This is a genomic window from Streptomyces fildesensis (genome assembly GCF_016107395.1).
Taxonomy (GTDB): Bacteria; Actinomycetota; Actinomycetes; order Streptomycetales; family Streptomycetaceae; genus Actinacidiphila; species Actinacidiphila fildesensis.
Genome location: NZ_JAAIKO010000005.1, coordinates 111141 through 168811 on the forward strand (window position 1 = coordinate 111141; position 57671 = coordinate 168811).

46 protein-coding genes and 4 pseudogenes (2 of these 50 cut by a window edge) are annotated in these 57671 nt (G+C 70.9%); 40 read left to right on the top strand and 10 right to left on the bottom strand.

Translation table 11 applies throughout. The annotated features are described in order from the left end of the window. The 8 genes from C6N31_RS10460 to C6N31_RS10495 form a co-directional block, all read left to right on the top strand. Window positions 1-707, top strand: the 3' portion of a protein-coding gene (locus C6N31_RS10460; RefSeq protein ID WP_138353888.1) for a M56 family metallopeptidase. Its footprint begins 232 nt before the window's first position; 707 of the gene's 939 nt are visible here — the last part of the coding sequence; its start codon lies off the left edge, out of view; it ends in the stop codon at window positions 705-707. Window positions 708-774: 67 nt separating this feature from the next. Further along, window positions 775-1464: an HAD family hydrolase gene (locus C6N31_RS10465; RefSeq protein ID WP_138353889.1), complete on the top strand. Its 690-nt coding sequence runs from the start codon at window positions 775-777 to the stop codon at window positions 1462-1464. A gap of 69 nt (window positions 1465-1533) precedes the next feature. Then, on the top strand, window positions 1534-2808 hold the full coding sequence (locus C6N31_RS10470) for an NAD(P)/FAD-dependent oxidoreductase (RefSeq protein ID WP_138353890.1): 1275 nt from the start codon (window positions 1534-1536) through the stop codon (window positions 2806-2808). Then, window positions 2805-3530: a DUF1365 domain-containing protein gene (locus tag C6N31_RS10475; RefSeq protein WP_164294255.1), complete on the top strand. Its 726-nt coding sequence runs from the start codon at window positions 2805-2807 to the stop codon at window positions 3528-3530. The genes C6N31_RS10470 and C6N31_RS10475 overlap by 4 nt, the downstream gene beginning before the upstream one ends. Window positions 3531-3550: 20 nt before the next feature. After that, entirely contained in the window at window positions 3551-4888 is a 1338-nt protein-coding gene (locus tag C6N31_RS10480; protein ID WP_138353929.1) for an SAM-dependent methyltransferase, read from the top strand. Continuing rightward, window positions 4885-5688, top strand: a complete 804-nt coding sequence (locus C6N31_RS10485; protein ID WP_138353892.1) for a DUF1295 domain-containing protein — start codon at window positions 4885-4887, stop codon at window positions 5686-5688. The genes C6N31_RS10480 and C6N31_RS10485 overlap by 4 nt, the downstream gene beginning before the upstream one ends. Before the next feature lie 167 nt (window positions 5689-5855). Further along, window positions 5856-6509 carry a TetR/AcrR family transcriptional regulator gene (locus C6N31_RS10490; RefSeq protein WP_138353893.1) on the top strand — a complete coding sequence of 218 codons (654 nt, stop codon included), beginning with the start codon at window positions 5856-5858 and terminating at the stop codon, window positions 6507-6509. Window positions 6510-6786: 277 nt separating this feature from the next. Next, window positions 6787-8127 carry an FAD-dependent oxidoreductase gene (locus C6N31_RS10495; RefSeq protein WP_138353894.1) on the top strand — a complete coding sequence of 447 codons (1341 nt, stop codon included), beginning with the start codon at window positions 6787-6789 and terminating at the stop codon, window positions 8125-8127. A 19-nt stretch (window positions 8128-8146) separates the two neighbouring features. Here the strand turns inward: C6N31_RS10495 and C6N31_RS10500 are convergent, their stop codons facing one another. After that, a complete protein-coding gene (locus C6N31_RS10500; protein WP_138353895.1) occupies window positions 8147-8518 on the bottom strand; it encodes an ArsR/SmtB family transcription factor in 372 nt (123 codons plus the stop codon). 110 nt (window positions 8519-8628) lie between these two features. Here C6N31_RS10500 and C6N31_RS10505 point away from each other — a divergent pair, with 110 nt between their 5' ends. Further along, window positions 8629-9720 (top strand): NADH:flavin oxidoreductase/NADH oxidase, encoded by a 1092-nt coding sequence (locus tag C6N31_RS10505; protein WP_138353896.1) that lies wholly within the window; start codon window positions 8629-8631, stop codon window positions 9718-9720. A gap of 101 nt (window positions 9721-9821) precedes the next feature. Further along, window positions 9822-9911, top strand: a pseudogene (locus C6N31_RS10510) (oxidoreductase); the annotation flags it as partial. 4 nt (window positions 9912-9915) lie between these two features. Here C6N31_RS10510 and C6N31_RS43680 read toward each other — a convergent pair. Beyond that, window positions 9916-10011 (bottom strand): annotated as a pseudogene (locus tag C6N31_RS43680) (oxidoreductase); the annotation flags it as partial. Between the two features lie 120 nt (window positions 10012-10131). Here C6N31_RS43680 and C6N31_RS10515 point away from each other — a divergent pair. The 5 genes from C6N31_RS10515 to C6N31_RS10535 all read left to right on the top strand — a co-directional run bounded on the left by C6N31_RS10515 (window position 10132) and on the right by C6N31_RS10535 (window position 14770). After that, entirely contained in the window at window positions 10132-11220 is a 1089-nt protein-coding gene (locus tag C6N31_RS10515) for a WD40/YVTN/BNR-like repeat-containing protein (protein WP_198357440.1), read from the top strand. A 19-nt stretch (window positions 11221-11239) separates the two neighbouring features. Further along, window positions 11240-11917 (top strand): uracil-DNA glycosylase, encoded by a 678-nt coding sequence (locus tag C6N31_RS10520; RefSeq protein WP_138353898.1) that lies wholly within the window; start codon window positions 11240-11242, stop codon window positions 11915-11917. Window positions 11918-11942: 25 nt separating this feature from the next. Further along, window positions 11943-12785: an LURP-one-related family protein gene (locus C6N31_RS10525; protein WP_138353899.1), complete on the top strand. Its 843-nt coding sequence runs from the start codon at window positions 11943-11945 to the stop codon at window positions 12783-12785. 4 nt (window positions 12786-12789) lie between these two features. Further along, window positions 12790-13803 (top strand): N-acetylglucosamine kinase, encoded by a 1014-nt coding sequence (locus C6N31_RS10530; RefSeq protein ID WP_138353900.1) that lies wholly within the window; start codon window positions 12790-12792, stop codon window positions 13801-13803. Between the two features lie 97 nt (window positions 13804-13900). Beyond that, window positions 13901-14770 carry a sirohydrochlorin chelatase gene (locus C6N31_RS10535; RefSeq protein WP_138353901.1) on the top strand — a complete coding sequence of 290 codons (870 nt, stop codon included), beginning with the start codon at window positions 13901-13903 and terminating at the stop codon, window positions 14768-14770. 112 nt (window positions 14771-14882) lie between these two features. On the opposite strand, the gene C6N31_RS10540 is transcribed toward C6N31_RS10535, so the two are convergent. The 3 genes from C6N31_RS10540 to C6N31_RS10550 form a co-directional block, all read right to left on the bottom strand. Beyond that, the gene (locus C6N31_RS10540) at window positions 14883-15929 is read right to left on the bottom strand and encodes a lactonase family protein (RefSeq protein ID WP_138353902.1); all 1047 of its coding nucleotides are present in this window, start codon (window positions 15927-15929) and stop codon (window positions 14883-14885) included. 74 nt (window positions 15930-16003) lie between these two features. Continuing rightward, window positions 16004-17161: a nitric oxide synthase oxygenase gene (locus C6N31_RS10545; RefSeq protein WP_244809803.1), complete on the bottom strand. Its 1158-nt coding sequence runs from the start codon at window positions 17159-17161 to the stop codon at window positions 16004-16006. Between the two features lie 248 nt (window positions 17162-17409). Further along, on the bottom strand, window positions 17410-18909 hold the full coding sequence (locus C6N31_RS10550) for an FUSC family protein (protein WP_138353930.1): 1500 nt from the start codon (window positions 18907-18909) through the stop codon (window positions 17410-17412). 210 nt (window positions 18910-19119) lie between these two features. On the opposite strand from C6N31_RS10550, the gene C6N31_RS10555 reads away from it, so the two are divergent. Together C6N31_RS10555 and C6N31_RS43690 are read left to right on the top strand one after the other, a co-directional pair. Then, the gene (locus C6N31_RS10555; RefSeq protein ID WP_138353904.1) at window positions 19120-19626 is read left to right on the top strand and encodes an Lrp/AsnC family transcriptional regulator; all 507 of its coding nucleotides are present in this window, start codon (window positions 19120-19122) and stop codon (window positions 19624-19626) included. Between the two features lie 13 nt (window positions 19627-19639). Further along, window positions 19640-19998: pseudogene (locus C6N31_RS43690) on the top strand (HAD family hydrolase); the annotation flags it as partial. 55 nt (window positions 19999-20053) lie between these two features. Here C6N31_RS43690 and C6N31_RS43695 read toward each other — a convergent pair. After that, window positions 20054-20485 (bottom strand): annotated as a pseudogene (locus C6N31_RS43695) (DJ-1/PfpI family protein); the annotation flags it as partial. A 112-nt stretch (window positions 20486-20597) separates the two neighbouring features. Further along, on the bottom strand, window positions 20598-21962 hold the full coding sequence (locus tag C6N31_RS10570; RefSeq protein WP_138353905.1) for an FAD-dependent oxidoreductase: 1365 nt from the start codon (window positions 21960-21962) through the stop codon (window positions 20598-20600). A gap of 501 nt (window positions 21963-22463) precedes the next feature. Here C6N31_RS10570 and C6N31_RS10575 point away from each other — a divergent pair. From C6N31_RS10575 to C6N31_RS10590, 4 genes are read left to right on the top strand one after another with little or no spacing between them, the layout of a single operon-like run. Further along, window positions 22464-24092, top strand: a complete 1629-nt coding sequence (locus C6N31_RS10575) for a TIGR02677 family protein (RefSeq protein ID WP_198357442.1) — start codon at window positions 22464-22466, stop codon at window positions 24090-24092. Then, complete coding sequence (locus C6N31_RS10580; protein WP_198357443.1) at window positions 24089-25417, top strand: TIGR02678 family protein; 1329 nt, start codon at window positions 24089-24091, stop codon at window positions 25415-25417. Before C6N31_RS10575 ends, C6N31_RS10580 begins: the two co-directional genes overlap by 4 nt. Further along, window positions 25414-29646 carry a TIGR02680 family protein gene (locus C6N31_RS10585; protein ID WP_198357444.1) on the top strand — a complete coding sequence of 1411 codons (4233 nt, stop codon included), beginning with the start codon at window positions 25414-25416 and terminating at the stop codon, window positions 29644-29646. The genes C6N31_RS10580 and C6N31_RS10585 overlap by 4 nt, the downstream gene beginning before the upstream one ends. Beyond that, window positions 29643-30905: a TIGR02679 family protein gene (locus C6N31_RS10590; RefSeq protein ID WP_198357445.1), complete on the top strand. Its 1263-nt coding sequence runs from the start codon at window positions 29643-29645 to the stop codon at window positions 30903-30905. The genes C6N31_RS10585 and C6N31_RS10590 overlap by 4 nt, the downstream gene beginning before the upstream one ends. 304 nt (window positions 30906-31209) lie before the next feature. Here C6N31_RS10590 and C6N31_RS45530 read toward each other — a convergent pair whose 3' ends face one another. After that, window positions 31210-34974, bottom strand: coding sequence for an nSTAND1 domain-containing NTPase (locus C6N31_RS45530; protein WP_198357446.1), 3765 nt, complete (start codon window positions 34972-34974; stop codon window positions 31210-31212). 278 nt (window positions 34975-35252) lie between these two features. Between C6N31_RS45530 and C6N31_RS10600 the strand changes: the two genes are divergently transcribed. The 9 genes from C6N31_RS10600 (at window position 35253) to C6N31_RS10640 (ending at window position 45489) form a co-directional block, all read left to right on the top strand. Further along, window positions 35253-35936 carry a C39 family peptidase gene (locus tag C6N31_RS10600; protein ID WP_164294265.1) on the top strand — a complete coding sequence of 228 codons (684 nt, stop codon included), beginning with the start codon at window positions 35253-35255 and terminating at the stop codon, window positions 35934-35936. Window positions 35937-36048: 112 nt separating this feature from the next. Further along, entirely contained in the window at window positions 36049-36495 is a 447-nt protein-coding gene (locus tag C6N31_RS10605; RefSeq protein ID WP_138353912.1) for a hypothetical protein, read from the top strand. 79 nt (window positions 36496-36574) lie between these two features. Next, the gene (locus C6N31_RS10610; protein WP_198357447.1) at window positions 36575-38323 is read left to right on the top strand and encodes a hypothetical protein; all 1749 of its coding nucleotides are present in this window, start codon (window positions 36575-36577) and stop codon (window positions 38321-38323) included. Between the two features lie 33 nt (window positions 38324-38356). Then, window positions 38357-38791, top strand: coding sequence for a hypothetical protein (locus tag C6N31_RS10615; protein WP_138353914.1), 435 nt, complete (start codon window positions 38357-38359; stop codon window positions 38789-38791). Window positions 38792-39047: 256 nt separating this feature from the next. Further along, the gene (locus C6N31_RS10620) at window positions 39048-40364 is read left to right on the top strand and encodes an MFS transporter (protein ID WP_198357448.1); all 1317 of its coding nucleotides are present in this window, start codon (window positions 39048-39050) and stop codon (window positions 40362-40364) included. 215 nt (window positions 40365-40579) lie between these two features. After that, the gene (locus tag C6N31_RS10625; RefSeq protein ID WP_138353916.1) at window positions 40580-41815 is read left to right on the top strand and encodes an ATP-grasp domain-containing protein; all 1236 of its coding nucleotides are present in this window, start codon (window positions 40580-40582) and stop codon (window positions 41813-41815) included. A 48-nt stretch (window positions 41816-41863) separates the two neighbouring features. After that, window positions 41864-42805, top strand: coding sequence for a glutamate racemase (locus C6N31_RS10630; protein ID WP_198357449.1), 942 nt, complete (start codon window positions 41864-41866; stop codon window positions 42803-42805). Between the two features lie 191 nt (window positions 42806-42996). Further along, window positions 42997-44307 (top strand): ATP-grasp domain-containing protein, encoded by a 1311-nt coding sequence (locus C6N31_RS10635; protein ID WP_198357450.1) that lies wholly within the window; start codon window positions 42997-42999, stop codon window positions 44305-44307. 204 nt (window positions 44308-44511) lie between these two features. After that, window positions 44512-45489 carry a TauD/TfdA family dioxygenase gene (locus tag C6N31_RS10640; protein WP_198357451.1) on the top strand — a complete coding sequence of 326 codons (978 nt, stop codon included), beginning with the start codon at window positions 44512-44514 and terminating at the stop codon, window positions 45487-45489. Window positions 45490-45897: 408 nt separating this feature from the next. Here the strand turns inward: C6N31_RS10640 and C6N31_RS10645 are convergent, their stop codons facing one another. Beyond that, window positions 45898-46320, bottom strand: coding sequence for a secondary thiamine-phosphate synthase enzyme YjbQ (locus tag C6N31_RS10645; protein WP_198357452.1), 423 nt, complete (start codon window positions 46318-46320; stop codon window positions 45898-45900). 103 nt (window positions 46321-46423) lie between these two features. Here C6N31_RS10645 and C6N31_RS46065 point away from each other — a divergent pair, with 103 nt between their 5' ends. The 10 genes from C6N31_RS46065 (at window position 46424) to C6N31_RS10690 (ending at window position 55998) form a co-directional block, all read left to right on the top strand. Continuing rightward, the gene (locus C6N31_RS46065) at window positions 46424-46507 is read left to right on the top strand and encodes a putative leader peptide (protein ID WP_346268798.1); all 84 of its coding nucleotides are present in this window, start codon (window positions 46424-46426) and stop codon (window positions 46505-46507) included. Between the two features lie 155 nt (window positions 46508-46662). After that, window positions 46663-47523, top strand: a complete 861-nt coding sequence (locus C6N31_RS10650; protein WP_138353112.1) for an ABC transporter permease — start codon at window positions 46663-46665, stop codon at window positions 47521-47523. Next, a complete protein-coding gene (locus C6N31_RS10655) occupies window positions 47496-48323 on the top strand; it encodes an ABC transporter ATP-binding protein (protein WP_138353111.1) in 828 nt (275 codons plus the stop codon). Before C6N31_RS10650 ends, C6N31_RS10655 begins: the two co-directional genes overlap by 28 nt. A 73-nt stretch (window positions 48324-48396) precedes the next feature. Beyond that, window positions 48397-49434, top strand: coding sequence for an ABC transporter substrate-binding protein (locus C6N31_RS10660; RefSeq protein ID WP_198357453.1), 1038 nt, complete (start codon window positions 48397-48399; stop codon window positions 49432-49434). Further along, entirely contained in the window at window positions 49434-50642 is a 1209-nt protein-coding gene (locus C6N31_RS10665; RefSeq protein ID WP_198357454.1) for an LLM class flavin-dependent oxidoreductase, read from the top strand. The genes C6N31_RS10660 and C6N31_RS10665 overlap by 1 nt, the downstream gene beginning before the upstream one ends. A gap of 142 nt (window positions 50643-50784) precedes the next feature. Then, window positions 50785-51672: a glycoside hydrolase family 3 N-terminal domain-containing protein gene (locus C6N31_RS10670; RefSeq protein WP_198357455.1), complete on the top strand. Its 888-nt coding sequence runs from the start codon at window positions 50785-50787 to the stop codon at window positions 51670-51672. A gap of 44 nt (window positions 51673-51716) precedes the next feature. Beyond that, the gene (locus C6N31_RS10675) at window positions 51717-52877 is read left to right on the top strand and encodes an NAD(P)-binding domain-containing protein (protein ID WP_381588039.1); all 1161 of its coding nucleotides are present in this window, start codon (window positions 51717-51719) and stop codon (window positions 52875-52877) included. A gap of 189 nt (window positions 52878-53066) precedes the next feature. Next, complete coding sequence (locus tag C6N31_RS10680; RefSeq protein WP_138353107.1) at window positions 53067-53837, top strand: (Fe-S)-binding protein; 771 nt, start codon at window positions 53067-53069, stop codon at window positions 53835-53837. Next, window positions 53834-55309 (top strand): lactate utilization protein B, encoded by a 1476-nt coding sequence (locus tag C6N31_RS10685; RefSeq protein ID WP_138353106.1) that lies wholly within the window; start codon window positions 53834-53836, stop codon window positions 55307-55309. Before C6N31_RS10680 ends, C6N31_RS10685 begins: the two co-directional genes overlap by 4 nt. Beyond that, window positions 55306-55998, top strand: coding sequence for a LutC/YkgG family protein (locus tag C6N31_RS10690; RefSeq protein WP_198357456.1), 693 nt, complete (start codon window positions 55306-55308; stop codon window positions 55996-55998). The genes C6N31_RS10685 and C6N31_RS10690 overlap by 4 nt, the downstream gene beginning before the upstream one ends. A gap of 17 nt (window positions 55999-56015) precedes the next feature. On the opposite strand, the gene C6N31_RS10695 is transcribed toward C6N31_RS10690, so the two are convergent. Further along, window positions 56016-57671: the 3' portion of an ABC transporter ATP-binding protein gene (locus C6N31_RS10695; protein ID WP_138353104.1), read on the bottom strand. 162 nt of this gene lie beyond the right edge of the window; the window shows 1656 of its 1818 coding nt (coding positions 163-1818); its start codon lies beyond the right edge, outside the window; the stop codon is at window positions 56016-56018.

Below are 57671 nucleotides of genomic sequence, written 5' to 3' on the forward strand. Positions count from 1 at the left end.
TGGACGCGTACGGTCTGCCCGGCTACGGGCGCTGGGCCGGATCGCTGGCGGTCCTGCTGGCCTGCGGTGGTGTGTGGACCGCCGCGATGCTCACCCGCGAGGTGCGCGGGGCGCGGGGCCGGCGCCGTCAGCGGCGTGCCGACCTGCTCGTCCGCTCCCCCCGGCTGCCCGGCGAGGAGCCGCCGGCCGGTGACCGGCTGGTGGTGCTGGAGGGTGACCGGCCCGACGCCTGGTGGCTGTCGGGCGCGCAGCCGCAGCTGGTCGTCACCACGGCCGCGCTGCGCCGGCTCAAGGGCCGCCAGCTCGACGCCGTGCTCGCCCATGAACAGGGCCACGTCCGTGCCCGGCACGATGTGCTGCTGCACTGCGCGGGCGCGCTGGCCTCCGGCTTCCCGCAGGTCCCGGTCTTCGCCGGGTTCCGCGACCAGGTGCACCGGCTGATCGAGCTGTCCGCCGACGACACCGCCTCCCGCCGCTTCGGCCGGCTCACCACGGCACTGGCCCTGGTCGAGCTCAACGAGGACCGCGGGGTGTTCGGCCCCTGCCCGACCCCGCTCGCCGAACTGCCGCGCCGGGTGCACCGGCTGCTGGACCCGGCGCCGCGGCTGGCTCCGGTACGCCGGGCCGGGCTGACCGCGACCGCGCTCCTCGTCCCGGCCGTTCCGCTCCTGATCGCGTTCGTTCCGGGGCTCAGCGCTCTCGCGTAGCCGACCGGAATCGCTCCTTCCGGGCCCCTGACGGCTCCTTCCCCGGCCCGTTCCGGAGAATGGCGCCATGGTGATCAAGGGATGCATGTTCGACTTCTCCGGGACCTTGATGAGAATCGAACCGGCCGGGCGCTGGCTGGACGCGGTCCTCACCGCGGCCGGGCACGACGTTCCCGCCGGACAGGCCGCGCGGTACGCGGAGCGGCTGGAGCGGGCCGGGGCGCTGCCCGGCGGCGCGCATCCGAGCGCGGTGCCCGAAGCGCTGCGGGAGGTCTGGCAGGAGCGGGACCGCAGCGCGGAACAGCACCGGGCCGCGTTCACCGGCATGGCCCGGCAGGCGGAGCTGCCGTGGGACGTCTACGACGCCCTGTACGACCGCCACATGACGCCGGCGGCCTGGACGCCCTACCCCGACGCCGCCGAGGTGCTGGGGGAACTGCGCGGGCGCGGGACCGCCGTGGCCGTGGTGAGCAACATCGGCTGGGACCTGCGGCCGGTCTTCCGCGCCCACGGACTCGACGCGTTCGTCGACGCGTATGTGCTGAGTTTCGAACACGGCATCCAGAAGCCGGACCCCCGGCTGTTCACGATCGCCTGTGAGGCGCTGGGACTGCCTCCCGCGCAGGTCGCGATGGTGGGCGACGACCGGCGGGCCGACACGGGCGCCGCCGCGCTGGGCTCCCCGGTGCACCTCGTCGACCATCTGCCGGCCGATGAGCGGCCGGACGGTCTGCGGAAGATTCTCGATCTGCTGTAGATCCACCAATCCGCACCGGCCGCCGCTCCGAATACCTCACAGGACATGCGGGCGTGAGGAGGGCGGACTGTGATGACGGAACGACGTCGGGTCGCGATCATCGGGAGCGGGATCGCAGGACTCACGGCCGCATACGTCCTGCGCGGGACGCACGATGTCCTGCTGTTCGAGGCGGACGCCCGGCTCGGCGGCCACGCCGACACCCACGACGTCGTGGCCGCTGACGGCGGCCGGGCGTTCGCCGTCGACACCGGTTTCATCGTGCACAACCGCCGTACGTACCCGCTGTTGACGCGGCTCTTCGCCGAACTCGGCGTGGCCACCCAGGAGACCGACATGAGCATGTCGGTGCGCTGCGACGGCTGCGGTCTGGAGTACGCCGGAGCCCGCGGCGCGGCGGGGCTGTTCGCGCGCCCCGGCAACGCGGCGAACGTCCGCTATCTGCGGCTGCTCGCACAGGTGCCGCGCTTCCACCGGGCGGCCCGCGAACTGCTGGCACGGCCTGCGGACGGACCGGAGCCGACCCTCGGCGAGTTCCTCGCCGAACGGCGCTTCCCGCCGTACTTCGTCTCGCACTTCATGACGCCGCTGGTCTCCGCGGTGTGGTCCTGCGGCGCGGAGCAGGCCGCCGGCTATCCCGCCCGCTATCTCTTCCGCTTCCTGGACAACCACGGGATGCTCTCGGTGACCGGGGCGCCGGCCTGGCGGACCGTCAGCGGCGGCTCGCACGAATACGTCCGGCGGATCGCCAAGCAGGTCACCACGGTGCACACGTCGGCCCCGGTGCACGCGCTCACCCGCCGTCCCGGCGGCGTGCGGCTGTGGACCGGCGACGGCGCCGAGCACACCGCGGACGCCGTGGTCGTCGCCGTCCACCCCGATCAGGCGCTGCGGCTGCTCGCCGACCCGACGCCCGCGGAGTCCGAGGTGCTGGGCGCGTTCTCCTACTCCCGCAATCCGGCGCTGCTGCACACCGACGCCTCCGTGCTGCCCCGGGCGAGCGGCGCCCGCGGCTGCTGGAACTATCTGCTGCCCTCGTGCGGCGCCACCCCCGACCGGGTCCTGGTGAGCTACGACATGACGCGGCTGCAGCGGCTCGACACCCCACAGGAGTACGTCGTGACCCTGGGGGGCGAGCGGCTCGTCGACCCGGCCCGGGTCCTGGACCGCATGGACTACGCGCACCCGGTCTTCACCACCCGCTCGGTCGCCGCCCAGCGGCGGCTTCCGGAGCTCAACGGCCCGGTCACCACCTTCGCCGGGGCCTACCACGGCTGGGGATTCCACGAGGACGGCTGCCGCTCGGGAGTCGCGGCGGCCGCGGCGCTGGGGGTCCGGTGGTGACCGCGGCGCTGTACGAGTGCGTGGTGTCGCACGTGCGCACCGCCCCGCTGCGGTACTCCTTCCGGCACCGTACGTATCTCTGGCTGGTGGACCTGGACGCGCTGCCCCGGCTGCCGCGCCCGCTGCGCCCGCTGGCCCGTTTCGAGGCCCGTGACCACTTCGGCGGCACGGCACCGGACATCCGCGCGGGACTCGACCGCTTCCTCGCGGCGGAAGGGGTGGAGCCGCCCGGCGGGCGGGTGCTGATGCTCACCGCGGCCCGGGTGTTCGGCCATGTCTTCAACCCGCTGACCGTCTACTGGTGCCACCGCTCCGACGGTTCGACGGCCTGTGTCGTCGCCGAGGTGCACAACACCTACGGCGAACGGCACTGCTACCTGCTGCGCCCGGACACCGCGGGCCGGGCCGGTACCGCGAAGGACTTCTACGTCTCGCCGTTCTTCCCGGTGGACGGCGAGTACCGCATGCAGCTGCCGGAACCCGGCGCGCGACTCGCTCTGACGGTCCATCTGGAGCGGGCCGGCACCCGGCCGTTCACCGCGACGCTGCGGGGCGAACGGCGCCCCGCGACCACCGCGGGCCTGCTGCGGACCACCGTGCGGCACCCGTGGTCGACGGCCACCGTGTCCGCGCTCATCCGGATGCACGGCGTCCTGTTGTACCTGCGCGGCCTGCCCGTGCGGCCCCGTCCCCCGCACCGACCCCAGGAGGGTGTGCAGTGACTGCCCCCGTTTCCCGTCCGATCCTCTCCCGTCCGGTCCTTTCCCGTCCGTCGGCGGCCGGTCCGCCGGAGTCCCGTCAGCCCCTGGCCCGCGGCCTGCCGGTGAACCCGGAACTCTGGCCGGACGTCGTCCGGGTACCCGGCGCTCCGGTCCGCGCGGCCGTCGCCGAGCACCTGGTGCGGCGGGCCGTGGCCCGTCTGCCGCTGCGTCTCGCTCTGCCGGGCCGCGCACCGGCCGGGTCGGCGGACCCGGACGCCCCGCTGCTGCGGGTGCACCGGCCCGACGCCTTCTTCGCCCGGATCGCCACGTCGGGACTCGTCGGCTTCGGCGAGTCGTACATGGCGGGCGAATGGGACTCCGACGACCTGGTGGGGGTGCTGACCGTGCTCGCCTCGCAGGTCGGGTCGCTCGTCCCGGCTCCGCTGCAGCGGCTGCGCGGCGCGTGGGCACTGCGGCAGCCGTCGGCCCAGCGCAACACGGTCGTGGGGGCGCGTGGCAACATCAGCCGCCACTACGACCTGTCGAACGACCTGTTCTCGCTCTTCCTGGACGAGTCGATGACGTATTCGGCGGCTCTGTTCCCGCCGGACGGCGAGCCCGCCGACGTCCGCTCCCCCACCGGGGCCGAGCCGCTGACCGTCGCCCAGCACCGCAAGATCGACCGGCTGCTGGACCTCGCCGCCGTGCGGCCCGGCACCCGGCTGCTGGAGATCGGCACCGGCTGGGGCGAGCTGGCGCTGCGGGCCGCGGAACGCGGCGCGGAGGTGGTGACGGTGACCCTGTCGCGGGAGCAGCGCGAGCTGGCCCGGCTGCGGATCCGCGAGGCTGGGTATGAGGACCGGGTGACGGTGCTGCTGCGGGACTACCGGCAGATCCGCGGTGCGTACGACGCCGTGGTCAGTGTGGAGATGGTCGAGGCGGTCGGCGAGGAGTTCTGGCCGGTGTACTTCCGTGCGCTGGAGCGGTTCCTGGCGCCCGGCGGACGGATCGCCCTGCAGGCCATCACCATGCCGCACGACCGGCTGCTGGCCTCCAGGCGCACCTTCACCTGGATCCAGAAGTACATCTTCCCCGGCGGCCTGCTGCCGTCGGTGACCGCCGTCGAGCAGGTCCTGGCCCGCCACACGGGGTTGCGGATCGCGGAGGACACCGGGTTCGGGCCGCACTACGCCCGGACGCTGGAGCTGTGGCGCGAGCGCTTCACCGAGCGGGCCGCGGAGGTGGCGGAGCTGGGGTTCGACGAGACCTTCCGCCGGATGTGGACCTTCTACCTGGCCTACTCCGAGGCCGGATTCCGATCCGGTTACCTGGATGTGCGCCAGCTGCTGCTGGTGCGCGGCGCGGCGGGCACCCTGTGAACGATTTTCCGTGGGGCGACTTCGCCACCTGTCTCGCGGCCTCGGCCGGCGCGGCCCTGGCGGTGCTCCTCGCAGCCTTCGCCGCCGGCGCGGCGAAGGGCCTGCACCGGGTCGTGGACGTGGCCTGGGGAACGGCCTTCGCCGGGGTGGCGGCGGTGTCGTACGCACTGTCCGCGGGCCACGGCGACGAGGGCCGGCGGCTGTTGGTCCTGATCGCGACGGCGGCATGGGGACTGCGGCTGTCCGTGCACATCGGCCTGCGCGGCTGGGGCCACGGCGAGGATCCGCGCTACGACCGGCTGCTGTCGCGCGCGCCCGGCAGCCGGAACCTCTACGCGCTGCGCATGGTCTACCTGCTGCAGGCGGTCCTGGTGTGGGTGGTGTCGCTTCCCGTCCAGTTCGCCATGTACGTGCCCGGCGCGCTCAACGGGTTCGCGTCGGCCGGGGTGGCGCTGTGGCTGGTGGGGTTCTTCTTCGAGTCCGTCGGCGACTTCCAGCTCGCCCGCTTCAAGCGGGATCCGGCGCACCGCGGCGCGATCATGGACCGGGGGCTGTGGAGCTGGACCCGGCACCCCAACTACTTCGGTGACTTCTGCGTCTGGTGGGGGCTGTTCCTGCTCGCCTGCTCGACCCCGCTGGTGGTCGTCACTCTGGTGTCGCCGCTGGTCATGAGCTTTCTGCTGCTTCGCGGGAGCGGTAAGCCGATGCTGGAACGGCATATGGAGCGCCGCCCGGGATTCGCCGAGTACACCGCTCGTACCAGCGGTTTCTTCCCCAGGCCGCCACGGCACCGGTCCTGACCGGCGACCGGTTCTCCGGCGCCGACACGCTGTGACCGGGTCGACGCCCGGCGGTCCCCCGCGCCGCCGGGCGCCGATCCAGGCCCCCGTTCCCCGCATGGCCGTGTAGGCCCGGCGGGGGTGCGTTGAGTATATTGGCTGAGAGCCAGTCAACGCAGGAGTAAAGCATGTCTCCCCGAAGCGCATCGGTCAATGAAGAGATGCGGCGGCGTTCCCGGGAACGGCTCCTCCAGGCGACGGTGGAACTGATCGAGGAACGCGGCTACGAGGCCACCACCCTCGCCGACATCGCCGACCGGGCGGGCACCGCGCGTGGCCTGGTGTCGTACTACTTTCCGGGAAAACGCCAGCTCGTGCAGTCCGCGGTGCACCGCCTGATGCATCTGGAGCTGGCGGCGGCACTGGAACGGGAGCCGCAGACCGAGGACGGCCAGGAGCGGATGGCGCGGGCCATCGACGCGATTCTGGGCCTGACCCAGACGCACACGAAATTGATGCGCACGCATATGGCGTCGATCTTGCAGGCCGAGGGTTTCATCCAGTGTTCCGAGCAGCAGCGGCTCGCCGCACTGCTGCAGGACACGGTCGTGCGGTGGGGCGCGGAGGATCCCGGGACGGAGTACCCGATGATGCGCGCGCTCCTGATGGGCGCGGTGGTCGCGCTCCTGGTGCCCGGCGTCCCGATGCCGCTGCCGCGGCTGCGGGCCGAGCTGTTCACCAGGTACGGCCTGGACTGGGAACTGGGCGTTCCGCCGCCCGCCGACGCCGGACCCTTGGCCGCGGCGGACACCCGCCGCCCGGCGCGCTCGCCACTGCCCTGAGGGTCCGCCCCTGAGCGGCGAGCTGCGCGCGCCACTCCCGCAACGCACGGGGATGGCGCATGCTGGGCTTACGACCTGGCGCGCGATGGAGGGCGGATCAGCGAGCGGCGTCATGCGGCTCCGGATCCAAGGCGGAGGAGGGAGGCGACGCGGAGCGTCGTCGACCGACGACAACGCCTGGGGGCCCCTCCCAGCGCTGCTGGGGGAGGGGCCGCAGGGCGTCGGGAGCCCGCTCTCCATCGCGCGCCAGGTCGTCCACGGCGGAAGGAGCCAGCTCGTGCTTCGTGTCGCAGTAGTCGGTTCAGGTCCCAGCGGCGTGTATGTGGCCGAGGCGCTGACCCGTCAGACCACCGTGCCGGACGTGGCGGTGGATGTCCTCGACCGGCTGCCGTGCCCGTACGGCCTGGTGCGCTACGGAGTGGCGCCGGACCACGAGAAGATCAAGTCCCTGCAGGGCAATCTGCGGCAGGTGCTGGAGGACCCGCGGGTGCGTTTCCTCGGCAATGTCGAGGTGGGGCCGGCGCTCGGCCCCGAGCAGCTCGGCGAGCTCTACCACGCGGTGGTCTACTGCTTCGGCGCCGCCGCCGACCGGCGGCTGGGCGTACCGGGCGAGGATCTGCCCGGCAGTTACTCCGCCACCCGGTTCGTCTCCTGGTACAGCGCCCACCCGGACGAACCGCCGGAGGAGTTCGCGCTGCTGGCCCGGTCGGCGGTGGTGATCGGGGTCGGCAATGTCGCGGTCGACGTGGCCCGGGTACTGGCGCGCGGTGCGGACGAGTTGCGGCACACCGACATCCCGCAGTCGGCGCTCACCGCGCTGGACGCCAGCCAGGTCACCGATGTGCACATGGTGGGGCGGCGTGGTCCTTCACAGGCGAAGTTCACCACCAAGGAGCTGCGCGAGCTGGGCGGGCTGTCCGGCGCCGATGTCATCGTGCACGCCGACGAGTTGGCGCTCGATCCCGGGTACGCCGACCCTTCCGCGCTGCCCGCCGTGGCCCGTCGCAATGTCGAGGTGCTGCGCGAATGGACCACGCGGGTCCCGGAGGGCCGGCCGCGCCGGATCCATCTGCGGTTCTTCCTGCGTCCGGCCGGACTCCTCGGTGACGGGCGGGTGTCGGGCGTCCGTTTCGAGCGGACGCTGCCCGACGGGCTGGGCGGAGTGCGCGGGACGGGGCAGTCGGAGGAGATCGAAGCGCAGCTCGTGCTGCGCTCGGTGGGATATCAGGGCGTGCCGCTGCCCGGTCTGCCGTTCGACGAACGGCACGCGGTGGTGCCGAACGACGGCGGCCGCGTGCTGCGGGACGGTGTGCCCTCGCCCGGGGAGTACGTCGCCGGCTGGATCAAGCGCGGGCCGACCGGGGTGATAGGCACCAACCGGCCCTGTGCCAAGCAGACGGTGGCGGCGCTGCTCGAGGACGTACCGCGGTTGCTGGCCAGGTCGCTCCCCCGCGATCCGCTGGAGGCGCTGCGGTCGGGCGGCGGCGATCCGGTGGCGTGGCCGGGCTGGCTGTCGATCGAGGCCGCGGAGATGGCGCTGGGCCGGTCGCTCGACCGGGGCACCGTCAAGATCCAGGACTGGGCGGGGCTGCTGGCCGCCGCGCGACTGGCCGCCTGACCCGAACCGGGAGGCGGCCTCAACGGGCGGCGGTCGCTCCTGGGTGGATCCGTTCGCACTGCCCCTCGGCCGCCGCCAGCACCGAGTCCAGGAGGTTGGGGAACAGCGCGTCCAGATCCTCGCGGCGCAGGCCGCTCATCTTGGACGTGCCCCGGTAGTTCTGCTCGATGACCCCGGCCTCGCGCAGCACCCGGAAGTGGTGCGTGGTGGTGGACTTGCTGACCGGCAGTTCGACATCGGAGCAGGCCAGCTCGGTCTCGGCGGCGGCCAGGGTGCGCACCACATGCAGCCGCATGGGGTCGGACAGCGCATGGAGCACGCCTTCGAGGCGGATGGCCGTGCGCTCCGGGTGCTCCAGCGCACGGGCGGCGGGGGCGGTCTGCGGTGTCATGCGTCCATAGTACGAGTTCTCTCGTAGTTTGACATCCGCCGTATTACGATGGCTATCGTAGAAGGCGTCCGGTGAGTCGATCCGGTGAGCCCTATGACGAGGAGAGCGCCATGAGCGCACTGTTCGAGCCCTACACCTTGCGGTCCCTGACGATCCCCAACCGCGTCTGGATGGCACCGATGTGCCAGTACAGCGCGGCGGTCGACGGTCCGGAGCAGGGCGTACCGCAGGACTGGCACTTCGCGCACCTCGCCGCCCGGGCGACCGGTGGCACGGGCCTGATCCTCACCGAGGCGACGGCGGTGAGCCCGGAGGGCCGCATCAGCCCGGCCGACCTCGGGCTGTGGAACGACCGGCAGCAGGCGGCGTTCGGCCGGATCACCAGCTTCCTCAAGGAGCGGGGCACCGTTCCGGGCATCCAGCTCGCCCACGCCGGACGCAAGGCGTCGACGGACCGGCCCTGGCGCGGCGGCGGCCCGGTGGGCGCGGAGAACCACGGCTGGCAGCCCGCGGGCCCGAGCCCGGCGCCGTTCGCCGACGGCCACCCCGTACCGCGGGAGCTGACCGTCGAACAGATCCGGGAGATCACCGAGCGGTTCGCGGACTCGGCCCGGCGGGCGCTCGCGGCCGGCTTCCAGGTCGTCGAGGTGCACGGCGCGCACGGCTACCTGATCCACGAGTTCCTCTCCCCGCACAGCAACCACCGCACCGACGAGTACGGCGGCAGCTTCGAGAACCGGATCCGCCTCGCGCTGGAGGTCGTCGACGCGGTGCGCGCGGTGTGGCCCGCGGAGCTGCCGGTGTTCTTCCGGGTGTCCGCGACTGACTGGCTGACGGAGAACGGCACCGGCGAGGGCTGGACCGCGGACGAGACCGTCCGGCTGGCGAAGGAACTGCGCGCCCACGGCGTCGACCTGCTCGACGTCTCGACCGGCGGCAACGTCCCCAAGGTCCGGATCCCGACCGGCCCCGGCTACCAGGTGTCCTTCGCCGAGCGGGTCAGGACGGAGACCGATCTGCCGGTGGCGGCGGTCGGCATGATCACCGATGTCCGGCAGGCCGAGGAGATCATCGCCTCCGGCCGCGCCGACGCCGTCCTGCTCGGCCGCGAACTGCTGCGCGACCCCCACTGGGCGCTGCGCGCGGCGCGCGAACTGGGCGCGGAATCCCGCGTTCCCGACCAGTACGGATGGGCCATCTGAGACCCGCCCTCCGTCCCCGGTCCGGCCGGTCCGGGGGCGGAGGACGGCGCTACGGGACGATCGAGTCCACGTATCCACCGTCGACCCGGACCGCGCCGCCGGCGCTGCTCGCGGTCTCCCGGGGCTTCGCGAAGGAGGCGGCCGGCACCGGTGTCACCGTCAACTCCGTGATCGCCGGCCCCACCCACACCAGGGCCCCCAGGAACGTTCCACCATGCCGGGCAGACAGCCGCGGGTCATCCGGACCGCGGTCAGCACGTTGACCTCGAAGTAGCGCCGCCACTCGGCGGCGGTCGAACGGGGCGGAGGACGCGGCACCGACCTGCGGGAACTCCGTGCGGCGAGCCATTGTCAGTGGCGGGGTGGAGACTCTGTGATGTCGGACACATTCCATCCTGGAGGCGACGTGCCATGAACGACGTATTGCTCGCAGTGGGCACCCAGAAGGGTCTCTTCCTCGGCCGCAGGAACAGCGCCGGGGAGTGGGGCTTCGGCGGCCCGCACTTCCCGATGCAGGCGGTGTACTCCATCGGGATCGACACGCGCCGCGATACGCCCAGACTGCTGGTGGGGGCGGACAGCTCGCACTGGGGGCCGTCGGTGTTCCGCTCCGACGACCTGGGGGCGAACTGGCACGAACCCGCCCGGCCCGCCGTGAAGTTCCCCGAGGACACCGGCACCTCGCTGGAGCGCGTGTGGCAGCTGCATCCGGCCGGACCCGCCGCACCGGACGTGGTGTACGCGGGTACCCAGCCGGGCGCGCTGTTCCGCTCGGAGGACGGCGGTGAGAGCTTCGCGTTCGTCCGCAGCCTGTGGGAGCACCCGCAACGGGCGGAGTGGAACGCCGGGTTCGGCGGCCAGGCCGTGCACACCGTGGTGACCGACCCCCGCAACGCCGACGCGGTGACCGTCGCGGTGTCCACCGGCGGGGTCTACCGCTCGCTGGACGGCGGGGCGAGCTGGACACCGTCCAACACCGGGGTGCAGTGCACCTTCCAGCCCGAGCGGTTCCCGGAGTTCGGCCAGTGCGTGCACAAGATCGCGCAGGACGCCGAGGACCCGGACCGGCTGTATCTGCAGAACCACGGCGGGGTCTACCGCAGTGACGACGCGGGGGCGAAGTGGTCGGAGATCGGCGCCGGCCTGCCCGCCGACTTCGGCTTCACCATCGCCACCCATCCGCGCCGCGGCGGTGTCGCCTATGTCTTCCCGATCACCGCGGACGCCCACCGGCTGCCGCCGGACCTGCGCTGCCGGGTCTTCAGGACCGAGGACGCCGGGGGGACCTGGGCTCCGCTCTCCCAGGGGCTGCCGCAGGAGCCGCACTACGGCGCCGTCCTGCGGGACGCGCTGTGCCTGGACGACGCGGATCCGGCCGGGGTGTACTTCGGCAACCGCAACGGCGAGGTGTACGCGAGCGCGGACGAGGGCGACAGCTGGCAGCTCGCCGTCTCCCATCTCCCCGACGTGCTGTGCGTGCGTGCGGCCGTCATCGACTGAGCCACTAGAGTGACGGATCGTGACAGCGCGACCGTTGAACGAAATCGTCGAGGCCGGCTGGGCGAAGGCCCTGGAGCCGGTCGCCGGGCAGATCGGCGCGATGGGAGATTTCCTGCGCGCCGAGATCGCCCAGGGCCGCACCTACCTTCCGTCCGGGCCGAATGTGCTGCGCGCGTTCCAGCAGCCGTTCGACGAGGTGCGGGTGCTGATCGTGGGTCAGGACCCGTACCCCACGCCCGGCCACGCGGTGGGGCTGAGCTTCTCGGTGGCCCCGGAGGTGCGCCCGCTGCCCGGCAGCCTGGAGAACATCTACCGGGAGCTCGGCACCGACCTCGGCGTTCCCCGGCCGGCCACCGGGGACCTGACGCCGTGGACGCGGCAGGGCGTGCTGCTGCTCAACAGGGCGCTCACCACGGCGCCCCGCAAGCCCGCGGCCCACCGGGGCAAGGGCTGGGAAGAGGTCACCGAACAGGCGATCCGGGCGCTGGTGGCGCGCGGCACCCCGCTGGTGTCGATCCTCTGGGGGCGCGACGCCCGCAATCTGCGTCCGCTGCTCGGCGACCTGCCGGCGCTCGAAGCGGCGCACCCGTCACCCATGTCCGCGGACCGCGGCTTCTTCGGCTCCCGGCCGTTCAGCCGGGCCAACGCCCTGTTGACAGGACTCGGGGCCAATCCCGTGGACTGGCGCCTGCCCTGACGGAGCCGGACTGTACGCTGCCCGGGTGACGACGCATTCGAATACTCCTGCGGGCTGGTACGCGGACCCGCAAGGCACCCCTGACCTGCTCCGCTACTGGGACGGATCCCAGTGGACCGAGCACACGAACACCGGCCGGCCGGGCCAGGTGCCCCAGCAGCAGACGAGCAACGCCTGGGAGCTGAACGTCGACGGCGGCCACGACCCGTCGAAGGTGCAGCGCCAGGTGCAGCACCAGGCAGGTGTCGCGCCGGCCGGCGGTGGCGGCGGCACGCTGTTCAACGAGCCGATCCTGGTGGTGAACCAGAAGGCCAAGCTGATCGAGCTGAACAACGAGTACAGCGTGTTCGACCAGCAGGGCCGCTCGCTCGGTTCGGTGAGCCAGGTCGGCCAGAGCACGGCCCGCAAGGTGCTGCGCTTCGTCTCCAGCGTCGACCAGTTCCTCTCGGTCAAGCTGGAGGTGCGGGACGCCCACGGGCAGCCGCAGCTGCTGCTCACCCGCCCGGCGAAGTTCATCAAGTCCAAGGTGATCGTGCAGCGCCCGGACGGCCAGACGCTCGGCGAGATCGTCCAGCAGAACGCCATCGGCAAGATCAACTTCTCGTTCGAGGTCAACGGCCAGAAGATCGGCGCCATCAAGGCCGAGAACTGGCGCGCCTGGAACTTCGCGATCGTCGACCACACCGACACCGAGGTCGCCCGCATCACCAAGACGTGGGAGGGCCTGGCCAAGACCATGTTCACCACGGCGGACAACTACGTGCTGCAGATCCACCGGCAGCTCTCCGAGCCACTGCTGAGCATGGTGGTCGCCTCCGCACTCACGGTGGACACCGCGCTCAAGCAGGACTCCCGCGGGCTCGGCTGACCCGATGGCCGGTTCCGGCGGCTGGGTCCTCGGTGTGGACTCCGGCGGCTCCGGGGTGCGGGTGTCCCTTGCCCGTGCCGACGGCACCGCCAGGTCCGCGACCGTCTCCTCCAAGCGGCCCGCCGTGGTCGCCGACCGGGGGATCGACGCCGACAGCCTGCTCGACGAAGTGCTCCCCGCCGCGCGGGAACTGATGCGGGCGGCGGGCGCGGAGACGCTGATCGCGGCCGCGGTCGGCGCCGCCGGCATGGCCACCCTCGGCGACGATCTGCGCGCCGTACTGCCCGGGGCGCTGCGCGAGGCCTTCGGCGTGCGCGCGCTCGCCCTCGCCGCGGACGCGGTGACCGCGTACGCGGGCGCCCTCGGCATGCGCCCCGGCGTCGTGGTCGCGGCGGGCACCGGCATGATCGCCCTCGGCACCGGACTCGACGACTCCGGCTGGCGCCGTGCCGACGGCTGGGGCCATCTGCTCGGCGACTCCGGCGGCGGCGCCTGGATCGGCCGCGCGGGGCTGGACGCCGCGCTGCGCGCCCACGACGGGCGGGCGGGGGGCTCTACCGCGCTCCTGGAGCGTGCGGAAGCGCTCTTCGGCCCGGTCGACTGCCTGCCGGGGCAGCTGTACCCGCGGCCCGACCGGCCGGCCGTACTCGCCTCGTTCGCCCCGGCGGTGGCCCGCTGCGCGGCCGCCGATCCGGTGGCGGCGGACATCCTGCGGCAGGCAGCCCGGCACATCCTGGAGACGGCCGCCGCCGTACGTCCGATCACCGCCACCGCCAACGGCTCGTGCCGCACGGCGCTGACCGGCGGTCTGTTCAAGATGGGCGAGCCGCTGCTCGGCCCGCTGCGTGAGCTGGCGCCCGAGGTGTTCCCCGCGGCGGAGTTCGTGCCCGCCGACGGAGATCCGCTGCTCGGCGCCCTGCGCATCGCGGGCGCGCTCGCCTCGGGCACGCTGTCGCTGCCGGAGGACCCCGCCCTGCTGCACGTCCCGATGCACGTGCATCGGGACAGCCAAATGTGACCGAACGTGAAGGAAATTCGGACGGAACGGGACAGGTCCCCCCTAGGACGTACCCACCCGAACACCCGCGCACCACGAGGCATTAACATGCGACGCCATGAGCACTGCCACTGGCCCCGCACCCGGCCTCCCCGTTCGAATGCCGCGTCCCCGCCAGCCGGGACGCCACCGCCGACCGGAGCCCCTGGCCGCGCCCGAGGGCGCGCCGGTGCTGGTTCTCGCTGTTCCCGGCACCCCGACCCCCGCCGTTCGCAGTCTGGCGGAAGAGGTCATGAGCATCGCCCGTTCCGAGCTGTCGGGCCTGGACCCGCGGATCGGCTACCTCGAAGGGGACGACGCCGAGTTCCCCGCGCTGGAGGCCGTGCTCACGCAGGCCGCCTCCGAGCGCCCTGACGGCTCCCCCGCCGCCGTCGTGGTCCCGCTGCTGGCCGGGCCCGACGCGTCGGTGGTCCGCCGGATCCGCCAGGCGGTGACCGACAGCCGCTGCGGCGCCGAGGTGACCGACGTACTCGGCCCGCACCCGCTGCTCGCCGAGGCGCTGCACGTGCGCCTCTCCGAGGCCGGTCTGGCCCGCGCGGACCGCGCCCGGCTGTTCACCGTCGCGACGGCCGCCGACGGCATCATCCTGGCCACCGTGGGCGGCGAGGAGGCCGTACAGGCGGCCGGTGTCACCGGTCTGCTGCTCGCGGCCCGGCTCGCGGTTCCGGTGCTGGCCGCCGCGCTGGACGTGGACGGGTCGATCGCCCGCGCCGCCGAGCAGCTGCGGTCCTCCGGTTCCACCAACCTCGCCCTCGCACCGTGCCTGATCGGTCCCGAGGTCGCCGCCCAGCTGCTGCACTCCGCCGCCGAGGAGGCGGGCTGCTCCGGCGCCGACGCGCTCGGCCCCTACCCGGCGGTGGGCAAGCTCGTGGTCGCCCAGTACACGACCGCGCTCGGTATCGCCCCGCAGGGCGCCCCGGTGCACTGACGTTCCACCAAGAGTGCGGGCGACGCGTTCAGCGCCGCCCGCACTGCTGTGTCCGCTGTCCCTGTGCCGGGTTCAGCGCGGCAGGACGCCAATCAGCGCGGCACCACGCCGTTCAGCGCAGCAGCACGCAAGAGGCGGCCGGCACGTCGACCGAGCCGGCCTGCTTGGGGATGCCGGTCTCCTGGTCGATGTCGAACCAGGTCACGTCGCCGGACCGCTCGTTGGACGCGTACAGCCGGCGGCCGGACGGGTCGGCGGTGAGGTGGCGCGGCCAGTCCCCGCCGCAGGGCACGGTCTCCAGCAGCTCCATCCGGTCCCCCGACTCGTCGAGGGAGAGCACCGCGATGCTGTTGTGGCCGCGGTTGGCCGCCCAGGCGAACCGGCCGTCGGGCGAGACGACCAGTTCCGACGGGTAGTTGGGGTTCTCCGGGCCCGCCGCGCCCTCGGGCAGTACCGACACCTCGGTCACCGGCCGCAGCGATCCGGCCGCCGCGTCCCACCTGCAGACGGTGACGACGGACCGCAGCTCGTTCATGACGTACGCCCGGTCACCGCGCGGGTGGAAGGTCATATGGCGCGGTCCGGCCCCGGAGCGCAGCCCGAGCTCCCGCTCGATCTCCAGCTCGCCGGTGGCCGTGTCGAGCTCGCACACCCGCACCGAGTCGGTGCCGAGGTCGACGCTGAGCAACCAGCGACCCGAGGGGTCCGGCAGGACCATATGGGCGTGCGGGCCCCTCTGGCGCTTCTGGTGCGGCCCGTCGCCCTCGTGCTCCAGCACGCTGCGCACCGCGCCGAGCCCGCCGCCGGCCGCGTCGAGGGCCAGCACGCTGACGCTGCCCGACGAGTAGTTGGCGGTGACCAGGTGCCCCCCGTGCAGGCACAGGTGGGTGGGCGCGCTGCCGCGTACGGGCACGGTGCCGCCCAGCTGGCGCGGCGCGGCGGGATCCGCCAGCGAGAAGGCCGCGGCGCCGCCCTCGGACGTCTCGCTGACCGTGTACAGCACCTCACGGTCGGCGGAGAGCGCCAGGAAGGACGGGTCCGCCACCTCCGCCGCCGACCCCAGCACGGTGAGCGCACCGGTCCCGGGGTCGACGGCGGCCGTGGTGAGGCCGCGTCCGCCCGCCGACGTGAATGATCCGATGTATGCGTGCGCGGCCACCACTGCTCCTGTCGCTCCTGCTACGTGTGCTGCGGCGACATTAGTGCGCGGCGCGGCCGGCCGCACGGGCGGGGCTACACGGACACCGATCCCGGACACGTTCCCTGACCCGTTCGGGGCTCCGTGCGGGGTGCGGCGGAGCGGTGCACATAGGCCGGGGTGCGGTCGCCCGTTTCGTAGTAGCGGTGGAACACCTCGGTGGCCGAGCCGGAGATCGGCGGCACGATCCACGACCAGTCGGCCGGCACGCTGCGCCCCTTGCGCTCCTCACGGTCGACGTGGGTGAGGAAGCGGCGGGACTCGGTGTGGTGGTCGGTCACGGTGGCGCCGGCCCGGTCGAAGGAGTGCAGGACGGCCCGGTTGAGTTCGACCAGCGCGCGGTCCTTCCACAGCGACCGGTCGCTGCTGGTGTCCAGGCCCAACCGCCGGGCGAACCGCGGCAGCAGGTCGTAGCGGTCGGTGTCGGCGAGGTTGCGGGCCCCGATCTCGGTGCCCATGTACCAGCCGTTGAACGGCGCGGCCGGATAGCGGATCCCGCCGATCTCCAGGCTCATGTCGGAGATCGCCGGGACGGCGTGCCAGCGCAGGCCCCATTCGGCGAGCCACTCCAGTTCCGGGTGGACGATCGGCACCTCGAACAGCGCGTCGGCCGGAAGGGTGAACCAGCGCGGCTGTTCGCCGCGGCCCTGGACGATCAGCGGCAGGACGTCGAACGCGGTGCCCGGTCCGCGCGGCCAGCCCAGCCGCTCGGCCGCTTCGGTGATGCCGGTGTTGCGCGGATCCCCCGTCACCCCGCCGTCCGCGCCCCGGTAGCCGGCGTACCTGATCAGCTGTTCGTTGTGGATCCGCGGTCCCGGCAGGCCGGGTGCGTCGGGGGCGAAGACGGTGATGACCGGCCGGATCCGTCCGCCGTTGGCCGCCGCGCGCAGATGGGCGGCCGCCTCCTCGGCGATGCCGGCGGCGTCGGAGATCCGGCGGCGGTCGCGGATGTGCAGGGAGTTCCAGTACAGCCGCCCTATGCAGCGGTTGTTGTTGCGCCAGGCGACCCGGGCGCCGAAGACCAGTTCCTGTCTCGTGTGCCGGTAGGTGCCGGTCGCGTCGATCTCGGCCCGCACCCGCGTCAGACGGGCGGCGAGGGCGTCGGGGTCGGCCTCCTCACGGTGCAGCTGCCGCAGGAACTCCCTGGCCAGCGGCCAGACCTCGGCCTGCGCTTCCCGCTGCTCCGGTCCCACCGGGCGGGGCGCCGGACGCCCGACCGGCACTTCCGCCCCCACCGTCCGCTCCTGATGCGCCCTGACGTCGGTCCGTCGCAGAAAGTTCAGCACGCCGCGCACTCCCCAAGATGTTCGGCTCCCGGGCCGCATCCCGCTGCGGCCCGCGGAATTCCGATGCGCAAGGTCCTACCCGTGGAGCGGCTGATCCATCCTGTTCGTGGCCGATGCACATGCCTCAGACATGGTCCGCGTGTCCACGTCGCAGCTCAGGCGGCCAAAGGGGCGCGCGGAGTCGCGCGCAGGGGTGCGACCAGTTCGGTGAGCGCCCCCTCCAGTGCGTGCAGGTGCGCCAGCGCGTGCTCCGCGTGCGGGTGTTCGGCGGCCTCCGCGACCACGGTGAGCTGCGCCGGGACGTGCGGCGCACCGGGCGCCACGAGCCGGTGGACGGCCTCCTCGACGCGGCGGCAGGCCGCGAGCAGCCGCTCGTCGTGCCCCGCGTCCGGGTCGGCCACCACGGCGGCGAGGCCGCGTACCCGGTCCGCGCACTCGTCGAGCAGTGCGAGCACCTGGCGCGCCCGCGCCCGGCGGGCCCGCAGCGGGCTGAACGGGTGGACGAGCGGGGCGACGGTGGTCCTGACCCTGCCGAGTACGAGGTCGAGCTCCTTCGCGCGCTGCGCGAGGTCCTCGCCGGGGCCGCCGGCCAGGTGGTGCGCGGCTTGGGTGGTGAAGTCGCGCACGCCGTGCAGCGCGCGCTGGATCCAGGCGTCGGTGGCGGAGTGCGTGCTGATCGGCAGGACCACGACCACGGCCAGTGCCGCGCCGAGCGCCCCGACGGCGGTCTCCTCCAGCCGCAGCCACAGCAGACCCGGGTGAAGGATGCCCAGCAGCCCGTAGAGCGAGCCCGCCATGACGGTCACGAAGAACATCATCCAGCTGTACGACACGGGCGCGGTGTAGAAGATCCCGAAGACGCAGATCCCGACCAGCAGGGCGGTCGGCGCCCCCGCGCCGTGCAGCGGCAGGGCCAGCGCGAGACCGGCGGCGATGCCCGTCACGGTGCCGAGCACCCGGCGGAAGCCGCGGACCAGCGTCTCGCCGCGGTGGGCGGTGTTGACGAAGATCCACCACGCGGTGCCGACCGCCCAGTACCAGCGGTCCTCGGAGAGCGCCTGGCCGAGCGCGAGGGCGCAGCCGGACGCGGCGGCGGCCTGGAAGGCCTGGCGGGTGGTGATCCTGCGCAGTCCGCGCGCCTGCGGCAGCGCGACGACGGGCGGCGGGGTGGCCCGGCGCTCGTAGCACCAGAGGCCGAAGCGGACGAGCGCGGCGGAGCCGAGGCCCAGGCCGACGGCGCCGCACAGTTCGGGGAGCGCGGCCGGGACAGCGTGCAGGAACTGGGAGATGAAGAACATCATGAACGCGAACACGCCGAGCGCGTGGCCGCGCGGCCCCCAGCGGCGGGCGTAGACGCCGGCGAAGACCACGGCCAGGAAGACCGCGTCACGGGCGTACGGGACCGTGTGCAGGCACGCGGCGACCGCGAGGACCGGGAGCCCGACGACGGGCATCAGGGCGGTGGTGACCGCCTGCTGGCCGACCCGGGCGTCCCCGACGACGAACAGCGCCAGCAGCGCGGCGAGCCCGCCGCCCGCCACGGCGGGCATCGGCAGCCCCGCCAGCAGGGCGGAGGTGACCGCCAGCGCGATGCCCAGGACCGCGCGGGACGCGGTGCGCAGCCGCGCGAGTCCCGGATCCGGAGCGATGAACATCCTCTTCACGTCGGTGGTCCCCGCCCCTTGTTCAGCTTGTTCGGCATCGTTCGATCTGCGGACATGGCAAAGGCGTTGCGGAGGACCGCAACGCCATCGTCACGCCAAGGAAAGCATCACCAGGGGCAATGGCTCAAACGAGCCAGCCGAAGGTGAGCCATTGGTACAGTGATGAGTCCCGATGATCGACCAGAAGGAGACCAGTGGCCCATGGCCGTCGACGCGCTGGACGCCCGCATCCTGCGGCTGATGCTGGAACAGCCGCGCACCAGCGTGCGTGAGTACGCCCGCGTCCTGGGCGTGGCCCGCGGCACGCTCCAGGCCCGGATCGACCGGCTGGAGCGCGACGGCGTGATCACCGGCTTCGGCCCGCGGCTGTCGCCCGCCGCGCTCGGCCACCCGGTGCTCGCCTTCGTGCACATCGAGGTGACCCAGGGGCACCTGGACGATGTCGGTGACGCGCTGGCCGCGGTGCCCGAGATCATCGAGGCGGTCTCGGTCACCGGCGGCGGCGATCTGCTGACCCGCGTCGTCGCGCGCGACAACGCGCATCTCGAGGACGTCGTCCAGCGGCTGATCAGCACCCCGGGCGTGGTCCGCACCCGGACCGAGGTGGCGCTGCGCGAGCGCGTGCCGCACCGGGTGCTGCCGCTGGTCGAGGCGGTGGGGCGGAGCGCCGAGGGGCCGGGGCGGAGCGGAGCGGATCGGGCACCGTGATCGCCCGGTCGGCATGCCGGGGACCATGACCCTCCCCGCGGTGATCTTCGACCTGGACGGCACGCTGGTGGACAGCGAGCCCAACTACTACGAGGCCGGCCGCCGGCTGCTGGCCGCGCACGGGGTCAGGACTTCGGCTGGGAGCAGCACGCGCACTACATCGGCATCAGTACGAAGGAGACGCTGGAGGCGCTGAGCGCCGAGTACGGTCTGTCGGCGCCGGTGGAGGAGCTGCTGGACGGCAAGAACCGGCTCTATCTGCGCCTGGCGGCCACCGCGACCGCGGTCTTCCCGCGGATGCGCGAGTTCGTGGAGCTGCTGCACGCGGCCGGGCATCCGATGGCGGTGGCCTCCGGATCCTCCCGCGCGGCCAGCGAGCCGAGGTCCAGACGTCGCCGTCCCTGACGAAGATCGGGTCGGGGTCGACGGTCACCTCTGGATACCGCTCGGCCAGTTCGGCGCAGCTGTTCCAGTGCGTGACGGCGCGCCGGCCGTCCAGCAGCCCGGCCGCGGCGAGCAGGAAGGCACCGCTACAGACGGAGGCGACCCGGTCGGAACGCCGGGCGGCCGCGGCGAACCACCCGGCGAACTCCGTGTCCCGGGCCGCCCGCCGGATACCGGGGCCGCCGACGGCGACCAGGGTGCCGATCGGCCCCTCGCACGCGTCGAACGTCAGCGTCGGGGTGACGGCGAGCCCGCCGCTGGACCCGACCGGCCCCGGGGCGGCCGCGACGGCGTCGATCCGGTAGCCGGGCCCGGCCTGGCTGTGCCGTCCGGCCTGCGAGAACACCTCGTGCGGCCCGGTCAGACCGAGGATCTGGAAGTCCGGGGCGACGAAGACGATGCGGTGGTCGGTCACCGGTTCATCGTCACCGCCCCGGATGTGGCGGCAAGGACAGGGTTATGACGATTCCCGTCACCCCGAGCCGCGGGGCTGCGCCGGACGAGCCGGACGGCGGGAAACGGCCGGACTACGCGCCGCTCGCGTCCAGCATGTCCTCACGCTCGACGATCTTCACGCGTTCGCGGCCCTGCGGCTCGCCCAGCGCCCGCTCCGCGGCGTCCAGCCGGTGCCAGCCCTCCCACGTGGTGAAGCGGACGCTCCGCTCGCCGAGGAACGCCTCCACGTCCTCCGGGGCGGGCGAGGCGGGGGTGTGCAGCCGGCCGTTCGCGAAGTCGTCCAGCAGGCTGGCGACCGTCTCGTTGGCGTCGCCCTTGGTGTGGCCGATCAGCCCCACGGGGCCGCGCCGGATCCAGCCGGTGACGTAGGTCGACCGCAGGTGCTCGCCGGTCTCCTCAATCACCCGGCCGCCCTGGTCGGGGACCGTGCCCGACGCGACGTCCCAGGGCAGCTTGGGCAGCTCGTCGGACAGGTACCCCACCGCGCGGTAGACCGCGCTGACGTCCCAGTCCTTGAAGGTGCCGGTGCCCTTGACGTTGCCGGTGCCGTCGAGGGCGGTGCGCTCGGTGCGCAGCCCGACGACCTGGCCGTCCTCGCCGAGGATCTCGGCGGGCGACTCGAAGAAGTGCAGGAACAGCTTGTGCGGGCGGTCACCGACGTCGCGGATGGCCCAGTTCTCCAGGGTCTTGGCGACCATGTCGGCCTGCTTGTTGCCACGCCGGGTCGCGATCGAGCCGTCGTCGTAGTCGATGTCCTCGGGGTCGACGATGACCTCGATGTTCGGGGAGTGGTCCAGCTCCCGCAGCTCCATCGGACTGAACTTCGCCTGCGCCGGGCCACGGCGGCCGAAGACATGGACCTCCAGGGCCTTGTTGGCCCGGAGACCCTCATGGACGTTCGGCGGAATCTCGGTCGGCAGCAGTTCGTCCGCCGTCTTGGCCAGGATGCGCGCCACGTCGAGCGCGACGTTGCCGACCCCGAGGACCGCGACCTTCTCCGCCGTGAGCGGCCAGGTCCGCGGCACGTCCGGGTGCCCGTCGTACCAGGAGACGAAGTCCGCCGCGCCGTACGAACCGTCGAGGTCGCTGCCGGCTATGTCGAGCGCCCGGTCGGCCGTCGCCCCGGTGGAGAAGATCACCGCGTCGTAGAAGGTGCGCAGATCGTCCAGGCTGATGTCACCCGGGTAGTCCACGTTGCCGAAGAGCCGCACCTGCGGCTTGTCGAGCACCTGGTGCAGGGCCGTGACGATGCCCTTGATCCGCGGGTGGTCGGGGGCGACGCCGTAGCGGATCAGACCGAACGGGGCCGGCATCCGCTCGAAGAGGTCGATGGACACACCGGGCTCGACGGCCGCCGGGGATTTCAGCAGCGCGTCGGCGGCATAGATCCCGGCGGGGCCGGCTCCGACAATTGCTACCCGCACAGGGCGAAGCATGATCAGGTTCCCTTCGAGCGGTAACAGGCGGACTCGCCGGGAAGCCTAAACTAAGGCAAACCTAAGTTAGTAGCCGGGTCAGACCTATGACCTCATAAGGCAGCCTTATGGGATCCCATAGACAGGGCTTGTGTCAGCAGGTGGAGCTGCCGGGGCCGCCGCCGGCCCGCAGATGCGCGCAACGTGAGCGCTCCCGCTCGGCCCAGGAAGGACAGCCGCACCTGGCGCCGCGGATGGTCGCGGTTGGTGTCCGCGGAACTCCGTCAGGACAACTGCCGAGCTACCCAAGTACTGGACCTCCACCCGGTGCGTCCCAGGAAAGACAGTGCAACTCAAACCTTTGGGACGACGCCGCAGGTCACTGCCGCGCGGACTGTCAGGCGCGCTCCACCAATCTGCGTTGGGGCAATTCACCCGGCCACCTGCTCCAGGAGCCGGAGCACGAGCACGAAGACCCAGAACCGCCTCCCGCTGTCAGTAGTCCTGCGTAGCCTCGTGTTCATGGAGGAATCACCACAAGAGCCCACGTCGGAGGGCGAACGCGACGGAGCATGGCAGCGGCTGACCGCCTATGCCTATCTGAGCGCACCGGAACGGCTGGAGCATGTCGCGATCATGCGGGTCTTCTGCGGGACCCTGCTGGCGGATCTGGCCGTACCTGATGTGCTGGACAGACTCGTCGACGCCGACGGGCCGGCGGCGCACCTGAACGCGGAGACGCTGACAACCCGGCTGGACCAGCTGGCGAAGTGGGGGAATCTCCTTCCCAGTACGCACACGGTGAAGGCGTCGAGCATCTCCGAGTACCAGCGCGCCCGTTCCCGGTACCAGCTGTCGAAGCTGGGCGAACGCATTCAACGGGATGCTGACGACGTGCTCGCCGGAGCCGATGCCGCTCGCGAGGTGAGCAGTGAGCTGCTGGCCCTCGTCGAGCGCGGGCTGCGTGAACTTGACGAACTGATCCGGAAACCGGGCGGAGCAGAGCCGCAGGAAGCGCTGGAACGCGTCAGCACAATCTTCGTGCAGTTCACGGAGTTCGCCGACTCCATCCGGGACTTCTACGCCTACCTCGGGCAAGTACTCGCGCGCTACGACCTCGACAGCGCCGAGTACCAGGGCTTCAAGGAGCTACTGCTCGACTATGTCGAGGCGATCACAGAGGACGTGTCCTTCCGGGCGCCCCGTATCGCAGCAGTCCTCGACAGACTCTGGCCCCACCTACCCGCCCTCCTGCAACGTCTCGATTCCCACACCCGCGGGCTCTCGGGAGTTCCCCATGGCGCGGATGGCCAGTTGGCTACGCGGGTGCAGCGGAGCCGGGGCCGCGAGCCGGCCGACTGGGAGGGACTACGCGGCTGGTTCACCGACGTCGAGGGGCGGGGAAGCCAGGTTGATCAGCTGCGTGATGCCACCCTGCGTGCGTTGCAATCGCTGCTCGCCAACGCCAAACGGATGCTGCGCTCGGCATCCGGAGAGATGTCTCGGCGCAAGGACCTGCTGCGGCTTGCACGGTGGTTCGACGAAGCCGCTCCGGAAGACGCCCATGACATCGCCGTCGCGGCTTTCGGGTTGTACAGCGCCCGGCATCTGGGCATTCCGCCGGCCACGGACGAGGTGGTGCCCGCATACACCAGCTGGTGGACCGGTCCGGTGGTCGAGGTTCCGGTGGCACTGCGCGAGCGGGGCAATCGTGCCCAGCGGGGCCGGGCGTCCGCGGTGGAGGACCACTCCGAACAGAAGGAGCGCCTTCAGCGGGCGGCGCGGCAGCAGGCGGATGACAGACGTGCCGCTGCGGACGAGCTACGCAGTTCCTCCGGTCGCTTCGAGCACATACGGCTCACATCGGCCGCGCTATCGCTGCTGCTCGAGTTGCTGGCCACGGCCTTGGGCAATGCGCAGCTTCACCGCGCCGAGGCCTGGACGCCGGAGCAGGAGCGCGACTTCACCCTGGACGCCGCGTGCAGCGAGGATGCGGAACTCGGCGTCCGCCTCACGGTCCGGCGCATCCCGGGAGGTGAGACCGTACTGCACTCGGCCGACGGCGAGCTGACGCTGGATGAACTGGAACTCACGGTCGAGGGCATTGCCGGCCTGGCACCGAGCGGCGAGGCGCGGGTGAGCGCCTCGTGACGCTCCCTTCGGCCCACGATGTAGCGCTGGCCGCGGAGCGCCGCAGCGCGGGCCGGCTGCTGCTCGCCTACCCGCTGCTGACCTCGGACGGTCCGCACGCCGACCTGTTTCCGTTGATCCGTCGACACGCCGACTGGCTCACCAAACGGTTCCAGCATGTTCTCGGCTATCGGCTCCTGGTCGATACGTCGTACGCGCGGTTGTTCAAAGCGGGCCTGGGCGCCGGTGCGGGGCACCAACTGGAGCGCTCCAGCGGTACAGCATTCACACCGCGCACTTACGCATGCCTGGCCCTGGCCCTGTCCGTGCTGGTGACGGCGCCCGAGCAGGTTCTGCTGTCGCAACTGGTCGCCGACATCAAAGCCGCAGCGGCCGATGCGGGCGTGGAATGGGAGGACGCCGGCCGGACAGCGCAGAAACGGACGCTGGCGGCCGCGCTGCGGCAGCTGGTCGACTGGGGCGTCCTGACCGAAACCGAGGGAAGCGTGGCTGCCGTCGAGCAGGACGACAGCGGCGAGGCACTGATCTCGGTGGACCGGGAGATCGCTCGCGCTGTGGTGTCCGGGCCGCTCGCGCAGAGCAGGAGCGGCACCGATCTTGTGCGCCGGGCTGCGGATCCTGGGTTCGGCGGAGCCCGTACCTATGTGCGCCGGATGCTGGTGGAGACGCCGGTCGTCTACCTTGACGAGCTGACCGACGCCGAGCGCGACTGGCTCCGCACCCGGCAGCGCCGTGAAGCCCAGGCATTCTCCGAACTCCTGGGCCTGGAGACCGAGATCCGAGCGGAAGGCGCAGCGCTGGTGGATCCCGAGGACGAGCTGTCCGACCTGCACCTGCCCGGTAGCGGAACACTCGCGCAGGCCGCACTCCTTCTCCTGGAGCGCTTGGTCGAGCAGCTGCGTCCGGAAGATCCGGGTCATCCCGCGACTGGGGGCCGCCTCGTCGTCGGTGTGGCGATTCCGGACGGACTGATGGAAGAGGTCCTTGCAGAACTCGTGGCGGCGTATGGGCACCGCAGCAACTGGAAGCGCGACTTGGTCGATGATCCGCCGGCGCTTCGGGCATCCGTAGTGGATCTGCTGATCCGGATGCGGCTCGTGGCACGCGACGGTTCGCTCCGCTCCGCAGGACGGGGCTTGCCGGAGGGGTATGACGAGGCCGTTCCCGAAGGCCGTGCCGTCACCGATGTCGCAGGTGCCCGCAGCGGCAGCGGCAGCGGCCTGATGTTGCTCGCCGGTGCGGCCAGATACGCCACCCATGTCACCGTACGAACCGCTCCAGGTTCGACCTCCGAGGCCGACGGACAACAGGAGCTTCCCCTATGACCACCGACTTCAGTGCTCCCGTTCCCATGCAGCGTGCCGCCACGCAAGCCGCCTCCCGGTTCCGGCTGCACCGCGCGGGTATCCGCAACGTGTGGCAGTACGACGAGCAGGAGTTCGCGTTCGGAGACGGCAGGCTGCTGTTGCGCGGTAAGAACGGCGCGGGCAAGTCCAAGGCCCTGGAGATGCTGCTGCCGTATCTGCTCGACGGTGATGCGCGAGCTCTCGACGCCACGGGCACCGGCCGGACCACGCTGGTGTGGTTGATGCTGGACGGCTTCGAGCAGACCAATCGCCTGGGGTACCTCTGGGTGGAATTCCGCATGGCAGCAGCCGACGGTAGGGACCGGTATCTCACCATCGGCGCGGCCGTTCGAGCGTCGAAATCGACGAAGAGGGCCGTCCCGGCATTCTTCGTGACTCCGCTCCGGGTGGGTGAGGACCTTCATCTGGTGGAGGCGGGCAAACCGCTGCCGGTCGACAAGCTGAAGGAGTCGATCGGCGCCGCGAACGTCACGGAGCGCGCTGTCGAACACCGGGCCCGTGTCGCCCGCGAGCTGTTCGGGATCACCGATTCGACACGCTTCCGCAACCTCACGCAACTCCTCCACCGTCTGCGCCGACCCACGGTCGGGGACCGCATCGAATCCGGTGGGCTGGTCTCGCTCCTGAGCGAAACGCTGCCAGGACTGGACGAGGAGGTCGTGGAGAAGGTCGCGCGCAACCTCCATGACCTGGACGCCGTCCGCGATGAACTGGGCAGGTTGGAAAGGACCGATGCGGCGCTTGGGGCCTTCCTCACCGGCTACCGCGGTTACCTGACAGGGGTCCTGCGCAGGGCTTCAGCAGCTGTGAGTCACGAGCTGGATGTCCTCACCGAGTGGCGGCGCAGGACCGGAGACGCGGCGAAGAGGACCAGCGACCTCAAAGGACGCGAAGCCGAAGCCGACGCACGGCTGTCCGCGGTCAAGGAGGATCAAGAAGCCGCACAGGCCGAACTCGCCGCACTGCATGCGAGTGACGGCTATCGCAGCGTGCAGGAACTGTCAGAGCGCCGTGACACTGTGGCGGCCCTGTACACCGCGGCCGCGGCCACGCACACCACCGTGCTGACCGCGCATGGTGCCGAACAGGGCGCGGCCGGACGGCTGTCCGACGACGTAGGCCGCATGGCGGAGCGTCTCGCGGAACTGGCTACCGAGCACCGGGAACTGATGCCTGAGGCCGAGAGAGCCGGCCTGCCCACGGGCCACCTCGGCGAGGCCGTCTCTCTGCGCTGTACCGACATCGCCGGTTCACAGAGCGTCGAGGTGGCGGACCCTGACGGCGAAACGCAGACCGTGCGACATCAACGCGTCATCGCTGCCGACACGGCAGCCACCGCGCGGGCCCTGGACGCATGGCGTGCGCAGTTGGAAGGTGGCCAGTCGGTGGCCAAGAACCGCTCTCGTATGGTCAAGGAGGTACAACGGCTCTCCGCGCACACCCGCGAAGCAGTAGCGGAAGCCTCGCTTGCGGATGCCGAACGGGAAAGGCTGGAGACGGAGATGGAGGACGTCGCCGGCCGACTGGAGCATGCCCGCACGCAGGTGGTTGCCACCAGCGTCTCCTACGCACGCGAGGTCACCGACTGGGCTGAGCACGTCATCTCAGCGCTCGCCCCCGGCTGCCCAGCTCTCGACCCCGTTCTGGAGGCGATCGTCTGCGAGACCGCACCGGACGCGCCCTTCGCGGACCGAACGCTTCCCGCGGAGATCGACACGGAAGCCGGACAAGCCGCTCACCTCGTCCTCGACCCGTACGGCCAGTGGCTTTCCGATCAGCGGGACCATGCCGCGTTGGCGGTCCATCAGCTAACTGTCTCGTACAAGGATCTGGAGCAGCAGCGGCGGGCCTGGGAGCGGCAGACCGACCCGGAGCCCCCGGTCCCTCCCCACCGCGCCGCTGACCGCACCGCGGGGAGTGGGGCGCCTTTCTACCAGCTGGTGGATTTCACCGAGGAACTGTCCACGACCGAGCGAGCACATCTGGAAGCAGCGCTGGAGGCCAGCGGGCTCCTGGACGCCTGGATCAGCGCCGACGGCTCGGTCCTCGATCCGGGCACCCTCGACACCCTCCTCGACTCGCGTGCGGCGGTGCCGGAGGGCCCCACCCTGGCAGCCGCCCTGCGCCCAGTCGTACCGGCCCAGACCGGTGTCACAGCTGAACTCGTCGACCGGGTCCTGTCCTCCATCGCTCTGGCCCCGGCCTACGAGACCGCGGCGGCCAGCGCGGTCCAGGTCGACGGCAGTTGGCGTCTCGGCGCACTCAGAGGGCGGCACCTCAAGCCCGCGGCCGAGTTCGTGGGAGCCGCCACCCGCGCCGAAACCCGTCGCCGCAAGCTGGCCGAACTTGACGTCCGGCTCGCGGAGGCCGCTCAACAGCTCACCGGCGAACGCCGAGAACTGGATCGCCTCAATGCCCAACGCCGGTCCCTGGCGGACGCGCTGCGGAGATTCCCCCCTTCCCGCCTGCTCTCCAGCGCCTGGAACGAAGCCAACGGCAGGGAGTCCGACCTCCAAGTCCTGACCAGTAAGGCGTCGACGGCCGCCCGCACGGCAGAGGGGGCCCGCACCCGCGCAGCGAGAGCTCGCGCCGCGGCCGACGCCGCCGCGACCGCGAACGACCTGCCCACCGGCACCGAGGCCCTGGAACGCATCGACACCGCGCTGGCGACCGTGCACAGTGGCCTCGTGCGGCTGTCCAGAGCGGTCCACGGCACGATCAATAGATCCGGCACCGAGCGATCCGCACTGGAGGCGTACGAGAAGGCATACGCGGACCGTCTCCGGGCGCAGGGTGACTACCAGTCCCGGCTCGACGCACTCCGCCCGGCCCGCAGGGAGCTGGCTACCCTCGAAGAAGCCGTCGGATCGGCCGAAAGCGAGATCCTGACCCGGGAGGAAGCGGCGAAGGAACGGATCACGGCGGCACTGGGTGCCCTCCCCAAGGCCCAGCACACCATGGATGAACTTCGGGAGAGCCGGGCCCGAGCCGAGGAAGCGGAGAAGGGACTTCGCGAGGACTTGGCCCGCCAGGAGTCCGCGGTGATCGACGCCGGCAACGCCCTGCGCGGGGCCCTCGCCCGCCCGGAGGTCCTCCGCGGCGCCGGATGGGACCGGACAGGCCTGCCGGAGAGCTCCGCCGACCTGCTCACGGCGGACGCCCGTGCCAGAATCCGGGCCCTGCGTGAACTGGCGAACGCGGTCAACGCGCGGCTGGAGCGCTCGGGCGACGACGTGTCCGACAACACGCTGATGCGGCGGTACGACGTACTGCGTGACGCGCTCGCCGGGGGCTATGACGCACAGCTGGACGAGCGCGACGGGATCAAGGTCTGCCGCCTCCTGGACGACCACGGTTCCCATGACGTCGCCGTAGTGGGAGAGCGGATCGCCTCCCAGGCCGCCGAGGCCCGCGGCCGGCTCACCGAGCGAGAACGCGAGGTCTTCCAGCGCTTTCTCGCCGGCGAACTCGGCGACCACCTGTCGACACAGGTCATCACCGCTGCCAACCTGGTGGCAGCGCTCAACGCCACGCTCAGGACTGTCCGCACATCGCACGGGCTCGGAGTAGAGCTGCAATGGAAGCTGGACGAGGACGTCGACACGGACGTGCGTGCGGCCGTCGAGCTGCTCCGCAGCCCCTCGGGTCTCCGGACACGCGAGCAGACCGACCGGCTCCGGGAAGTGCTGCAGCGACGGATCGAGGACGCCCGCAGGGCCGACCCGTCGGCCGGCTATGCCGCTCATCTGCGTACCGCGTTGGACTACCGTGACTGGTACCGCTTCCACACCTTCGTGGTCGAGGACGCAGCCCCGGGCCGCAAGCGCCGGCTGACCAGTCGCACCGGCCTCAGCCAGGGCGAGCAGCGCGTGCTCTCCTACCTCATACTCTTCGCCGCGGCCGCCGCCCACTTCACCACCCTCGGCGAAACCGCACCGCACGCACCGCGGTTGATCCTGCTCGACGATGCCTTCGCCAAGGTCGACGAGCCCACCCACGGACGGCTCGGCCGGATCCTCGTCGACCTCGATCTCGACTTCGTGCTGACCAGCGAACGACTCATGGGCAATTGGCCCGAGGTGCCGTCCCTGCACATCTACGAGTGTCTGCGCGATCCTCATGTACGCGGCGTGGCCACCCTGCACTACACCTGGAACGGCCGCCACCGGCGCCTGGTGTCCGTATGAGCACGCTGCCCGCCGAGACACGGACCTGGCTGGCCGGTCCCGACCTCCACCGGCTGTGGAACGGCACGCGCAAACGCCTGGAGAGCAACGGCCTCCAGGCAATCGGATCGCTGAAGGTAACCAACCTCAACGCACAGGAACGGACCGCTCTGTCCCAACTCCTCGGCAGGACGCTCACGAGCACCACGGTCACCGTGCGGCTCGACGAGCTGGACGCACGTCTGCGGGCTTCGGCCGCCGGCACCGGACTGGTGGATACCCTCCAAGCACTCGGACCGGCCCTCACTGATCGCCGGGCCGTCCGGTCGGCGGCCGAAACCCGGCGAGAACACATGTGGTCCTCGGTCTCCACTTCCTTGGACGCGTCCGCTCTCGGCGGCGAGGACTGGGCACAGCAGTGGTACGACGGGCTCCGCCGATCAGGCGTGCCCGGAGGCGTGGCTCCTGAGGCCGCGGTAGCCACCCTCCACCAGGCCGTACAGATCCTCGCTCTGCTACTGGGACCGGCGAGAGCGGGGGTCCGTGGCCGAGGTGAGATCGCCGCGGAAGCAACCGGGTCCGCGCATGGACTGGACGACGGCACCTGGCTGGCGCGGCTCGTCCAGCGAGGCATCGCCCTCGCCCATGGCGCCGAGCTGCCCGACAATGCGGCCGGACGCCGCGCCCTGTGGCGGCTGGCCGGTGTCACCCCGGACGAGGTTTCCAGCACTGTCCTCGCCTACGGTCTGCGCCCCGAGGGCGACAGTTGGCGCGAACGGGCCTTGCGAGAACGGACCGAGAACTACGCCGAAACGCACCTCACCTTGCGTGACCTGCACGTCCTGCGGCTGACCATGGCGCCCGGCACGCTCATCCGTATCTGCGAGAACCCCCGCGTGGTGGAAGCCGCGGCGGACGCCGCCTGCACACAACCGCTCGTCTGCACGTCAGGCAGCGCCTCCACCGCGACCCTCACCCTCCTCGACGCCCTCGCCGCCACCGGCTGCCGTTTCGCCTATCACGGCGACTTCGACTGGCCGGGCATCGCCTTGGCCAACCGGATCACCCGCCGCTACGACGCGGACCCATGGCGTCTGCACGCCGAGGACTACGAACGCCTCGCCGCCCGCACCCAGGCCCAGGGTGTCCCCCGGCTTCCGCTGTCAGGCCATCCGGTCGATGCCGACTGGGACGCCGACCTCGCGCCCACCATGGAAGGACTGAGCATCGCCCTCCACGAGGAGGCCACCCTCGACCAACTGGTGGAGGACCTGAGCTGAGCCCGCACGCGCCCGCCCACACCAGCCATTTGGTGCGGCCGGACTTCGGCTCTACAGTCTCGTCCGGTCATCGCCCTACCCGAGGAAACTCAGCCGCACCCGCCGATTCACATTGTCCTTGTTGGTGTCCGCCCACCTCCATTCAGACAACCGCCAAGTCATCCGAGCGCGGGAGCTCCGAGCAGCCGCCGTACTCGGCCCTGAACCGGGCGTGCGCGCCGAACCCCGCGCACCACGGCCTTGACGCTGCTCCCCGCCATCGGCGGGATCCTCGCCCTGCGCCAACTGCGGCCGATGGGCGGGGTCAGCGCGATGTGACGCCGCTGACGCGGTCGCAGGTTGGCCGGTACGGAAGGGACGGAAGGTATGCCGCCCATTCATCCCGGCTCAGGCCGCGTTCGACCACGGTGCAGACGCGGGTCATGGCCGCGCCGGGATCAAGGGTCCACCGGATGATCCTGCCGTCCTGGCCGCCGGAGACGAGGGCGCCGTCGGCGGTGAAGGCCAGGCCGCGGACTGTGCCGGTGTGGCCGGTGAGGGTGACGATGCGGCGGCCGGTGGCAACCTCCCATGTCACTACGGTGTGGTCATCGCCGGCCGAGGCGAGGGTGCGGCCGTCCGGGCTGAAGGCGAGGACCTGGATGGGTGCGCTGTGCCCGCTCAGCACCGCGATCTGACGGTGGGTCACCGTGTCCCACAGTTTGATCGTACGGCTGTCGCCGGCGGTGGCGAGGGTCGTGCCGTCCGGGCTGACCGCCAGGTCCTGCACCACGCCTTGGTGGGTGTCGAACCGGTCTGCCTGGACGCCGGTCGCGAGGTCGATAACGTTGACGAATCCCCCGACGCTGGTGGTCAGCAGGCGGCGCCCATCGGGGCTGAACGCCAATGCCGTGGCCAGACGCGCGCTCTTGGGCGGCACCGGAACCGGCGACGCCGGGTGACTCATGTCCCACAGATAGGGACCGAGCGTGGCCGCGGCGAGGTAGCGGCCGCCGGGGCCGAAGGCCACATCGGTCGAGGCGCCGACCGCGGGGATCTGGACGGGCCGGCCGACGGGCTGCCGGGTGGTGGTGTCCCAGATCGTCAGGGTGCGATTGCGGGACACCGCGGCGAGCAGGTGACCGTCCGGGCTGAAGGCGACCGCCTGCACGCCGTTGGGCTGATCTCCCAACACGCCGACCGGTTTCCCGGCGCCGTCCCACAGTCGCACGGATCCGTCGCTGCCCGCCGAGGCGATCGTGCGTCCGTCCGGGCTGACCTCGACATCGTTGACCTGTGCGTCGAACCCGCCGAACGGCTTGTTGCGGAGGTCGTGCAGCACGATGCCGCCGTCCCAGCCGGCGGAGGCGAGGATCGACCCGTCGCGGCTCAGGGCCACCGCCATCGTCTCGACGCGGCCCCGGTCCCGGAAGGCCTGCGGGGGCTCGACACCCCGCAGGTCCCGCAGGGTGACGGTGCCGCTCTCGTCCGCCACCGCGATCTTGTCGTTGACGGGAGCGGAGATCACCCATCCGAACGAACCGTGCAGGGGAAGGGAGGTCGCCGGAGCCGAAAGGTCGCCATCGAGCCAGAGATACACCCCTCGATCGTCCGCCCCGGCCGCCAAGCGGTGCCCTGACGGCTCGAACGCCACCGAGTCGACATGATCGGCGCCGCGCAGGGTGGTGCCCGCTGCGGTGGCCGTGTTCCAGACGATGGGACTTTCCTGCGCGGCCGCCGATACGAGGTACTGACGGTCGGAACTGAACGCCAGGGACAGCACGGTGTGCTGGTGGCTCCGCAGTGTTGCGGACGGCGCACCGGATGGGTGAGTGAGGTCGTACAGGGCGATGCCGCCGGTGTCGGTGCCGGCGGCGATCGTCGCGCCGTCGGAGCTGAAGGCCATGGCCGCGGCGGGGTGGTCGATGGCCAGCCGGCGCACCTGGCGGTGGGTGTGGGTGTCCCAGACGGTGACGGAGCCGGACGTCCCGGCGATCGCCAGGGAGGCGAGCTGGTTCCCGTCCCCGCTGAAGGCCACGGCCATCACGCGTCCGGCGTGCCCGTCGAGCGTGGCGATCAGGGCGCCCCGCACCGGGTCCCACAGGCCGACCGTCCCGTCGACGGCCGCGGAGGCCAGCACCGAGTGATCCGGGCTGAACGCCAGCGCGTAGACGGCCGGACCACCGGCGTTGAGGACGACCGGTCTGGGTGCCGCGGCGGCGCTGAGCAGGCCGCCGCCGGTTTCGGTGTCCGGGTGCAAGCGGTATGCCTCCACCGCCAGCCGGCCGGCCAGCGCCGGATCGGTGGCGAGCAGATTCCTGGCCCGCAGCGAGAGCTGATCGGCGAACGTGACCTGCTGCTGACGGCGGGCGTCCGTGCGCTGGCTCATGGCGACGAAACCGCTGACCATGGCCAGTGTCATGAGCAGGGCCATGCCCATGACGAGACGCTTGAGCAGGCGGGTGCGGCGCCGGGCGCTGGCGTGTTCCGCGTGTTCCGCGGCGTTGCCCGCCGCGAGGAAGGCATCCTCCAACTCGTTCAGGTTCCCGGGATGCTCCTGGACCCAGGCGCGGGCGGCCGCCAGCCGGCCCCCGCGGTACAACGCCCCGGCATCACGGTCCGACGACTGCCAGCCGTGGGCGGCCTCGGTGAGCCCGCGGTGGACGAGCAGGCTCGCCCGGTCGTCGGTGAGCCAGCGGTGCAGCCGGGGCCAGGCCCGGATCAGCGCCTCGTGGGCCACCTCCACCGTGCCGTCCCCCAGCACGACCAGCCGGGCCCCGGCCAGCCGGTCCAGTACCTCGGCGACCACCGGCGCATCCGCGACGCCGTCGAGTTCGGTGCGGACGATGGGCCGCCGGGTGTCCTCGGTGCCGTCCCCCAGCGCGGTGAGCCGCAGGAAGATCTTGCGGGCGATCTGCTGCTGCTCCGGGCTGAGCCCGTCGTGAACCCGCTCGGCGGTCTGGGCGATCGCTCCGCGCACACCACCGCTGGCGTGGTACCCCGCCAGGGTGAGGGAGTTCACTGATCGCCGCCGCCACGTCTCCAGCAGGGCATGCGAGACGAGCGGCAACGCGCCCGGCTCCCCGGCGGCGTCGGCGAGCACCGTCGCCAGCAGTTCCGGTTCGACCCGTAGCCCGGCATGAGCGGCAGGCCCGACGATGATCTCCCGCAGGTCGGTGGCCGATACCGGGCCGACCAGCAGCTGCGCCTGGTCTCCCAGTGCCTCGGCCAGGCCGGGATGCTGGGTGAGGTGCGCCAGGAAGTCCGCGCGCACGCCGAGCACCACCGTGGTGCGGCGTCCGGGGCCGTGGGCCGCGTCCAGCAGCGCCTCGATGAACCGTGCGCGTTCGCCCTCGCCGGTGCACAGCGTGAACACCTCTTCGAACTGGTCGACCACTAGCAGCGCCCGGCACTCCTCCGGATCGGTGGCCATGGCGCCGCGGATCGCGAGGTCCAAAGCGGCCGGATCCTGCGACAGATCCTCGTACATCCGGTGCACATCGGCGCCGGACAACTTCGCGAGCTGGTCGGACAATTCCTCGATCGGATGGGCGGTCGGCGTCATCAGCAGGATCCGCCAGCGCCCTGCCGCCTCCGGATGCGCGGCGATCGAACCGAGCAGCCCGGCCCGCAACAGCGAGGACTTCCCGCTGCCGGACGCCCCGAACAGCGCGACGAACGACAACTGCTCGACCCGGCCCACCAAACGCTCGACCAGCTGCGAGCGGCCGAAGAACCGTGCCGCCTCCTCTGCCTGAAATGCCGTCAGCCCCTGATAGGGGCAGGCCTCCCGCTCACCCGCGCCTGCCTCGTCGTCGTGTCCGGACTCCTTGGTACCGGCCGCCGCACGAGCCTTCGCAGCCGCCGACCATCGCGCCCGCCACTCGTCACGGTCACCGCCGCACGCTTCGGCGTAGGCCAACACCACCTCCAGCGAAGCGAGCCGCTCGCCCCTGGCGGCATCCGCCAGCGTGCTCGCCGAGAAGTGGACCCGCTTGGCCAACAGGCGATATCCCGGGTTCCCGGCCCCCTGCCGCAGCTGCCGCAGCTGCCAGGCCAGCGCTTGAACCTCGCCGGCCTCCGGATCCACCGGTTTCTCCAGACGACCCACCACAACCCCCCAACGGCCGTGAACGCGCACCGCGACACGACCACTTCAACGAGCCCCAACGAACCCCCTGGACATGCTAGAGCCCCCGGATCATGACGGCCTTCCCCCGCCAGAACGCGCCTGCTTTGTCCGGCGTTGTTTGTCCGACGCCCCCGCACCTGTCGCACAAACCCCAGGCGAGCGAGGTTGTGGCACATACGACAAGGGCGAAGCACGAAGGCCCAGCCCGGTCCGCCACACGTCACACGGGAGTGAACATGCTTCGACGCAACAAGCAAGGCCGCGCACGAGGTCGCGCCACCATGATGGGCCTGGTGCTGTTCAGCGCGCTGGCCGCCGTCCTCGCACCGGCCTCACCCGCCCTGGCCGACCCACCAGGCGGAGGCCTTCCCGGCACCGTCTTCATCGGTCGTTCCTGGTACCCGCAGGAGAACGGCAACTTCTGCGCCCCCGCCTCGGTCCAGATGGCGTTGCAGTCCCGGCTCGGCTACACGCCGCACAGCCAGACGACGTACGCCAATCACATGGGGACCGACGGCGACGGCACGGACAGCGCCCAGGAGGTGGCAACCGAACTCAACAATTCCGGAAACACCCGGTGGTACGAGTTCAAGACCATCGACTGGAACCCGACGCAGGCACAGCGGAACCTCTTCAAGTACGACGTGATGTTCGACATCGACCGGGGCTACCCCATGGTGGTGAACCTGTGGATCCCGGCCGGCTACACCGGGGCGCCGCCGAACTATCCCAACCAGAACCGGACGATCTTCCACTACGTGACGGTCGTCGGGTACGCCAACAACGGGGACACGGTCTACGTCTACGACCCGGCCGCGGAAGGCGCCGGTGGGTCCAGCTGGGGCAACGTACCCCGGCAGTGGACCATGTCGACCTACGACCTGGAGACCCTCATCGGCGGTAAGGGCTACGCCGCCTGACGGTGCACCACCGGAAGCAGCGCCGGTGCGCCCAGTACGCGACCTTCCGTTCGGCGTGTCGGGCGTCACTGAGCCGCTTCCCCTCACATCGATCTCCAGGAGAGGAACGCCCATGAAACTGACGCGTCTTGCCGCATGCGGCGCCACCATGCTGGCCCTCGTGGCGGCGTGTGTCGGGACAGTCACCCCGGCCGGTGCAACGTCGGGCAGTTGCACCGCCCGCTACGAGCCGAAGACGTATCCGTCGGGATACGTGGTCGACACCGTCTACTACTGCGACAGCTGGCAGAAAGCCCCGGTCTACGGCCGGACCCTCATCACGCAGCACAGCTGGATGTATGCCGGTAGCAATTGGTACACCTGCCAGCGCCAGGACATCGGGCATCAGAACCCGGTCACCTACAACGCCGACGGATCGGCGAACCGGAACGACTGGTGGCTGTTCACCCTCGCCGACGAAAGCGTCGACGACGGCCCCGGCTACTGGGGTTATCTGCCGGCGACCTACCTCGTCCAGGGCGGCAACTGGCAGCGGGTACCCGGCGTGCCGGACTGCTGAGCGGCGGCCGGCGACCTCTTGGACCGCCCACCCCATCGCACCCGTCACCCTGTGGTGCGCAATTTCACGAAGGGATGCCATGAAACGCTTCTTGCGGCTTCTGCTGGCCCTGGTGATGCTGACAGCGGGTCTGCTCGCCGGCGCGGCGCCGGCCTCGGCGGCATCGTGTTCGCAGCGCTCGGAGAGCCATACCGACCCCAACACCGGGCAGTCGTGGGACAGTGTGTCGTACTGCGGGAACGACAGCGGCGCACCTCTGTACGCCGGCGCCAACAACAGCACACTCGTCGGCTGGATGGACAGCACCAACAGCTGGTTCTCGTGCTACCGGCACGGGCAGCAGCACGCCGGCGGCAACGACGTCTGGTACTACACCCAGGGCGACCGGAGCGCGTCCGGGTGGCAGGGCCGCCAGGCCTGGGGCTTCATGCCGGCGGTCAACCTGTGGACCAGTACGGACCCATCTCCCGGGGTGCCCGCGTGCGCTCCTGACATGTGGCAGTCCAACGAGTCGCAGACCGACTACGCGGGACAGTACTGGCCCGCGGACTGGTACTCGCACAGCCGCGCCGGCGCCGCCCTGTACGCCGGGCCCGATGCGAGCACGACGGTCGGCTACATGGACTCCACGACCAGTTGGTTCGTCTGCTACGCCCACGGCGCGCAGCACGCCGGCGGCAACGACGTCTGGTACTACACCCAGGGCGACCGGGTCGTCGGGGGGCAGGGATCGCGCCGGGCCTGGGGCTATATGCCCGCGGTCGACGTCTCGACCCGCCAGGACCCCTACGACAGCATCCCGGCGTGCTCCGGCGGATCCACACCCCCCGGCGGGACGATCCCCGTCGGAGACACCACGACGACCACTCCCCCGAAACCTGCCACCGACCGGAGCTTCTACGTCCAGAGCATGGACAACGCCATGGCGGACGGCTTCGGCTGCACCCAGGCCAACCTTGACGTCGCCAACAGCGTCAACTACGTCAAAAGCAGCTACGTCATCTTCGCGTTCGGCGGTCAGACCTCCAATGGCTCCGGCACGCAGCTTCCCGGTCTGAGCACCATCGTCAGCAACAGCGCCATCGAGAGCTACGTCGAGGCGTACGCGACCGGCTACCACCGGTGCGTGCGGCCGGTGTTCCCGGACCACGGGACCCACTACCCGTTCGTGAACATCGGGATCGGCACCAACAACGACATCACGGTGACCGCGGCCACCGGCCGGGCCTGGGCCGGAGTGGTCAACGACGTGGACAACTGGCTCCGGGCCCGGTCCGGAGATATCGGCAGCACGGCGCAGGTCGACGGCGCCAATGACATGGAACCAGGGTTCAGCGGTTCTATCGCCGCCACCCGGGCCTGGGTCCAGGCCTTCCACGACAGCACGTACCGCCTGCTGACGAACTTCGGTTCCGCCGACGGATGTCCGGTCTCGATGTCGACCGACACCAGGGTGAACCATGCCTGCAACAACGGCTGGAGCATGGAGGACATCTACTGGATCAGCCAGGGTGTCGGCCGGGCGAGCGCGGAGCCGGAGATCTACAACAGCGACCAGCCGAAGCAGTGGGCGCTGATATCCCGCTACGGCGCGACAGCACACGCCAGCGGCTGCCCCTACGTCAGCGGCTGCGGCATCCCGTACATCGGCGTCTGGGACCACCACGCGACCGGCGACGGAACCAACACCGCGACCACGGCCTGGAATCTGATGTGGCAATACCTGGGCCAGGATTCGCGCACGGCCATGGTTCCGGCGTTCTCGATGGAAATCTGCTACACGTCCCAGGTCACCGGAGCCAGAAGCCCATCCTGCCAATGGTCATAACGCACGGACAATCCAACTGAAAGGACACCAGACATGAACATACGTCAGACACTCACGAAGACATTCACTGTCGGCGCAGTCGCCGCCATCTCGATGATCGGTCTCACCGGCACGGCCACGGCAGCCGGCTCGGACCACCTCGATCGGGGCCAGACCCTCAACGCGGGGGAATCCATCGAGCGGTACACCAGCACCGGCCACGTCTGGCTGGTCATGCAGAGCGACGGCAACCTCGTCGAGTACGGCGGCCACTTCGGTGCCTGCTGGGCGACCCACACCGAGAACTCGGGTGGCGCCTACGCGTCCTACCAGAACGACGGAAACTTCGTCGTCTACACCAGCAGCGGCCGTGCCGTCTGGGCCAGCAACACCGTCGGCTCCGTCCGGGCAACGGGCTCGACCGTCGACATGAACGACGCCGGCCAGTTGTACATCGGTACCCGGAGGTTCAACGACGGCTGCAGGTGATCCCACCCGGCAGCCCCTAGCCGTGGTGGTCGGTTCTTGACGGCCTGGCCCACACCGCATTCCACGCTGCGTGCATCGGCTGTCCGCCCAATGACCTGGGACAGCTGTATGCCCGGGTCAGCTTCTCCGACGGAAGGGGAAGTCCAGGTCGGTGCGGACCAGGAACGTCGTCGCGCCGATCCGTCCCTGTGGTGAGCGGCCAGGCCGTCCCGCGTCAGTTGTCCAATCACTCAACACCGACCAGGAGGTATGGGGCATGGCTGCTCCGAGCGGCCGGACGGACGAAGAAACCGATTCCCCTTCGAAGTCCCGATTCGTTGTCTTCTTCGGCGGGCAGGTCTTCTCCCTCCTTGGCGATGGGCTGGCCTTCCTCGCCTTTCCTCTTGTCGTACTGGGACTCACCCGTAGTGCCTTCGCCGCGGCGCTCGCGGCCGCGCCCCGCACGATCGGCTACCTGATGGTCGGTCTCATCGCCGGAGCGATCGTCGATCGCTTCAACCCGCGCGTCATCATGATCATGATGGACGCGATCCGGTTCTCGGTCTTCCTGACCCTGGCACTGCTCGCCCGCGCGGGAGATCTGCAGGTGTGGGTGGTGCTGGTGCTGGCGTTCCTGGCTTCGGGGGCCGGCGTCTTCTTCGACACCGCGCTCGCCGTCGCGGTGCGCGACCTCGCTCAGGGCGAACGGTTGGTGCGGGCCAACTCCTGGCTTGAGGCAACCAACCAGGCTTCACTCGCGGTGGGACCGGGCCTCTTCGGTGTGCTGACCGCTGCCGTCGGTCTGCACACCGCACTGTTCGGCAACGCCGCCACGTATCTGCTGTCGCTGGTGACGATCTACGCGGTCAGCGGCCGGAGTGCGCTGCGGGGAGCCGCGCGGCCGCGAACGCTCGGCAGTGCTCTCAAGAGCCTGCGGCGGGATGTGGCCGAAGGCCTGCGGTACCTGCGGAACTCGCGGCTGATCCTTCTCTTAACGTGCAGTCAGGCATCCGCCAACCTGTTCATCGCGGTGGAGACGCTCATCCCCTTCTACGCGTGCAACATCCTCGGACTCGGCGCCCCGGAGGTAGGCGTCGTGGTCGGCTGCGGCGGTGTGGGCGGGATAGCGGGTGCCGTCCTGGCATCCCGGCTGGCCACACCCGCACGGCAACTCTGGCTCGTCTTCCTGAGTACCGTCAGCCTCGGGATGGCCCTCGACGCCATCGGTCTGACCGCCTCAGTCGTTCCTCTGGCCGCGCTCAACCTCGTCGTGTGCGCCTGTGCGGTCCTCGCGGTCGTCGTCATCCGGACCATCCGACAGCAGACGGTGCCGCGCGAGTTGCTCGGGCGGGTCACCGCCACCGCCCGCATGACGGCGCTGGCGGCGAGCCCCGTGGGCGCCATGCTCGCGGGACTTCTCACCGGCCTTCACCACGGCGACCCGCGACCGGTTTTCATCGGATCCGGCCTGCTCGCGGTCACCACGGCGGTGGTCGTGTGGTTCGCCGGCCTGCGCGGACACGCCCGCGCCGATCGGCACGATTCGGGGGCTCCCGTCGACCGACATGTGAGAGAGAGGGCGGAGGCAAGATGACGAACGCCGCCGCACTACCGACGCCTCCTGATCTGGATCCAGCGTGCGGCAGAGGCCTGATGGACAGTCAAAAGTCATGCGCACCGACTTGATCACCGGGTCAGCCTGGAGAAATCGGGCCGGCAACCGGCCTGCCCGTGCCGTTCGCGAGCCGGCGGTGGAGTGCCGAGTCCGTATTGCCCGCCATACCTGTATGTCATACCTGGAGAGAAGCCGTGAAGCATCTGTTGGTTCTCAGCGCGGGCAACGAGATGTACCGCAGGTACATCCTGGAGTCCATGTCCGACGCGGGAGTCCGGGTCGATCTCATCGAATCCCCCCCGCAGCGGAACTGGGCCGTACCTCTGGTGGACTCGGTGCACGAGGTGGACCTGGGGAACCGCGAGCAGGTACGAGCCCTGGCGAAGGAGTTGCACGCCGCCGATCCGTTCGACGGCGTACTCACGTACGACGAGACACGAGTCGAGGTGGCGTCGGAGGTGGCCGCGGATCTCGGCCTGCCTGGTCTGTCGCCGCAGACCGCGGCCATGTGCCGGGACAAGCGTCTGATGCGCGAAGCGTTCCGGGCCGTCGGCGTGCCGTCGGCCCGGAGCATCCTCGCCCTGACCGCCGAAGAGGCGGTGGAGGCCGCCGCGCTCATCGGCTATCCCGTCGTCGTCAAGCCGCGGAATCTGGGCGGCAGTCGCGGCGTGGTCCGGGTCGAGGACGAGCAGCAGTTGCGGTCCCGGTTCGAGTTGGCGGCGAGCGCGCGGGACGCCCGGGTCACTGCCCTTCCCGGTGTGCTCGTCGAGGAGTACCTCGACGGCCCGGAGATCAGTGTGGAGGCGGTGTCGCAGGACGGTCGCGTCCAGATCTGCGGTCTGACCGAGAAGGAGGTGGGGTTCGCCCCATACTTCGAGGAACTCGGCCACACGTGCCGCAGGCCCTCGGCGCATCCGGACTACAGCGCTGTTGAGCGAGTGGTCGTCGAGGCGCACCGGGCACTGGGGATCACCTTCGGAGCGACGCACTCCGAGCTCAGGCTCACCTCATCGGGGCCACGAATGATCGAGGTCGCCGCGCGCCTGGCCGGGGACAAGATCCCGTTCGTGACCAGTCTGGCGACCGGCGTCAACCTGGTGGCCCTCACCGTCGCCTCGCTGACCGGCGAGCCCGTCGAGGTCACCCCGACACACGACCGCGTGGCCGGCATCCGCATGGTCTACCCGCGGCATGACGGCACGGTCCGTGCTCTGGGTCACGCCGCGGACGCCGAGCGGCTCTGGTGCGAACTCGGCTGGCACGTGACGGTCGGACAGGAAGTGGCCCTGCCGCCCCGAGCATTCATGCTGCGTCTGGGGCACGTGGTGGCGCTCGACTCATCGCCGGAGGCGCTTCGCGGGCGCCTGGACGCATGCGTCGACGCCTTGGAGATCGAGATCGAATCACCCGTGGGGCTCCCCGGTCTGTAGCCCGACCCACCGTCCGTAGCAATCGAGAAGGGAGAGCAAGGACCTACGATGACCATCGGGTTGATCGATTCCGGGCTCGGCCTGCTGCCCACCGCGGGTTGGATCAGGCACATGGACCCCGAGCGCGAGGTCATTCTGCTCCTTGACCCCGACGGCGCGCCCTGGGGCCCGCGCTCAGCGGCGTTCATCGCGAACCGGGTCCTCCGGGCTGCCGAGCACGCCGTCAGGTTGGGCGCCCAGGCGCTCGTACTGTCGTGCAACACCGCCAGCGTCACCGCGCTGGAAGTACTGCGCGCCGAGTTCGAACCCGCTGTCCCGGTCATCGGCACTGTTCCTGCGGTGAAGCCGGCGGCGGTCACCGGCGCGCCGTTCGCGGTCTGGGCGACCGAGGCCACCACGGCGAGTCCGTACCAGGAGCGGTTGATCAGTGAGTTCGCTCCCGACCAGACCGTCGCGCGCGTGGCATGCCCAGCTCTGGCCGAGGCCATCGACCGGGGCGAGACGGCTGCGATCGACGCCGCGATCGCCTATGCCGTGGCCCGGACGCCCGGTTACTGCACCTCCGTCGTCCTGGGCTGCACCCACTACCCCCTAGTGGCCGACCGGATTCGCGCGCGTCTGCCCACCCACACGACGCTGTACGACACCGCGGAAGCCGTGGCGAGACAGACCCTGCGACGGCTGGCGGCCATGAACAGCTCCTCCAACTGCCGTAGTGAGGTGAAGGTGCTGCTCAGTGGCCGCGAGGGAGTTCTGCCGGCCGCCGCCCGGACCTATCCGTTGGGGGCCGCCTTGGCCGATGGGGCGCCAGTCTCCCGCGAGCTCCTGGTGACGTCCGGCGTGGCTACCGCGCGGCCGTTCCTCGACGGCACGGACCAGGCTTCTCGTCACCTCACGCCACCCGGTTCCCGGCTGTCGCCCGTAAGCCCCGGGGTGGAAGGCGGGCGGCCGCCACCGGACCAGCGCGTCATCGCCAGTCATCAGCATTGACTTGCCGACGGAGGGCCGGACAGTCGAAACGGTTCGATTCATTCGCCCTGCACAAAAAGCCTCGATTGGCTGGGCCGGCCCGGCAGCCTTCCACAGTTCATTACACCCCTCTTATGTCTTCTTCAGACTGGCTCCCGCGAACTCATGCCCATGGGGCTCGCGATGGGGCTCTGACCTACCCGGGAGCGAGTATGGCCATGGCGTCCACATATTCACCACATCCGCGACTGCTTCTCTTCGATGTGACCACGGGGCCTCGACCCAAGTTCTACCTTCCGCGGCTCTGTGAAATCTACGACCTGCACATCATGTGGATCCCCAGCGGAGACGCAGTCAAAGATCTGGCCAGGGCAGCGCAGTTCGAGGAATGGTGCGGCCATACGACCATGCGCGGCCAGGAAACCGCGACCGAGGAACTCACTGCCTTTGCCCGGAACTGGCGCCCCGAGGGCATCCTGGGCTTCGGTGAGATGACCATGATGCCCGTCCACGCGGCGGCCTCCCATCTTGGCCTACCAGCCAACGCTCCGTGGTCCATCGAAGCTCTGCGGAACAAGCACGAACAGCGTCGGCTCCTTGCCAAGGCGAACATCCCGACGCCCCGCTTCGCCTCGGTCCGTAGCCTGGCCGAATTCCGCCACGCCACCGCCCACGTCGGCACCTCGGCCATTCTCAAGCCCGTGGCAGGCGCGGGCAGTATGGCGACGTACCGGCTGGACGAGGCGACCGACCTCGCCGAGTTGTGGGCGGAAGCCTGTGCCAACTACGCCACGGATCCTCGAGGCAGTGCGGCCCAGGATTTCATCCTGGAAGAGTTCATGATCAGTTCCAGCCCCTACCCCGACCCGCGGTACGGTGCCTACGCGAGCGTCGAGTCAGTCGTGCAGAGAGGCGAAATCCAGCACCTCGCGGTCACGGACAAACTGCCACTGTCGCCGAACTTCCGTGAGAACGGCGGAATACTTCCGTCCGTGCTGGCCGAGGAACACATCGTCGCGCTCCTGGACTGCGCGTCCACGGCGATCGAGGCGATAGGAATCGTCAACTCCGGCGTGCACACCGAAATCATGTTCACCGCGGGCGGCCCTCGGGTGATCGAGGTGAACAGCCGAATCGGCGGCGGTGTGACGGAAATGCTGCACTACAGCTGCGGGTACGACTCGGTGCTGGCACGTGCGGCGATCGCCACGGGGCGTCCGCTGCCGGAATTCACGCCCCCCGTGCTCAGTACCGGTTACTACACCATGCAGGCGCCGGCCTTCGACGCGGTGTTGTCCGATGGTCCGACCGTCGACGAACTACTTGCCATCCCCGAGATCGTGGACGCAGAAGTGCCCTATGCGATCGGCGAACGCCCCGCGTGGCACCAGGGAACTCCCGGTGGAACCGTCGCTCGAGTGGTCGCGACAGCCGACTCGCCGGGTCCGCTGCTCGATCTGTACGACGTACTCAAGCCAGGAGGTCTGTTCCGGTACACCCCTGCCGAGCGCCCAGCACCCTGAAATTCCATGAATCCAGCTGCGCTCCGCGATGTAATCAAAAAGAACCAGGTGCGGTCCGATTGTTCACCGGAGATTTGATCTCCGTCTGCGCCTTCCCTGCGGTCGAACGAATTTCCCGTTCTCTTTCCGAAATCGGCTGTGTACGCACTTATGTGCCCGCGGCCGGTCATATTGAGCTGAATCGTCTCTGATGAGAGGTATGAAATGGCAACGAGCGTCCTGCGACTTGAGCTGACCGCTGACGAAGCGGTCGAGACACGGAAACTCCTGGACGAGATCTCGGAAGATCCCCGGATGACCGACCAGTACTACTTCCTGGAGCGGTCCCACGTCGTGTCCCATGAACTGCCCCGGCGCGTCCGGGAAACCTTCTACCGCTTCAAGCGTCGCGAGGAGGGGGGCGTGCTTCACGTGGCGGGCAGCCCTGTACTCCGGGACGGGGCTGGAGCCACGCCCACCAGCTATGTGGAGACCGAGCCCGGCTTCGCCATCAACGACGCCCAGGTGCTGCACGGCCTCTACGGCGCGCTGCTGGGCGAGCCGATCGGATTCACCTCCCAGCGGGCCGGGAGCATTTACAACACCATCGCTCCGATGCCGCATCTCGCCGAGATCTCGAACTCCAGCTCAGGCTCGAAGTTCGACTTCGGGTTCCACGTCGAGGATGCCTTCCACCCGGCGCGTCCCGATTTCCTCGGACTTGCCTGCATGCGCAACGACGAGCAGGCCGGGACCACGGTCTCCTGCGTCGACGGGATCGACAACCTGAAGCCCGAGGAGCGGGACGCCCTCTTCGCGCCCCGGTTCAACATTGGGCACAACCCGATCCACGAAACATCGGGCACCGTCGAGGAGAACTGGCAGCCAATCTTCTTCGGCCGCCGCGAACGTCCCTACGTGCGCGTCAACTTCGCCGCCCTCGACCTCGCGGACTACTCCGGTGTCGAACGCGGCGCACTGCAGCGGCTCAAGGAGTACCTCGAAAAGAACAAGGCCACCCTCGTGCTGCAGGCCGGCGAGTTCGTCTACGTCGACAACTTCCGGTGCGTGCACGCACGAGACGCATACGAGCCGCTTCCCGCGGGCAAGTCGCGTTGGCTCTCCCGGGTTGTCTTCACCAGCGACCTGCGGAAATCGGCCGGCCTTCGCAGCGAAACGATGAGTCGCAGCATTTACGCCTGACCACCGGCTCGCCAATGCCCAGTCCGGTCGATCTTGTCCGACGTCGCGCTCCCGGCGAGATCGATAGGACAGGGCCTTGGCGGGCGAACCCGGTGACGAAGCGCGGTGGTGTGCCGGGGGAGATACCGGCCAAGAGTTCCGTGGTGGGCGGCCCTTCGTAGCCACCCACCACGGCAGCCCGAGGCCCGGGACATGGAGGCGCCGGATGGTTCGATCCGCAGGTACGAGACCATCAGCACGCTGATGTATGCGCGAGACCACCCAGCAGTCCACCGAACGGACGGAGGAGCGGCGGCGGTCAACGACCACCGCCGAGGAGCGCGGAGCCGTAGACGACCTGAGTGACTGGCGTGCCCGTGATTCGGGACGACGAGGTCGGAAGCTCAGCTCACCCGACGGATCCTTGTGTCATCCAAGGAAGGACAGCCGCACCTGGCGCCGCGGGTTGTCGTGGTTGGTGTCCACCAGGACGACGGACTGCCAGGTTCCCAGTTCCAGGCGGCCGGCGATCACCGGCAGGGTGGCGTGCGGCGGGACCAGGGCCGGGAGGACGTGGTCGCGGCCGTGGCCGGGGCTGCCGTGGCGGTGGCGCCAGCGGTCGTCGGCGGGGAGCAGGTCGTGGAGTGCGGACAGCAGGTCGTCGTCGCTGCCGGCTCCGGTCTCCATGACGGCGATGCCCGCGGTGGCGTGCGGGACGAAGACGTTGAGCAGCCCGTCGCGGCCGTGTGCGGCCTGGTCGAGGAACTCGGTGCAGGCTGCGGTGAGATCGTGGACGGTCTCGGCGGAGCCGGTCGGGATGTCGAGGGTGCGGGTGGTGAACGCGTCGGCCATGTCTCCATGGTCGCCCAACGCCGCCGGATCCGCGTTTGAGATTCCCGTCCGGGTGGCGAGACGACGTTGACCGGGTACGGGACGGCTCGCTAGGTTCTCCCGCATGTTGCGTCCTCTTCTGCTCACCACGCGCGGTCACATCGACCTGCTGCGGGTGGCCTCCGCCGCGTGTCGTCGCGGCTGCTGACGCCTTCTCACTCGTTCGTCCTTCTTCTCGCCTCGCTCTTTAGCGCGCTCCCGGGCTGATCCCGCACATATCCGTACGGATTCGTACGGATCCGACCCGTCGGGAGCCTGCGCGCCGAGGCGTGTCTCCGTCTGCCGCCCCGCCGTGGAGTCGCCATGACCATCAGCAAACCACCGCCGGACATATCCGTAATTCCCGACCAGGGCGACGTCCTTGAGCTGGAACCGATCATCTCGGCGGCCTCCCGGCGCCGCCACGTACCCCGCTGGCTGCGCCGCACCGCGGGACCCCTGCTCCTGCTGGCCCTGTGGCAGGTGCTGAGCAGCACCGGGGTCCTGGAGCCCGACATCCTCGCCTCCCCCGGCACCATCGCGCGGGCCGGGAAGGAGCTGATCGCGGACGGGACGCTGCCGTCGGCGATGCTGGTCTCGCTCCAACGCGTCGCCCTCGGCCTCGTGTTCGGCGTTCTGGCGGGCACCGCGCTCGCTCTGGTCTCCGGGCTCTCCCGGCTCGGCGAGGACCTGGTCGACGCGAGCGTGCAGATGCTGCGGACCGTGCCCTGGGTCGGTCTGATCCCGCTGTTCATCATCTGGCTCGGCATCGGCGAGGCGCCCAAGATCGCGCTGATCTCGCTGGGTGTCGCCTTCCACCTCTATCTGAACGTCTACGCCGGCATCCGCGGCGTGGACGAACAGCTCATCGAGGCCGGCACCTCGCTCGGCCTGTCCCGCTGGGGCCTGGTGCGCCATGTCGTCCTGCCGGGCGCGCTGCCCGGCGCGATGACCGGGCTGCGCTACTCGCTGGCGACCGCGTGGCTGGCGCTGGTGTTCAGCGAGCAGATCAACGCCGACGACGGCATCGGCTTCGTCATGAACCAGGCCCGCGAGTTCTTCAGGACCGACGTGATCGTCGTCTGCCTCGTCGTCTACGCCTTCCTCGGCCTGACCGCCGACATCGTCGTCCGCACTCTCGAAAGGCTGCTGCTGCAATGGCGACCGACCTTCACCGGCAAGTGATCCGGCCCGCAGGCCAGAAGACCGACCGGAAGCCGGACCGTCCGGGAACGGGGACGGGAACGGGGACAGGAACAGGAACGGGGGCCGGAACGGCGGTCCGGGTCGAGGGGCTGACCCGCGCCTTCGACGGGCGCGCCGTGATCGACCGGCTCGATCTCGACATCCGGCCGGGCGAGTTCACCGCCCTGCTCGGGCGCAGCGGCTGCGGCAAGAGCACGCTGCTGCGGGTGCTGGCCGGTCTTGACCGCGAGGTCGAGGGTTCGGTGCTGGTGCCGCGCCGGCGTGCGGTCGCCTTCCAGTCGCCGCGCCTGATGCCGTGGAAGCCGGTGTGGCGCAACGTGCTGCTCGGGCTGCCCGGCCACCCCGACCGCGCGGTCGCGGAGCAGGCGCTGGAGGAGGTCGGGCTCGGCCACCGGTCCGGCGCCTGGCCCAAGACGCTCTCCGGCGGCGAGGCCCAGCGCGCCTCGCTGGCCCGCGCCCTGGTGCGGGAGCCGGATCTGCTGCTGCTCGACGAGCCGTTCGGCGCTTTGGACGCGCTGACCCGGATCACCGCCCAGCGGCTGGTCGCCGAACTGTGGCAGCGGCGCGGGTGCGCGGTGCTGCTCGTCACCCATGACGTGGACGAGGCCCTGCTGCTCGCCGACCGCGCCCTGGTGATGGAGAACGGCGTGATCGCCCACGACAACCCCGTCGCACTGCCGCGCCCCCGCGATCCGGGTGACCCCCGGTTCGCCGAACTGCGGTCCCGTCTGCTCGATCAGCTCGGCGTGGACAACCACCCGGCCGCCCAGGCGGCCTGACGACCTCTCGACCCTGCGACCTCCCGACCTCTTGACCTCTCGCGCTCGTTCCGAACGGAAGAAACGACCTCCCATGAAACGCTTCGCCCCCGCCCTGCTGCTCCCGCTCGCCCTTCTGCTGACCGCCTGCGGCGGGTCGTCCGCGGCCGACGACTCCTCGGGCTCGTCGAACACCTCGGGTGGCCTGGGGAGCGTCACGCTCAACGTCGGTGACCAGAAAGGCGGTTCCGAGACGATCCTGCGGGCCGCCGGGGAACTGGAGAAGGTCCCGTACAAGATCAAATGGTCGACCTTCACCTCCGGGCCACCCCTGCTCGAAGCGGTCAACGCGCGGGCCGTGGACATCGGCGGGGTCGGCAACACCCCGCCGGTCTTCGCGGCGGGCGCCCACTCGAAGGTCACGGTGGTCGGCGCCTCGCACGGCTCGTCCGCCGGTGAGGTCATCGCGGTGCCCAAGGGCTCGGATCTGACGTCGGTGGCCGACCTCAAGGGCAAGTCGGTGGCGGTCGCGCAGGGCAGTTCCGCCCACTTCCAGCTGGTGGCCTCACTCGCGAAGGCGGGCCTGAAGCTCACCGACGTCAAAGTCAGCTATCTGCAGCCGGCCGACGCCCTGGCGGCGTTCAGCCGGGGCCGGGTGGACTCCTGGGCCATCTGGGACCCCTACACCTCGCAGATCCTGCGCAACACCGGCGCCCGGGTGCTGACCACCGGGGACGGCGTCGTCAACGGGCTGTCCTTCCAGGTCGCCGCGCCCGCGGCACTGGCGGACAAGAACAAGTCCCAGGCGATCGGTGACTACCTCGGCCGGCTGCGCCGGGCCCAGGACTGGGCGTTCAAGCACCCCGAGGAGTGGGCGAAGGTCTGGTCGAAGGAGACCGGGCTGCCCTACGCCGTCGCGCTGGACGCGGTGAAGCGCAGCAGTGGAACCCGGGTGGCGGTCGCCGTGGACGACGCCGCGATCGCCTCCGAGCAGAAGATCGCCGACACCTTCGCCGATCTCCGGCTGATCCCGAACCACTTCACGTTCAAGGACTTCGTCGACCAGCGCTTCAACACCGGTCTGCCGGCGTCGAACACACCGGCTCGCACCTTCGGAAAGGCCTCCTCCTGATGTCCGTGCACCTGCACTGGTTCCTTCCCACGGGCGGCGACGGCCGGACCCTGGTCGACCGCCACGCCTACACCGACGGCGGCATCAAGCGCTCGCGGATCACTCCGATCAGCGGGGTCCGCGCGCCCGACATCGACTACCTGGCGCAGATCGCCCGCGCCGCGGACCAGTTGGGCTTCGAGGCCGTCCTGACGCCGACCGGCACCTGGTGCGAGGACGCCTGGCTGACGACGGTGGCGCTCTCGCAGCACACCGACCGGCTGAAGTTCCTGGTGGCGTTCCGGCCCGGTGTCATCTCGCCGGTGCTGGCGGCGCAGATGGCCGCCACGTACCAGCGGATCACCCGCGGCCGGCTGATGCTGAACGTCGTGACCGGCGGTGACTCCACCGAGCAGAAGCGCTTCGGCGACCATCTGGACCACGACAACCGCTACGCCAGGACCGACGAGTTCCTGACGGTGGTGCGCGGGGCCTGGGAGGGCAAGCCGTTCGACTTCCACGGCGAGCACTACCAGGTGGAGGGCGGCCTGGTGGCGCTGCCGCCCGAGCCGCGCCCGCCGGTCTTCTTCGGCGGCTCGTCGCCGGCCGCGGGACCGGTCGCGGCCCGGAACGCGGATGTCTATCTGACCTGGGGGGAGCCGCCCGAGCAGGTCAAGCAGAAGATCGACTGGATCCGCGGGCTCGCGGAGGCGGAGGGCCGCACGGTCAGGTTCGGCATCCGGCTGCACGTCATCTCGCGCGACTCGTCGAAGGACGCCTGGGTGACCGCGAACCGGCTGCTGGACGACCTCGACGACGACACCGTCGCCGCCGCCCAGCAGGCCCTCGGCAAGAGCGAGTCGGTCGGCCAGCAGCGGATGCTGGCCCTGCACGGCGGCTCCCGCGACAAGCTGGAGATCTCCCCCAACCTGTGGGCCGGGGTGGGGCTGGTGCGCGGCGGCGCGGGAACGGCGCTGGTGGGCAACCACGCCGAGGTCGCGGACCGGATCGAGGAGTACCACGCCCTGGGCGTCGACCACTTCGTGCTCTCCGGCTACCCGCACCTGGAGGAGGCGTACTGGTTCGGCGAGGGCGTGACGCCCGAGCTGGCGGCACGCGGACTGCTCGACACCGTCCCCGGCTCCCCGCTGGCCGGGGTCCCGGCCACGAACGGCCGTCCGGCGTCCGCGCCGGGCGGTGCGCCGCTGCTGCTCGCCGGGGGGCGTTGAGCGGCGGCGGAGTTCACGGCTGCCCGTCCGCCGGGAGATCGTTCCCGGCGGACGGGCAGCCGCTTCCCGATTGGTCTGGACCATTTGCCCGCTGTCGGGATACCCTCCCACTGCCGCCGCGCGCCAAAGGGGGACAGCCGACGTGAACACCTTGCACCGTATCGCCGCGCTGGTCGACGCCTGCCTGCTCCCCGCCTGCCGCAGCGAACGGCTGCCGGACTGGATACGGCTCGGGCTCGACCGGGGGATGCCGGGAGTGGTCGCCTACGCGAGCACTCCTGACGCCTCCCGCCGGATCACCGACGCGCTGCACGAGCGGCTCCCGGACGGCCTCACCGGCCGCCCGGGCGGAGCACCGAGCCCTCGCGCCAACGATTCCGGAACCGGTGGCAGCGGCAGTTCCGCGGCCGCCGAACTGGTGGGCCTGGGAGCCAACTTCCATCTCGGCGTCCGGCCGGCGCTGCGCGCCGACGAGACCCGCGTCTTCGTGACCGATCTGCAGGCGCACGGGGTCGCCGCGGCCCTCGGCCCCTTCACCGGCGAGGGCCCGCTGCGACCGTTCGCCGAAGGGGCCGCCGCCGGGGTGCGGGCGATCACCGCCGGACGGACGCCCGTTCCGGGCGGCGACGGCCTCCCGGCGACCCTCAGCGGCCAGGCCGTGACGGGCGTGCTGCGCGGCGACCTCGGGTACGGCGGGGTGGTGGTCAGCGACACCCTCGACGCCCCGTCGATCGTCAACGGCTGGGGCGTGCCGGGCGCGGCCGTGCTGGCCTGGATCGCCGGCGTCGACCTCGTACAGCTCGGCCCGGCGTGCGGTGCGGGGGTGCGCGAGGCGATCCACACCGCCGCCGCCCGCGCGGTGGCCGACGGGGACCTCGCACCCGCCCGGCTGGAAGAGGCCGCCGAGCGGGTGGCCAGGCTGCGGCGCTGGGCGTCGGAGCCGCGGATGCCGGCACCGACGGCCGCGGAACAGGCCGCGGCCTCCTCCTCGACCCCTGTTTCGGCGCACGCTTCGGCCACTCGCCACTGACCCTTCGCGGGAAGCTTTCCGCGCCGCCCACGGTTGGTAGAACCGTGAACGACTTGAGCGGAGTGCACGAGGTCGACGTCGCCGTCATCGGAGCAGGACAGGCGGGCCTGTCGGGCGCGTACTTCCTCAGCCGCGCCGGATTCCGTCCCGACGAGGGCTTCGCCGTCCTGGACCACTCCCCCGGCCCCGGCGGCGCGTGGCAGTTCCGCTGGCCCTCGCTCACCTACGCCAAGGCCCACGGCGTCCACGACCTGCCAGGCCTTCCGCTGGAGGGCGCCGACCCGGCCCGGCCCTCCGCCGAGGTGGTCTCCGAGTACTTCGACCGTTACGAGCGCACCTTCGACCTGCGCGTCCACCGCCCGGTGAACGTATCGGCGGTCCGCGAGGCGGGCGGCGGGCGGCTGCTCGTCGAGACGGACGCCGGAGCGTGGTCCGCCCGCGCGCTGATCAACGCCTCCGGCACCTGGGACCGCCCGTTCATCCCGCACTACCCCGGCCAGGAGACCTTCCTCGGCCGCCAGCTCCACACCGCCGGCTACCGGGGCGCGGCGGAGTTCGCCGGCCGCCGGGTGATCGTCGTCGGCGGCGGGACCTCCGCCGTGCAGCTGCTGATGGAACTCGCCGAGGTCGCCGACACGACCTGGGTCACCCGGCGTCCGCCGCTCTTCCGCGAGCAGCCGTTCGACGAGGACTGGGGCCGCGCCGCGATCGCCCTCGTCGAGGAGCGGGTCAGGGCCGGGCTGCCGCCGCAGAGCGTGGTCAGCGTCACCGGCCTGGCGGCCACCGAGGCGGTCCGCGCCGCGCGGGCGCGCGGGATCCTCGACCCGCTGCCGGCCTTCGACCGGGTCACCGAACACGGCGTCGCCTGGAACGACGGCCGCGAGCTGACGGCCGACGTCATCCTCTGGGCCACCGGCTTCCGCGCGGCCCTCGACCACCTCTCCCCGCTGCGGCTGCGTGAGCCCGGCGGCGGCATCCGGCTGGACGGCACCACCCGCGTCGCGAAGGACCCCCGCATCCACCTCATCGGCTACGGGCCCTCCGCCAGCACCATCGGCGCCAACCGGGCCGGGCGCACCGCGGTCCGCGAGATCCGCGAACTCCTCGCCGGCGGAGCCCGCGGAGCCCGCGGAGCCCGCGGAGCCCGCGGAGCCCGTGAACCGGAGGAGCCCACCCCCGTACGGTCCCCCGCCCTCGCGCACTGACCGCCCGGCCGCGGGGAGCGCTAACCTTCCGCCCATGGTCAACTCGCGCTCGCGGCGGGAGCTCCCCGCCTTCCCCGGCGCCCTCGATACGGCTGCCCCCTGGGCGCTACGAGGCCACTGGAGCACGGCACGCCAGAAAACATCCGATGTCTGCTTCCCACTGCTCCCGCGCTACGGCAGTATGAGCCCATGCGCGTAGCCCTCTTCGTGACCTGTGTGAACGACATGCTCTACCCGGACACCGGGCGGGCCACCGTGGCGCTGCTCGAACGGCTGGGCGTGGACGTCGACTTTCCCCCGGCGCAGACCTGCTGCGGGCAGCCCCAGTTCAACACCGGCTACCGGCACGAGACCGAACCGCTGGTGCACCGGTACGCGGCCGCGTTCGAGGGCTACGACTACATCGTGACCCCGTCGGGTTCCTGTGTGGCCATGGTGCGCGAGAACTACCCGCGGATCGGGGCGAAGGCCGCCGCCGAGGGGCGCGGCGACAGCCTCGCGGAAGCGGCGGCGTCCGTGGTGCCCAGGACGTACGAACTCACGGAGTTCCTGGTGGACGTGTTGAAGGTGACCGACGTCGGGGCGTACTTCCCGCACGCGGTCACCTACCACCCCACCTGCCACGGGCTGCGGGTCCTGGGGCTCGGGCGGCGCCCGCTCGCCTTGCTGGAGAAGGTCGGAGGTCTGCAGCTGCGGGAGCTGGAGGGCGCGGAGGAGTGCTGCGGCTTCGGCGGCACCTTCGCCGTCAAGAACGCGGCGGTGTCCGGCGCGATGGGCGCGGACAAGACCCGGCACATCGCCGGCACCGGGGCGGCGGCCGTCTGCACCGTCGACAACTCCTGTCTGATGCACATCGGCGGCACGCTGGCCCGGGAGGGCTCGCCGGTCCGGCCGGTGCACATCGCCGAGATCCTCGCCGCGACGGAGGAGCACCCCTACCCGATGGAAGAGGTCCGATGAGCGGCACGTATCTGGGGATGCCGGCCTTCCCGGAGGCCGCCGCGAAGTCGACCCAGGACACCCAGCTGCGCGGCAATCTGCGGCATGCGACGCACACCATCCGCGCCAAACGCGCCGTGGCGGTGGCCGAGTTGGACGACTGGCCGCAGCTGCGGGCCGCCGGCGCCGCCGTCAAGGACCGCACGCTGCGCCATCTCGACCACTATCTGGAGCAGTTGGAGACGGCGGTCACGGCCGCGGGCGGCGTGGTCCACTGGGCGGCCGACGCCGCGGAGGCCAACCGGATCGTGACCGACCTCGTCCGCGCCACCGGCGAGACCGAGGTCGTCAAGGTCAAGTCGATGGCCACCCAGGAGATCGGGCTCAACGAGGCCCTCGCCGAGGCCGGCATCCACGCCTACGAGACGGACCTCGCCGAACTGATCGTGCAGCTCGGCGACGATCTCCCGTCGCACATCCTGGTCCCCGCGATCCACAAGAACCGGTCCGAGATCCGCGACATCTTCACCGAGCGGATGGGCGACTGGGGCCGGGCGGCGCCCGCCGGGCTGTCGGACGAGCCCGCCGACCTCGCCGACGCGGCCCGGCTGCACCTGCGGGAGAAGTTCCTGCGGGCCAAGGTCGCCATCTCCGGCGCGAACTTCATGGTGGCCGAGACCGGCACCCTCGTCGTCCTGGAGTCCGAGGGGAACGGCCGGATGTGCCTGACCCTGCCCGAGACCCTCATCTCGGTCGTCGGCATCGAGAAGACCATCCCCACCTGGCGGGACCTGGAGATCTACCTCCAGACGCTGCCCCGCTCCTCGACCGCCGAGCGGATGAACCCGTACACCTCGACCTGGACCGGCACCACGGAGGGCGACGGACCGCAGACGTTCCACCTGGTGCTGCTCGACAACGGCCGCACCGACACCCTCGCCGACACCGTCGGCCGCCAGGCGCTGCGCTGCATCCGCTGCTCCGCCTGTCTGAACGTCTGCCCGGTCTACGAGCGGGCCGGCGGCCATGCGTACGGCTCCGCCTACCCAGGACCCATCGGCGCCATCCTCACCCCGCAACTGCGCGGTACGGCCTCGGCGCTGGACGCCTCACTGCCGTACGCGTCGACGCTGTGCGGCGCCTGCTACGAGGTCTGCCCGGTCGCGATCGACATCCCCGAAGTCCTGGTCCACCTGCGGGAACGGGTGGTCGAGGGCGGAGCGGTGACGCTGCGCGGCACCCGGGCCGTCATCAAGCCGGCCAAGGGGCACGCCGCCGAGCGGGCCGCGATGCGCGCCGCCCGCTGGACGCTCGACCATCCGGCCGCACTCCGCGCCGGCCAGCGGCTGGCCGCCCGCACCCGGCGGCTGCACCCGGCCCGGCTGCCGGGCCCGGGGCGGGCCTGGTCCGCCACCCGCGAACTGCCGGCCGTACCCGCCGAATCGTTCCGTGACTGGTGGCAGCGCACCCGGGGAGAAGGAAAGAACACATGAGCCACCCCAACCCTGTGAGCCGGCCGGGCGGTGCGAGCAGCCGGGAGCGGGTCCTCGGACGGATCCGCCGCGCGCTGGCCGATGTGCCGCGCGACGAGCTCCCCGGCAGCGTCCCGCTGGACCGCGACTATCTGCGGGTGCACGGGACCCGGACCCCGGAGCAGACCGCCGACCTGCTGGCCGTCCATCTCGCGGACTACCGCGCGCTGGTCCACCGGTGCCCGGCCGACGGGCTGGCGGAGCTGATCGCCACGCTGCTCGCCGAGCGCGGCGCCCGCTCCGCCGTCGTTCCCGACGGCCTGCCCGACAGCTGGCTCACCGCCCTCACCGGGGTGGAACTCGTCGCGGACACCCTCGCCCTGACGGCGCGGGAACTCGACGCGGTGGACAGCGTGGTGACCGGTTGCGCCGTGGCCGTCGCGGAGACCGGCACCATCGTGCTGGACGGCTCCGCGGGCCAGGGCAGGCGCCGCATCACGCTCGTGCCCGACCATCACATCTGTGTGGTCCTGGCCCCCGGCCAGATCGTCGACTCGATCCCCGAGGCGATGGAACGCCTCGACCCCGCCCGCCCGCTGACCTGGATCTCCGGCCCCTCGGCCACCAGCGACATCGAGCTCGACCGGGTGGAGGGCGTGCACGGTCCGCGCACGCTGGAAGTGATCCTGGTGGGCGAACCGGCGCGGTGAGCGGCTGATCCGACGGTCTACGCGGACTTGGCGAACTCGGCGGTGGAGAGCCGCTCGTCACGGCGGACCAGCGCCGCGTAGCGGCCGTCGCGTGCCAGCAGCTCGTCGTGGGTGCCGCGTTCGGCGATCCGGCCCGCGTCGAGGACCACGATCTCGTCGGCGTCGCGGACGGTGGAGAGCCGGTGGGCGATGGTGATGGTGGTGCGGCCGGCCGACAGTGCGTCGATGGCTTCCTGGACGGCCTGTTCCGTGCGGGTGTCGAGCGCGCTGGTGGCTTCGTCGAGGATGAGGACCGGCGGGTCGCGCAGGATGGTGCGCGCGATGGCCAGCCGCTGCTTCTCGCCGCCGGAGAAGCGGTAGCCGCGTTCGCCGACGAGGGTGTCGTAGCCGTCGGGGAGACCGGCGATGTGGTCGTGGATCTGGGCGGCCTTCGCGGCGGCGACGATGTCCTCGTCGGTCGCGTCGGGCTTGGCGAAGCGCAGGTTCTCGGCGACCGAGGCGTGGAAGAGGTAGGTCTCCTGGGCGACGACGCCGACCGTTTCGGCGAGCGTGTCGAAGGCGAGGTCGCGGACGTCGACGCCGTCGATCGTGACCCGGCCGCCCGTCACGTCGTAGAGCCGGGGCACCAGATAGCTGAGCGTGCTCTTGCCGGAACCCGTGGAGCCGACGATGGCCAGGCTGCCGCCGGCCGGTACGGCGAGGTCGATGCCGTGCAGCGTGCGGGGGGCGCCGGAGGGGTCGTACGAGAAGTCGACGTTCTCGAAGCGCACGTCGCCGCGGGCGCGGTCCATGCGGACCGGGTCGGCGCGCTCGGTGATGTCGACGGGCAGGTCGAGGTATTCGAAGATGCGCTGGAAGAGCGCCAGGGAGGTCTGCACCTGGACACCGGTCGACAGCAGGCTCACGGTCGGGCGGAACAGTCCCTGCTGGAGCGAGACGAAGGCGACGAGGGTACCGATGGAGATGGCGGGCCCGCCGTTGCTCATGGTCAGGCCGGCGGCCCAGTACAGCAGCGCGGGCATGGCGGCCATGACGATGCCGATGGTGGACATCCGCCACCGCCCGGCCATGTTGGAGCGCACTTCGAGGTCGACCAGTTGCTCGGACTCGTCGGAGAAGGAGCGGGTCAGCGAGTCGGAGCGGCCCATGGTGCGGCCGAGCAGGATGCCGCTGACGGACAGCGACTCGGTGACGATGGCCGACATCGAGGCCATCTGCTTCTGCCGCTGGGTGGTGATCTTCTTGCGCTCACGGCCGACCCGGCGGCTGATCCACACGAAGACCGGGAGCAGCAGCAGCGAGACGATCGTCAGCCGCCAGTCCAGGGCGAGCATCGCGACCACGGAGGCGATGACGGCGGTGAGGTTGGAGACCAGCGAGGTCGCGGTGGACGTCACGGTCGCCTGCATGCCGCCGATGTCGTTGGCGATACGGGACTGCACCTCGCCGGTGCGGGTCCTGGTGAAGAAGGCGAGCGACATGCGCTGCAGCTGCTCGTAGACCGAGGTGCGCAGATCGTGCATGACGCGCTGGCCGACGGTGGTCGAGATCAGGGTCTGCAGCACGCCGAAGACGCTGGTGACGACGGCGGTGGCGATCATGCCGAGGGCGAGCAGGCTGAGCAGCCCGGTGCGGCCCTGCGGGATCGCGGTGTCCAGGATCGCCTTCAGCAG

Coding starts and splice junctions, on each gene's coding strand:
- C6N31_RS10465 (WP_138353889.1), top strand. CDS start 775: ATGGTGATCAAGGGATGCATGTTCGACTTCTCCGGGACCTTGATGAGA.
- C6N31_RS10490 (WP_138353893.1), top strand. CDS start 5,856: ATGTCTCCCCGAAGCGCATCGGTCAATGAAGAGATGCGGCGGCGTTCC.
- C6N31_RS10500 (WP_138353895.1), bottom strand. CDS start 8,518: ATGACACCGCAGACCGCCCCCGCCGCCCGTGCGCTGGAGCACCCGGAG.
- C6N31_RS10505 (WP_138353896.1), top strand. CDS start 8,629: ATGAGCGCACTGTTCGAGCCCTACACCTTGCGGTCCCTGACGATCCCC.
- C6N31_RS10515 (WP_198357440.1), top strand. CDS start 10,132: ATGAACGACGTATTGCTCGCAGTGGGCACCCAGAAGGGTCTCTTCCTC.
- C6N31_RS10530 (WP_138353900.1), top strand. CDS start 12,790: ATGGCCGGTTCCGGCGGCTGGGTCCTCGGTGTGGACTCCGGCGGCTCC.
- C6N31_RS10535 (WP_138353901.1), top strand. CDS start 13,901: ATGAGCACTGCCACTGGCCCCGCACCCGGCCTCCCCGTTCGAATGCCG.
- C6N31_RS10550 (WP_138353930.1), bottom strand. CDS start 18,909: ATGTTCATCGCTCCGGATCCGGGACTCGCGCGGCTGCGCACCGCGTCC.
- C6N31_RS10555 (WP_138353904.1), top strand. CDS start 19,120: ATGGCCGTCGACGCGCTGGACGCCCGCATCCTGCGGCTGATGCTGGAA.
- C6N31_RS10570 (WP_138353905.1), bottom strand. CDS start 21,962: ATGCTTCGCCCTGTGCGGGTAGCAATTGTCGGAGCCGGCCCCGCCGGG.
- C6N31_RS10575 (WP_198357442.1), top strand. CDS start 22,464: ATGGAGGAATCACCACAAGAGCCCACGTCGGAGGGCGAACGCGACGGA.
- C6N31_RS10585 (WP_198357444.1), top strand. CDS start 25,414: ATGACCACCGACTTCAGTGCTCCCGTTCCCATGCAGCGTGCCGCCACG.
- C6N31_RS10590 (WP_198357445.1), top strand. CDS start 29,643: ATGAGCACGCTGCCCGCCGAGACACGGACCTGGCTGGCCGGTCCCGAC.
- C6N31_RS10600 (WP_164294265.1), top strand. CDS start 35,253: ATGCTTCGACGCAACAAGCAAGGCCGCGCACGAGGTCGCGCCACCATG.
- C6N31_RS10605 (WP_138353912.1), top strand. CDS start 36,049: ATGAAACTGACGCGTCTTGCCGCATGCGGCGCCACCATGCTGGCCCTC.
- C6N31_RS10610 (WP_198357447.1), top strand. CDS start 36,575: ATGAAACGCTTCTTGCGGCTTCTGCTGGCCCTGGTGATGCTGACAGCG.
- C6N31_RS10615 (WP_138353914.1), top strand. CDS start 38,357: ATGAACATACGTCAGACACTCACGAAGACATTCACTGTCGGCGCAGTC.
- C6N31_RS10620 (WP_198357448.1), top strand. CDS start 39,048: ATGGCTGCTCCGAGCGGCCGGACGGACGAAGAAACCGATTCCCCTTCG.
- C6N31_RS10630 (WP_198357449.1), top strand. CDS start 41,864: ATGACCATCGGGTTGATCGATTCCGGGCTCGGCCTGCTGCCCACCGCG.
- C6N31_RS10635 (WP_198357450.1), top strand. CDS start 42,997: ATGGCCATGGCGTCCACATATTCACCACATCCGCGACTGCTTCTCTTC.
- C6N31_RS10640 (WP_198357451.1), top strand. CDS start 44,512: ATGGCAACGAGCGTCCTGCGACTTGAGCTGACCGCTGACGAAGCGGTC.
- C6N31_RS10645 (WP_198357452.1), bottom strand. CDS start 46,320: ATGGCCGACGCGTTCACCACCCGCACCCTCGACATCCCGACCGGCTCC.
- C6N31_RS46065 (WP_346268798.1), top strand. CDS start 46,424: ATGTTGCGTCCTCTTCTGCTCACCACGCGCGGTCACATCGACCTGCTG.
- C6N31_RS10650 (WP_138353112.1), top strand. CDS start 46,663: ATGACCATCAGCAAACCACCGCCGGACATATCCGTAATTCCCGACCAG.
- C6N31_RS10655 (WP_138353111.1), top strand. CDS start 47,496: ATGGCGACCGACCTTCACCGGCAAGTGATCCGGCCCGCAGGCCAGAAG.
- C6N31_RS10660 (WP_198357453.1), top strand. CDS start 48,397: ATGAAACGCTTCGCCCCCGCCCTGCTGCTCCCGCTCGCCCTTCTGCTG.
- C6N31_RS10665 (WP_198357454.1), top strand. CDS start 49,434: ATGTCCGTGCACCTGCACTGGTTCCTTCCCACGGGCGGCGACGGCCGG.
- C6N31_RS10680 (WP_138353107.1), top strand. CDS start 53,067: ATGCGCGTAGCCCTCTTCGTGACCTGTGTGAACGACATGCTCTACCCG.
- C6N31_RS10685 (WP_138353106.1), top strand. CDS start 53,834: ATGAGCGGCACGTATCTGGGGATGCCGGCCTTCCCGGAGGCCGCCGCG.
- C6N31_RS10690 (WP_198357456.1), top strand. CDS start 55,306: ATGAGCCACCCCAACCCTGTGAGCCGGCCGGGCGGTGCGAGCAGCCGG.